The organism is Caulobacter sp., from assembly GCF_039596335.1.
Taxonomy (GTDB): Bacteria; Pseudomonadota; Alphaproteobacteria; order Caulobacterales; family Caulobacteraceae; genus Caulobacter.
On the sequence record NZ_JBCNJZ010000010.1, the window covers coordinates 1 to 55447 of the forward strand.

Below are 55447 nucleotides of genomic sequence, written 5' to 3' on the forward strand. Positions count from 1 at the left end.
CAACATCCCCGTCTCGATCCGCGGCTACACAAGCCGCCGATCTGGCCATCAAAGCCTCAAGGACAGGGGGTCATTTTTGGACGCCGATATCCCCGAGATGGGGGTCATTTTTGCAAGCCGAAACACAATCCCGCTTCATCCTGATCTCCTTGGTGCCATCAGTCTTCTTCCTAAGGACAATGCTACTTTCCTAGTGACTGCGTACGGACGGCCCATGTCAGCGGCTGGCTTTTCGGGTTGGTTCACTGATTGCGCCCGCAAGGCGGGGTTACCGAAGGGCGCTAGTCCTCACGGCCTTCGTAAAGCCGCCGCACGCCGCTTGGCGGAAGCGGGCTGCACCGCTCACCAAATTGCGTCAGTCACGGGCCACGCGAGCTTACGCGAGGTGGAGCGTTACGCTCAGTCTGCTCAGCAGAGATCTCTCGCTGCGGACGCCATGGCAAAGCTCTGGGCTGTTCGGCCGACATAGTCGGAGTCGGCTTAGGGAGGTGACTTACACCTAGAGCTTCACGGTACGGGGCGCATTTCTGCGCTGTCCCATTCTGCTTTTTGAGGTTGGCTATTATCCGGGACTATTCCGGGGATTCGTCTCCGAAAAGTCCCGAACTGACCCGTTTTGTTCCGATTTTCCCGAGCTAAAGCATGCGGCGGATTTGGCGTTAAGTTATTGAAATTATTGCCAAAAAATTGGCGGCCCGGGAGGGACTCGAACCCCCGACCTTCGCTTTAGGAAAGCGCTGCTCTATCCTGCTGAGCTACCGGGCCGCGGCGTGCGCGGGCCAGGGTCAATAGCGCAAGACGGCGGGTGTGCGAAGCCCGCGGGACGGCTTGGGGCCAAGCTTCTGAGGGGCGAGCGGGTTGCGGCATCTGAAATCGATCTATGTGCAGGTCCTGATCGCCATCGCGCTGGGCATATTGGTCGGGGCGCTGTGGCCGAAGATCGGGGTGGCGGTCAAACCGCTGGGCGACGGCTTCATCAAGCTGATCAAGCTGGTCATCGCGCCGGTGATCTTCTGCACCGTGGCCGGCGGCATCGCCCGGATGGGCGACATCAAGGCGTTCGGCCGGGTGGGCGTCAAAGCGCTGCTTTACTTCGAGGTGGTGTCGACCGTGGCGCTGGCGCTGGGCCTGATCGTCGGGCGCACCCTGCGGCCGGGCGACGGCTTCAACATCGACCCGGCCACGCTCGATCCGTCGATCGCCGCCGGCTATGTCGAGAAGGCCAAGCACGGCGAGGGCCTGGTCGCGTACCTGCTGCACCTGATCCCGGACACCTTCTTCGGGGCCTTCGCCGAGGGCAATCTGCTGCAGGTGCTGGTGGTGGCCATCCTGACGGGTTTCGCCTGCACGCGGATGGGCGACTTCGGCGACAAGGTCGCCAATGTGCTGGAGGACATCGCCAAGCTGTTCTTCGGCGTCATCCATGTGGTGGTGCGGCTGGCGCCGATCGGGGCGTTCGGAGCCATGGGCTTCACGATCGGCAAGTACGGCATCGGGGCGCTGATGCAGCTGGGCGCGCTGGTGGCGACCTTCTACGTCACCTCGATCCTGTTCGTGCTGGTGGTGCTGGGGGCGATCGCCTGGGCCAGCGGCTTCTCGATCCTGCGCTTTCTGGCCTACATCCGCGAGGAGCTCTTGATCGTGCTGGGCACCAGCTCGTCGGAGAGCGTGCTGCCGCAGATGATGGAGAAGCTGGAAAACGCCGGGGCCAAGCGCTCGGTCGTGGGCCTGGTCATCCCCACCGGCTACAGCTTCAATCTGGACGGCACCAACATCTACATGACCCTGGCCACCCTGTTTCTGGCCCAGGCGACCAACACGCCGATCACCCTGGGGCAGGAGCTGGCCTTGCTGGGCGTGGCCATGCTGACCTCGAAGGGCGCCTCGGGCGTCACTGGCGCGGGCTTCATCACCCTGGCCGCGACCCTGGCCGTCGTGCCCGACATCCCGATCGCGGCCCTGGCCGTGCTGGTCGGCGTCGATCGGTTCATGAGCGAGTGCCGCGCCCTGACCAATCTGGTCGGAAACGGGGTCGCGACCCTGGTCGTGGCGCGCTGGGAAGGCGCTCTGGACCGCGACCGTTTGTCGCGGGTTTTGCGCGGCGAGCCGGCCGTGGTCCCGCCGACGGCGCCTTGAACGCGGAGCGCGAAGCGGCGGTTCAGCTCGCCTCAACGCCAGACTCTGCAAGGGACTCCGCAGGGTTGCGGCCTCTCCGTCGCTCACCCGACTAACGGGTGTCTCGACGTTCAACCCACGCGCATGTGTGTTTGCGCGTATCGGTCGCATGCGGCCCAGCTTGCCCGGCTTGTCGCGCATGTTAGGGTTTCGCATACAACCGCCGTGTGATGCTGGAGTCATGCTGGATTACGCGCCCCGAGATGACGTTCAACAAGCCGACAACGGCCTGCTGACTCTCATCGAAACCATCGAGGCGCTGTCGGCGACCCGCACCATCAGCGAAGTGGCGGACGTGGTCCGCAAGGCCGCCCGCCGCATCTCGGGCGCCGACGGCGTGGCCTTCGTGCTGCGCGACAACGAACAGTGCTGGTATTTTGACGAGGACGCGATCGGGCCGTTGTGGAAGGGCAAGCGCTTCCCGCTGACCGCCTGCATCTCCGGCTGGGCGATGCTGAACCGCCAGACCGTGGTCATCCCCGACATCTATCTGGACGACCGCATCCCGCACGACGCCTACCGTCCGACCTTCGTCAAAAGCCTGGTGATGACGCCGGTGCGGATGGAGGATCCGGTGGCGGCCATCGGCGCCTATTGGGCCAAGGAGCACACCCCGTCGCCGGAAGTCGTCCAGAAGCTGCAGGTCATCGCCCGCGCCACGGCTTCGGCCCTGGAAAGCGGCCGGCTGCATGACAGCCTGGTCGACGCCCGCCACCACGGCACCTTCCTGCTGCAGGAGCTGGACCACCGGGTGAAGAACACCCTGGCCATCGTCCAGTCGATCTCACGCCAGACCCTGCGCGCGGCGACCTCGCCGGAAGCCTTCGCCGAGACGTTCGAGAACCGCATTCTGGCCCTGTCCAAGGCGCACGAACTGCTGACGCGCCGGGCCTGGGGCCGCGCCCAGCTGGAGGAGATCCTGGACAAGGCCCTGGCCCCGTTCAGCGCCAATGTCTCCGACCGCTTCGACATCATCGGCCCGGCCCTGACCTTCAGCGCCGAGACCTCGGTGTCGGTGCACATGACCCTGCACGAGCTGGCGGTGAACGCGGCCAAGCATGGCGCCCTGTCGACGCCGGAAGGCCGCGTGGTCATTCGCTGGAGCGTCGAGGAAGAGGCCGCGCCGCCGATGCTGACCCTGACCTGGCGCGAGGTCGGCGGCCCGCCGATCGTCGGCACGCCCGAGCGCAAGGGCTTCGGCTCGCAGATGATCCAGCGCGGCCTGGCCCGCGACCTGGGCGGCAAGGCTACCCTGGAGTTCACGCCGGACGGTGTCGTCTACACCCTGCGCGCTCCGCTATCGCAAAGGATGAGTCTTGCTGCATGAGGTGGCTGGCGGCATGAAATCCAAGGTGATGATCGTCGAGGACGAGGCCCTGGTGGCCATGATGGTCGAGGACATGCTCGACGACCTGGGCTGCGAAGTGGCCGGCTCGTTCGGCGCTGTCGGAGACGCCCTGGCCTGGCTGGGCGGTGAGGATCCTCAACCCGACGGGGCGGTGCTGGACGTCAATATCGGCGGCGAGATGGTCTTTCCGGTCGCCGAGCAGCTGCGCGAGCGGGGCGTGCCGTTCGTGTTCGCCACCGGTTATGGCGACCTGCCGCGCAAGGGCTTCGAAAGCGTCGAGGTGCTGGCCAAGCCGATCAATGTCGGCCAACTGCGCGTGGCGGTGAACAAGTTCCGCCCCGACGAGTGACCTTGCGCTAGAGGTACTTCATCCAAGGCTGGTTGCTGCGCCGCTTGAGAGCGCCGAACCAGCGGCAGGCGTACCAGCAGGGCAGGGCGACCACGGCCGACAGCAGCCATAGCGAGGCGACGTTCGGGAGACTGAACACCTCTCCCTGGTTGGCGCCGAACACCGCCGTCGCGGCCAGGTGCAGCAGGTGCAGGCCGTAGAGGTGGATCAGGTAGAAGAACAGCGGCGCGCCGCCGAACACCGCGATGGTGGTGGCCAGGCGGTCGGGGATCTTCTCCAGGCCCGCCAGCAGCAGGGCGCCGACGCCCAGGGTCAGCAGCGCGAAGTCGGCTGACGGCGGGTACTTCTGCAGGTTCAGCACGCTCATCGCCGTCTCCAGCGCCGAGCCCTGGACACTCCACGGCGTCGGGTCGCCGTAGACATTGGCGGCGCGCAGGATCGCAAATAGCGCCAGCATGGCCAGGCCCAGCAGCACCAGCTTGCGGCGGCGAGTCTGTCCGTCTTGCCGGCACCATGGGCCGATCGCGTAGCCCAGGGCCGCGATGCCGATCCAGGGCAGCAGCGGGTACGAGGTGCGGATGCGGAAGCCCCAGGGCGTCTCGATGAAGCCGCGGTCGTGCAGCACGGCCCAGATCGCGTGGCCGGGCTGGCCGGGCTCGAACGCGATCGGGTCCAGCAGATTGTGGCCCAGGATGATGATCAGGCCCACGGCGATCAGCGCCGGACGGGGCAGGTGGACCAGGGCCGCCAGGGCGATCATCGACAGACCGATCGCCCAGATCACCTGCAGGAAGACGGTCGGCGGCGTCAGGGTGAAGTTCCAGCCGAAGCTGACCAGGGTCAGCTCCAGGACGACCAGGAAAAGACCGCGCTTGAACAGGAAGCTGGACGCGGCCTTGGCTCCGCCGGCCTTCGCCGCATAGAGGAAGGCCGCCAGGCCGGTCAGGGCCAGGAAGACCGGCGCGCACAGGTGCGCGGCCAGCCGGGTGAAGAACAGGTCCGGCGGCGTCGTCGCCAGGTTCATCGGGTCGGCGACCTGGGCGTGGATGAAGAAGAACTCGCGCGCGTGGTCGACCATCATCAGCAGCATCACGAAGCCGCGCAGAGCATCGATCGAGCGGATGCGGGCGCTGGTCGCGGCGGGGGCTGCGACGGCGGCGGACGAAAGCGGGGCGACGACGGCGGCGTTTGACATCATGACGTCAACTCGATTAGTCGATACAATATAACATTACAAACGGAGTTTCCGGTCTTGTCCTCGCTTTCGGGCTGCGCGGTCGCGTGCCTTCTGTCCGCCGCCGGCGTCGATGCAGCTCCCGCTCAGGAAGCCCTGGCCCCGCCGGACGCGGTCGAGGCCATCGTGATCCTGGGCCGCCGCGACGCTGCGGCCGACGTCACCCTGAGCGCCGGACGGGTCACCGAGCTGATGTCGCCGTCCAGCCGCTCGATCGAGCGCGACCTGCTGCAGGCGGTCGGGGCCTCGCGCCTGTCCGACGCCCTGGAGCTGGTCAGCGGCGTCAGCCAGCAGAACAACCGCGGCGGGGTGATGGACAACTTCGCCATCCGCGGCTTCCTGGGCACCCCGGACGGCGGCGCCGAGTACTATGTCGACGGCTTCCTGGCCAACCGGGGCCTGGCCCCGCCGCGCGATCCGGCCACGGCCGAGCGGGTCGAGCTGCTGAAGGGGCCGGCCGGCGCCCTGTTCGGCGACATCGATCCGGCGGGCCGGGTCAATATCGTCTCCAAGACTCCGCGCTTCACGCGCCAGATCGAGGCGGCCGCGACCATCGGCTCGTTCGGCCTCAAGCGCGGCGAGCTGGACCTGACCGGCCCGCTGACCGACACCCTGGCCGCTCGTCTGGTGGTGGCGCATGAGGAGAGCGACGGCTGGCGCGATCACGTCACCCTGAACCGCACCGCCATCGCCCCGTCGCTGACCTGGCGGCCCAAGGATGGCCTGCGCCTGACCTATGTGGGCGAGATCACCCGCTATGACACGCCCTTCGACCGCGGCCAGCCGGCGATCAACGGCGACGCCTTGGCGCTGCCGGCTTCGGCCTTCTACGGCGAGCCGGACGACGGCGTGACCGAATTCCGCAACAACCGCCACCAGCTGACTGGCGAGGCTGCGCTGGGCGGGACCTGGACTCTGAACGGCGGCGTGGCCTATCGCGACGGCACGCTGAAAGGCTTCACCAGCGACCCGTCGCGGCTGGTCGGCGACACCCTGTGGCGCCAACGCCGGCAGCGCGACTTCGCGGTCGAGGACTGGTCGGGTCGGCTGGAGCTGACCGGCGACATCCAGGCGGGGCCGGGCCATCATCACCTCAGCATCGGTCTGAAGGGCTACACCCTGGAGTTTCAGGAACGCTTCCTGCGCCGCAACCCGACGGCGGCCGCACCGCACCCGATCAATGTCTTCAACCCGGTCTACGGCGACGTTGCTCTGCCGCTTCTTCCGTTTGCGGACAATCACGAGACGCGCCGCGTCACCACCGTCTATGTCCAGGACCTGTGGGAGGTCACCGACCGCCTCAGCCTGACCGGGGGGGTGCGCTATGACGACTATGTCCAGAAGATCCGCAACAACCGCACCGGCGCGACCGGGCGCACCACGGGGCAGCCGCTGGACTATCGTCTGGCCGGCCGCTACCGCCTGACCGACGCCTGGGCGCTGCACGCCAGCTGGGGTCAGTCGTTCGTGCTGAACTCGGGCACGGGTCGCGACGGAACGGGCTTCGCGCCGGAAACGGCCAAGGGGTACGAGGTCGGCGTTTCGGGGACCTGGGCCGGCGTCGACATCGGCCTCACCGCCTTCGACATCGAAAAGCGCGGCATCCTGACCAGCGACCCGACCGATCCCAACTTCCTGGCCCCGGTCGGTCGCCTGACCAGCAAGGGCGTGGAGTTCGACGGCGCCATGAAGCTGGGGCAGGGCTGGCAGCTGGTCGCCAACTACGCCCGGACCAAGGCCCGCGCCGATGACAGCGCCTTCGCCAGCCCGGATGTCCTGAACGTGCCCAAGCACTCGGGCGGGCTGTTCGTGCTCGGCCGTTTCCCGACTGGGCGAGGAACCGACTGGTCGATGACCGCCGGCGCGGCCTATCAAGGCGACCGGACCGCAGGGCTGGATGGCAGCGGCGTGCAACTGCCGGCCTATTGGAAGGCCAAGGCGGCGGTCGATTACGGCCTGACCCCGGCCCTGACGGTGCGGGCCGAGGTCGACAACCTGTTCGACGAGCGTTACGCGGCCAGCTCCTACAGCCCGGTCTGGATCTTCCCGGGCGCGCCGCGCACCTTCAAGGTCTCGCTGCGGCTCAAGCTGTAGCGGGCGCCTTGGGCCGGCTCAGCCAGACCGAGCCGGCTAGGATCGCGGCCGTGGCGATCAGCGACGCGTTGATGATCCAGGCCACCGGATCGACCAGCGCGCCGCCGTTCACCACTACATGGACGATCGCCGTCAAGGCGACGAAGCCGGCGGTGGCCAGGCGCAGGGCGGCCGAAATCGTCTTCGGCGTCCAGGCGATGGCGGTCGCGGTGGCCACTAGGGTGACCGCGCCCCACACCGCCACCGGCGGGGCGGCGACAATCAGGGCCGCCAGGGCCGAGACGGCATAGCCCAGGGGCTGGCTCCAGACGAAGGCGATCCAGACCCGCTCCCAACGCGGCGCCGGGCGGCCCTTGTCGCGGCGACGGGCCAGCCAGATGGCGACGCCGCTAGAGGTGACCGCCGTCAGGCCCAGGCCCAGCAGCAGATAGGCGACCTTGATCGGCCAGCCGCCGAACCAGCCGAAGTGCAGCGGGGTCATGGTCGACAGCACGCGCATGCCGACCGAACCGCTCTCGTAGCCGACCGCGCCCAGCACCTTGCCGGTCCCGTCGATGACCACGGTCTCGCCGCGCGACAGCCGGCCCTCGGTGACGAGGTTGGCGGTGGCGTGCTGACCGGTCTCGCCGGGATGCTCGACATAGAGGTAGCTGACGCGGGCGTTCGGATAGCGGGTCGCCAGGTCGGTCAGGATCGCGTTCAGGTTGATGATCCTGACCGCCGGGCGCGGATCGTCGGCCACCTTGGGACCGGTGAACAGCGCATAGGCCTTGCTGGTGTCGCCCTTGAAGGTGGCCAGGGCCAGCACCCCGACGATGATCACCGTCAGGCCCAGGAAGGCGCCGGTCAGCGAGACGATCAGGTGGAAGGGCAGGCCCCATACCGAGATGCGGTTGTGCAGATCGGCCTCCTGCAGGCGCTTGGAGCCGCCCCACCGGAAGGCGAAGGCGTCCTTGAAGACGCGGGGGTGCGAGAGCACGCCCGAGACCAGCGACGACAGCAGGGCCACGCCGGTCAGGCCGACGATGAAGCCGCCCCAGGCGCGCGGCAGGTGCAGCACGGTGTGCAAGGTTGCCTGGAAGTTCGACCAGGGCGTCTTCTGTTCGCCAACCAGCTTGCCGGTCGCGTCGGCGTAATAGGTGTGTTCGCCGCCCTGGGCGTCGTCGCCATGCACCGACAGGCGGGGCGAGGCGGGCTCGGGCAGACGGATGAAGAGATCATGCGCCTTGGGGTTCTTGGTTAGCACCGCGCGAAACGCGGCGTCGGCCGCCGCAGGCGACACCTGGTGCAGGACCGGCCTTTCCGGCTGCTCCCAACGGGTGAACTCATAGGTGAAGACGGCGATCGAGCCCGAGAAGCAGACGACATAGATCAGGGCCGCAAAGGCCAGGCCCAGGGCCGAGTGGCCGGCCAGCATGGCGCGCACGAAGTCGGCGGGGATCTTCGGCCAGATCGGCTTGCCGATCGCCTTGGCTTTTAGCGCTTTCGGCTTGGTGGGGGCGGTGGTCGAGCCGTCCATCTCAGAGCGCTCCCTTCAGGAAGGCCGCGCCCAAGGTGAGCGTGGCGACCCCGACCAGCACGGCGGTGGCGCGCAGGATCTTGTCGTCCGACAGGGTCCAGGCCATGCCGCCGGCCCACAAGAACGGCACCATCAGCCCGCCGATGACCATGCGGCTCTGGATCTGTCCGGGCGCGCAGATGGCGACGGCCAGGCCGCAGCCCATGGCGGCGATCCCGGCCAACGGTCCAGCCAGGAAACCGCGCAGCCAGCCGCGCCAGACCACGCGCCTGCGGTCCGACGGCTCCGGCGCCAGTTCGCGGGCGGCCTTCTTCTTGGCGTTGCGGCGCTCGACGCCCAGTGCAACCAGAACCAGGGCCACGGTCGAGGCCAGGGTCAGCATGGCGAACGGCCCGCGCGCCGCGCCCATCAGCGGGACCGAGGCGGCGATGGCGATGGTCAGCAGGCCCCAGCCGCCGCCGATCAGCCACGGCCGCTCAGGGCTGGGCTTGTCCCAGGCGCGCTTGAGCACAACGGTCCCCGCCAGCGGCAGGGGCGCCAGCGCCAGACCCCAGAGAGGGCTCACCAGCGGGTCTCCAGGGTCAGGCCGACGATGCGCGGCTCGCCCAGCAGGGAGACGGCGAAGTCTGTACGATTGTACTGGCTGTAGGTCTGGTTCAGCAGGTTACGGCCGTAGACGTAGGCGCCCCAGTGGTCCTGCTGGTAGCCGAAGCGGCCGTTGAACAGCACGCGCTTCTTGATCACGCCGTCCAGGTTCTGGTCGAGGCCAGCCTGGTCGAAGGAGCCGGTGCGGAAGTTGCCGTCCAGGTGGGCGATGAACCCGTTGTCCCAGCGATAATCGACGCCGGCCGCCACGGTCCAGTGCGGAGCGTAGGGGAATTCCGAGCCCGACAGGTTGCGGGTGTCGGCGCCGCTGGAGACGTTGAAATCGTCGAACTTGGTCCGGGTGTGGCCTAGCGAGGCGTACCAGGACAGCTGCGGCGTCACGCGCTGGGCGAGCTCGACCTCGAAGCCGTACAGGTGTGACCGGCCGGCGTTCTCGACCTGGTTGTCGAAGGTGTTGAGGCCCAGGTTCACCGAGACCTGCTGGTCCTTCCAGTCGACATAGAAGGCGTTGGCGTTCAGCGTCAGCGACCCGTCCAGCCAGGCGGTGCGCAACGCCGCCTCGTAGTTCCAGGTGTATTCCGGGTCATAGGCGACCACGGTCGAGCGCGCCTGGTTGACCGTCGAGCCGCCCGAGCGATAGCCGCGCTGCGCCGTCAGGCTGGTGGAGATGTCCGGCGTCCAGGCGTACTTGACCCCAACCTTGGGCAGGAAGGCCTTGAAGGTGCGGGTGTCAGCGGGCGCGTTGGACCCGGCCTGGGCGACCATGCCGGCCACGAAGGCGTTCACCTGGGTGACATAGGGCGCGTAAGGGCCGAAGGCGGCCGGCGTGGGATAGGTCCCGGTGAACACCGCCGTCTGGGTCGTGGCGATGGTGTTCTTTTCGTGATCGTAGCGGAAGCCGCCCAGCAGGGTCAGCTTGTCGGTCAGGTCGAAGGTCGCATCGGCGAAGATGGCGTTGGTCTCGACTTGGTTGGGCTGGTCGCCGGCATAGCTGACCGGCACCACCGGCAGGGCGGCGATATAGAGGTTGGCGAAGGCGTTGGCCTGGCCCGCGGCGGCCGCTTGCTGGGCGGCGGTGGGCGAGGGGACGCCGGCCAGCAGGGTCGAGGTCAGCACATTGACCAGGGTGGCGCGCGGGAAGGCGACGTTCACCTGGCTGGCCAGGAAGTCCTGAACGTCGCGCTGGGAATGCCACAGGCCCACCAGGCCCTTCAGGCGCTTGCCCTCGTAGTTCAGGCGCATCTCCAGCGACGTGGTCTCGGTGTCCTGGTTGTGCTGGCCAAACGAGTTGCGGACCGGCTGGAAGTCCATGTCGTAGGTGGAGTCGGTCTTGACCGTGTTGAACGAGGCGATGGTGTTCAGGGTCAGCTTGTCGGTCAGGTCATAGGCGACGTCCGCCGTCAGGATTTCGGTCCTGGACTTGGTGCGGGTCGGGTCACCCGACAGGTCGACGCGGTGCTTGTAGTAGTCGGGCTGGTCGGTGCGCGAGTAGGTGAACTGATAGCCCGACTCGCGGTCGTTATAGGCGTAGGTCAGCATCGCCCGCAGGTTCGGCGTGGCGCTGGGCGTGAACAGCAGCTTGCCGCGGATGTACAGGTTGTCGACCGCGTCGACGTCCTGCTTCAGGGTCGGGTTGTAGATGAAGCCGTCGCTGTCCTTCTTCTCGACAGCGACGCGGAACGCCAGCTGGTCGGCGACGATCGGGCCGCCGCCGGCCACCGAAATCGTGCGCTCGTCGCCGCTGGCGATGTTCACCCGCGCCCGGAACGACGGCGTCTGGCTGGGGGCCGTTGAGGTGACGACGATCGCGCCGGCCAGGGCGTTGCGGCCCTGCAGGGTCGATTGCGGTCCGCGGAAGACCTCGACCTGACCGATGTCCCACATTTCCAGCGGGCCGCTGAAGATCGACTCGTTGGGCAGGGCCGCGCCGTCGACATAGAGGGTGGCCAGGCCCGCTGTGCCGCCGCCCGACACGTTGACGTTCGAGACGCCGCGGATGGTGAAGCCCATCTTGCCGTAGGTCTCGCTCATGTTCGCCGTGCGGGCGATCACGTCGAACAGGGTCTGGATGTTCTCGCGCTCGATCCTGGCGGCGGTGGTCACCGCGACGCTGGTCACCGTCTCCTGGACGCTGCGGTTGGCCTTCTCGCCGGTGATTATCACGGCATCGACGGCGGTGGCTTGGTCGACAGCGGGCGCCTCGGCGGCTGCGGCGGCATGGGCCAGGGCCAAAGCGCTAAAGGCGCAGGCGGTCAGCAGATGTCGACGCATGAAAAGTCCCCCGAAGATCCGTTCTGGGGACGCCCGCTATTTCAGATAAAATTGCGAGTCAATCTCATTCGCGAAATCTCAGTGATCCACGGTATCCCCGGCCAGGGCCGTGGCGCGCATCGAGGGGCGCTGTTCGAAAGTCTCGTACCAGGCCCACAGGCGCGGACAGGCGGCGCTGACGTCCAGGATCTGTCGGAAGGCCAGCCAGCTCAGGGCCGTGGCGATCGCGACCTCGGCCAGCCCTGGGATCTCGTGCGGCTGGAAGCTGGCCTCGAGCCAGGCGCAGCCGTCAGCGACCTTGGCCAGGTGCCCCTCAGCCAGCGGCGGGTAGCGCAAATCGGGCGGCCGACGCACCGTCTCCCAACGCACCAGTATGCCGGCTTCCGAGAGACCGTCGGCCACTGCCTGCAGCCGCAGGGCGGCGACCCGCTTGGCGGGATTGGTGGGGATCAGTGACATGCCGCCATGCTCGGCGTCCAGATATTGGCAGATCACCCCGGAGTCGAAGATCGCCTCGCCCTCATCGGTGAGCAGCACCGGCACCTTGCCCAGCGGGTTCAGGGCAAAGACCTCGGCGTTGCGGGCGGTGGGGCTGGTCTCGTGATGGATCACCTGGATGCGGTCGGCCAAGCCGGCCTCGTGGGCGAAGACCAGCGCCTTGCGGGCGAAGGGCGAGTGGGTCTGATAGAGCAGCTTCAAGGCAGGGGTCCTTCGGTCAGGAAGACCAGCGACCGGGCGTCCGGCGGCAGATCGGCGGCGAGGCAGGCGGCGAAGCCGGCCGCGCCCGAGGGCGTGGTGGCAAGGCCGGCAAAAGCCAGATGCTCGGCGGCGGTGTGGGCGGCCTCGTCGCTGACCGTGGCGTAGTTGACGTCGCAGCGGGCCAGCACGGTGTGGGCCAGGATCGACGGCGCCTTGCAGTCCAGGCGGCCCATCACCGAGACCGGCCCCTCGACCCGCACCGGGCGACCGGCCCGGGCGCTGGCGGCCAAGCATGGCGCGGCCTCCGGCTCGACGATGACGAGGGCGGGCTGAAACCGCCAGGTCTGGCGGATCATGTGGGCGATGGTGGCGGCCAGGCCCCCGACCCCGGCCTGCAGATAGACATGGGTCGGCCAGCGGCCGGAGACCTCGAACACCGCCCGCAGTTCCTCGGCGATCAGGGTGTAGCCCTCCATGACCAGGGCCGGTGGGACCAGGTGGTCGGACGTGGCGGCGTCGGACAGCAGGATCGCGCCGGTGGCGGTCGCGTCGGCCTGGGCGTCCAGCACGGTCTCGTCATAGAGGCCCGCGCCGATCACCACCTGTGCGCCGGCCGCTTCCAGCCGCTGGGCGAAGGCGGCGGGCGTGCCACGAGGCAGGTGGACCCGCGCATTGGCGCCCAGCAGCCGCGCGCCAGTCGCCACCGCCAAGCCGTGGTTGCCGGCGCTGGCGCAGACGAAGGTCGGGGTCGCGTTGGGGTCCTGGCGGCGCAGGTCCTCCAGCAGCATCGCCACGGCATGGACGCCGCCCAGCGCCTTGAAGGCCGGCAGCCCCAGGCGCGAGCGCTCGTCCTTGATCAGCACATCGGGGCCGTCAGGGCGGGCCAGGGTGCGCAGCGCCGTGGCGGCGAAGCCGGGTAGGGCGCTCAAGGTGCGCAGCGGCCGGCGGGGATCGGGGGCGAAGTTCATGGCGTGAAGCCTAGCCGATCCCGCTGCGCTGTTTGGCTCGCCAGATCGGCGTTCGGCGACTAAGTTTCCCAAAATCGACTTGCTGGGTGCGCGAAACCTCTCATGACCGCTGTGACGCTGGACGCCGCCGACCGCATCCTGCTGGACCAGTTGCAGCGCGACGCGACCCAGGGCATCGATGTCCTGGCCCACGCCTGCGGGCTGTCGGTGGCCTCGGTGCAGCGGCGGCTGAAGCGCTTGCGCACCAGCGGCGCGATCGCTCGCGAGGCGGCGGTGCTGGACCCGGCCGTGGTCGGCTTTCCGATGACCTTCATCGTCATGGTCGAACTGGAGCGCGAGCGCCGCGAGCAGCTGGCGGCCTTCCGCACCGCGATCCGCGATGAGCCCCAGGTGCAGCAGGCTTATTACGTGACCGGAGAGAGCGACTTCGCCCTGATCTGCGTGGCCCGCGACATGGCCGACTTCGAAGCCCTGACCCAGCGGCTGTTCTTCGAGAACGGCAATGTCCGGCGCTTCCGCACCTCGGTGGTCATGGACCGGACTAAGGTCGGGCTGGAGGTTCCGGTTTCGCCAGGCGCAGGATGACGACGCCCAGCAGGGCCGAACCCAGCGAGCCGACCAGCACGCCGATCTTGGTGGCGTCGATCAGGGCCGGATCGGCGAAGGCCAGGCCGCCGATGAACAGGCTCATGGTAAAGCCGATCCCGCACAGCACCGCCACGCCGTAGAGCTGAGCGACCGAGGCGCCTTGCGGCAGTCGAGCCCATCCCAGCTTGACCAGGCCGTAGGCGACGCCGAACACGCCCAGCTGTTTGCCGACGAACAGGCCCAGGGCCACGCCCAGCGGCACGGGAGCAAGCAGCGCCGAGAGGCCGACCCCGGCAAACGAAAGCCCGGCGTTGGCGAAGCCGAACAGCGGGGTGATGCCGAAGGCCACTGGCTTGTGCAGAGCGTGTTCCAGTCGATGCAGCGGCGAGGGGCCCTCGCGCCGTAGCGGGATGGTCAGGGCCAGGGCGACGCCGGCCAGAGTGGCGTGGATCCCCGACTTCAGAACCAGGAACCACAGCACCGCGCCCAGCAGCAGATAGGGCCAAAGCGCCAGCACCTTCAGGCGGTTCAGGGCGACCAAAGCCAGCAGCACCGCGCCCGCCCCGGCCAGGGCCAGGCCGTTCAACTGCTCGGTATAGAACAGCGCGATGATCACGATGGCCGCCAGATCGTCCATGATGGCGATGGCGGTCAGGAACACCTTCAGCGAGGTCGGGACCCGCGAGCCCAGCAAGGCCAGCACCCCCAGGGCGAAGGCGATGTCGGTTGCCGAGGGGATCGCCCAGCCGGCGATGCTGTTCGGATGTTGGGCGTTGAAGGCCAGATAGATCAGCGCCGGTAGCGCCACGCCACCCAGGGCCGCCGCGCCGGGCAGCAGAACGTCGGCGAGGCGCGACAGCTGGCCATCCAGCACTTCGCGTTTGATCTCCAGCCCCACCAGCAGGAAGAACAGCGCCATCAGCCCGTCATTGATCGCGTGGTGCACGCTGATCCCGCCGACGCCAGCGTGCAGGGCCGCGAAATAGGCGCGGGCCAGCGGCGAGTTGGCGACGATCAGCGCCAGGGCGGCGGCGACCATCAGCACATAGCCGCCGGCGGCTTCGTTCTTCAGGAACGCATGAAGGGCCAGGCGGGCGCGGGTGCTAAGCTTGGGCTGAACCATCCTTGAGGTTTACCAGCAAGCGGTTGGCCAGGGCGAGGCCGATCAGTCCAAGGCCGCAGGCGATATAGGCCCCCATCGCCAGGAACTGGCCCCAGGCGATGTCCAGCTGGGCGAAGGACTTCACCAGCAGCAGCGAGATACTGCCGATATAGCCGAATGAGTCGGCCACATAGATCAGGAAGCCGGCCGTGCCGACCTTACCGGTGGCGGCGATCATCCGGTCGAACAGCATGGCGTTGAACGGCGTGTAGCCCATGTAGAGCCCCGCCCCGGCCAGGATCATCCACCAGACGGGCGCCAGCACGCCCAGTTGGAAGGCCAGGGTCGCCCCGCCCAGCAGCACGAAGCCCAGGGCCACTAAGCCGATGTTGAAGGCCACGGCCCGGCGGTTGTCCTTGACCCCCATCAGGGCGGCCAGGCCGATCAGCACGATGGCCGCCACCGGCAGCTCCGACAGGGTGAAGATCGAGGCGGTGGCCTTGAAGCCCAGCTCGGCCCAGATCTCGGCCGAGAAGTTGTCGCGGAAGTCTCGCAGGGCGGTGAGGATCATATAGACCGCGATCAGCAGGATCAGGGCGGGCGCGTGGGCGGCGAACAGGGCTTTGCGGTCCTGGGCGTTCATCGGCGCGCGGCGCACGCGCTCGGCCTCGTCGGCGGCGTTGGGCGGCGGCAGCTGGGCCAGGGCCAGCACGGCGACCAGCATCAGCGGCGCGAAGATCAGGCCCGAAAGGGCCGGCATCCAGCGCTCGTCGACATGGGACAGCAGCAGCATCTTGCCGACCGACTTGGCCACGCCCGAGGAGAGGATGAAGCTGGCGCACAGCATCGCCCCCAGCACCTCGGTCAGGCGGCGCCCTTCCAGGAAGCCGAACACCAGGCCCCAGATCATCCCCAGGCACAGGCCGTTCAGATAGAGGGCCAGCGGCCCCGCCACCGCGGGGACCAGGCCAAACAGCAGCAATGAGAGCTCTGCCCCCATGATCAGGCTAAGGATTGCCACAGCCCGGCGCCCGGCCTTCATCTCCGAGATCACCTTGACCCCGATGAACTTGGCCGTGGCGTAGCCGGCGACCTGCGCAATGACGAGGGCGATCTTGAAGTCGAAGGCGAACGGCCAGCCGGCGGCCTGGGCGTAGGCGGCCGCCGTGAACGGCTTGCGATAGCCGAACATGGCGAAATAGACCGCGAACGACGACAGGCCGCCATACAGCGCGAACAGCCACGGCGGGGCGGTGGTCAGGAAGCGGGTGACCGCGCCGCCCGGGTTTGCCTGCGCTGCCGTGTCCATGCTGTCCCCCGCTTGCCCCTGCCATTTTGCTAGCAAGCTTTCCGGGGGCTGAGCAATGGAAGACGGCTAGCGGCGGATGACGACTTCCAGATAGTCGCTGGGCACGGTCAGCCGGCCGTCCCTGGCGATGTTGAAGGCGTCGGCCAGGGCCTCGATCTCCTCGGCCAGCTGGGCGGCGGCCGGGTCGGGCAGGGCGGCGAAGGCCTTGTGCACCGGTCCGTACCAGTTGCGGAACACCTCGACGAAGTGCGTGGCCGAGCGGTAGCGGAAGTTGAAGACCCGCCGATTGATCGTGATCGCGGCCGCGTCGCCGAACAGGCTCTTGAGGTGGGCGACATCGCCCCAGGCCGAGGGCGGACGCAGGCCGGCGGGCGGCGGGACGTGGCGGCCCAGCACCTTGAACAGCTGGCCGATGAAGCTGTCGGGCGTCCAGTTGGCCAGGCCGATGCGGCCGCCCCGTCGGCAGACCCGCATCATCTCGGCCGCCGCCGTGGCGTGGTCGGGCGCGAACATCACCCCGAACACCGACAGCACGGCGTCGAAGCTGGCCCCGTCGAACGGCAGGGCCTCGGCGTCGGCGAAGCGGAAGGTGATGGGCAGGTTCTCCGCCCGGGCGCGGGCGCGGCCCTGGTCCAGCAGGCCGATGACATAGTCGGTCGAGACGACGGTCGCGCCGCGTCGAGCCGCGGCCAGGGTGGCGTTGCCGTTGCCGGCGGCGACGTCCAGCACTTGGTCGCCGAAGCCCAGGTCGCAGGCCTCGGCGAGGGTTTCGCCGACGATCTGCAAGGTGGTGCCGATCACGGCGTAGTCGCCGGAAGCCCAGGCGGCCTGCTGGCGGCCCTTGATGGCGTCGTAGTCGATGGTGGCGGTGGTGGTCATGTGGATCTCCCCGTTGGCGAAGCGGCTGGCTTCTGGCGCGAAGGCGGCTCGCGCGTCCTGGCAGGGCGTCGGTCTGGGCTGACCCAGCGTCCGAACCTTAAAATGAGCTGACCCAGCGTCCGCCAGAGCTGACCGTGCGTCTCGCATAACGATGGTCTGTGGTCTCGCGGGCTGCGCGGCTCTAGGTTGCGCCGTTTCAAGAGGAGACCGCCATGGCGCGGGAGACGTTGGCCGACGCGCTGGCGCGGGCGGCGGCGGTGCTGCAGAAGCGGCCGGGCGCAGGGCTGCATGACGATGCGCCGGGCCTGGCGCGCTGGCGTGGCGGCGTGGGGGTTGAGACCGCTCACCCGAACGGCGCCCAGGTGCTGACCGACATGCCGCGCGAGCTGGGCGGGACGGGCGAGCAGGTCACGCCGGGCTGGATGGTGCGGGCGGGGCTGGCGGCCTGCACGGCCACCACCATCGCCATGATCGCGGCCCAGGACGGCTTGGTGCTGGAAAGCCTGGAGGTCCGCGCCGACAGTCGCACTGACTCCCGCGGCCTGCTGGGCCTGGCCGAGGTCGACGGCGCGCTGGTCTATCCGGGGCCGCTGGACCTGGCCATCACCGTCAGGATCACCGCACCGGACATCCCTCCCGAGCGGCTGCGGGCCCTGGTCGAGACCGCCCAGCGGCGCGCGCCGATGTCGGCGGCCCTGCGCGACGCCCAGGCCCTGCCCGTGCGGATCGTCGTGGACTGATGGACGCCCTGTCGGAGACCTTGCGGGTGGTGCGCCTGTCGGGGGCGATCTTCTTTAACGCCCGCTTCTCCGCGCCCTGGTGCTACCAGGCCGGCAGCGCCGAGGAGGCCGCGCCGATGCTGGACGCCGGCGCCGAGAACCTGCTGATCTTCCACATGATCACCGAGGGCGAGTGCTTCGTGGAGCTGGACGGCCAGCCGACGATGAAGCTGGTCGCCGGCGACGTGGTGTTGTTCACCCGCGGCCACGCCCACCGCATGACCTCCGCGCCGGGCCTGGCTCCCGCCCAGGGGCGGCGGCTGGGCAGCCTGTTCTCGCGGCGGCCGCGGCTGTTGTCGTTCGGCGGCGGCGGAGCGGTGACGCGCCTGGTCTGCGGCTACCTGGCCAGCGACGCGCGGCTGGCGGCGATGCTGATGACGGGATTAGGGCCGATCCTGCGGGTCAATGTGCGCGGCTCCGGGGCAGGCGACTGGCTGGAGGCGTCGCTGCGCTACGCCCTGGCGGAAGCCCGCTCGCCCCGCCCGGGCGGGGCCGGAGTGCTGTCGAAACTGGCCGAGGTGCTGTTCATCGAGGTGCTGCGCATCCACATGGCCGAGCAGGGCGAGGGCGGTACGGGCTGGCTGGCCGGGGTGCGCGACCGCATCGTCGGCGCGGCCCTGACGGCCCTTCACCAGAAGCCCGCCGAGGCCTGGACGCTGGAGCAGCTGGCCCGCCAGATCGGGACCTCGCGCTCAGTGCTGGCCGCGCGGTTCCAGCGCTTGGTGGGGCAGGCGCCCATGCAATACCTGACCCAGTGGCGGATGGTGCTGGCCGCCGGCCTGCTGCGCCATTCCAACGCCCAGCTGACCCACATTGCCCAGGAGGTTGGCTACCAGAACGACACCGCCTTCATCCGCGCCTTTCGGCGGGAGTACGGCGCCTCGCCCGGTGCGTGGCGACGGCGGCAGCAGGCGGGCTAGGCAACAAAAAAGCCCCCGGCGATGCGGGGGCTTCTTCGTTCTGGAGATCCAGGTCGCCTTAGGCGGCCTTGACCAGCGACTTGGTCAGGATGCCGATGGCGGCTTCGCGGTCGATGCGCTCGATGGCGGCGACTTCGCGGGCCATGCGGTCGAGGGCCGATTCATACAGCTGGCGTTCCGAGTAGGACTGTTCCGGCTGGTTCTCGGCGCGGTGCAGGTCGCGCACCACTTCGGCGATCGAGATCAGGTCGCCCGAGTTGATCTTGGCTTCGTATTCCTGGGCGCGACGCGACCACATGGTGCGCTTCACGCGAGCGCGGCCCTTCAGGGTGGTCAGGGCCTGGCTGACGGTGTTGCCTTCGGCCAGCGGGCGCAGGCCGGCCGTCTTGGCCTTCTTGGTCGGGACGCGGAGCGTCATTTTTTCATGGTCGAAAGTGATGACGTAGACTTCGAGCGACATGCCGGCCACTTCCTGGGTCTCCACCGCCTGGATCGTGCCCACGCCGTGGGCAGGATAAACGACGTGATCGTCGACCGAGAATTCCAGACCAGTCTTGCTCATGTTCGTCCTCATCAATGCGGGCCGGTGGGACCCGAACGCCGTGTTCTGTTCCAAACCAAAAGAAGACGGGTTCCCGCGCCGCGAAATACTGGATGCGGGGACAAGCCTGTCAGGATTTGGAATAGACCTTTAAGACACCTTCGCCTTCGATCGGGCGTGCCGGTTCAAATGGTTTCTCGAAACGGCTTCTTCGACATGACGGACCAATCGCGATGACCGCAATTGTCACGTCGGCAGAGACAATAGCATAAAATTCAGCCTCATGAAAGGGTTGCGTCCCGGCACGTGGGATCGCGCCGCCAAGCTTTCGCAGCCGGGCGACGGTTCAACCTCTAGAAATCATGGCGGCGATCAGGCCGGGATCAGGAACCCGTGCCGGGCTTTTCGCTGAAATACTTTTCGAACTTGCCGGTCTCGCGTTCGAAATCCTCGCGGTCGGCCGGCGGGGTGCCCTTGACCGTGATGTTGGGCCAGACCTTGGCGTAGTCGGAGTTGATCCGCAGCCACTTGCCGTCGGCCTCGTCCTCGGTGTCCGGCTTGATGGCGTCGATCGGGCACTCGGGCTCGCACACGCCGCAGTCGATGCATTCGTCGGGATTGATGACGAGGAAGTTCTCGCCCTCATAGAAGCAATCGACCGGGCACACCTCCACGCAGTCCATGAACTTGCAGCGGACGCAGGCGTCGGTGACGATGTAGGTCATCGAAAACTCGGGAAGTAAAGTCGCGGGAAGTTACGGCGCGCGCGTTTTCGAAGCCTGGGGCCCGCTTGTCAATGCGGCTCGCCTGCGTACGGAGCCAGGATTTCTGCAGGCGTGGCCATGGCGCATCCCCCAGGCTGCTCCGATGCGGCGAAATGGCGTCGGCGCGCGCGGCCGCATCGTCCGGCTGCAAACCATTTCTTATTGAACGAACGTGATTATGCGGATCCGGGAAACGCCCAATAAAAACAACGTCGGAAAGCCGACTATATGAAGATTCACGCCTTGGCCGTCCAAACTGGATTCGAGGTCGACGCCGAAGCCCGTCTCCAGGCGCGCACCCGCGCCCGAGCGCTCGGCGCGTTCGTCCGCGAGATTCCCTTCGCCGCCGCTCTTCTGGATCGTGACCTGGCGCTGGTCGCCGTCAGTCCGGAGTGGGACGCGCAGGGCATCGCGCCCAAGCTCGTGGTCGAAGGCGACGCCGTGACCGGCGGCCTGGTGGCGTCCGAGGACGTCGAGGCGCTGCGGACCTGCGCTCAGGAAGGCGTGGCCTTTTCCCGCTACCTGCCGACCCTGGACGACCAGGGCGTGCAGCGCATCTGGCGCACCGAGTTCAGCGCCTGCCGCGACGGCGAGTTTCAGGACGGGGAAACCTATGCGGTGATGATCACCGCCCGCGATGTGACCGGCTATGCCGACAGCGTGCTGCGCGCCGAGCGCGATCAACAGCGCCTGCGCATGGCGCTGGAGCTGGATGATCTGCTGGTCCGCGAATACGACCTGCGCACCAAGGAGGTCTATTTCTCCGGCACCGCGCCCGAACTGCAGAAGTGGTGCACCTTCCAGGATGACCCGCTGGAGGTCGCCCATCCCGACGACCGCCAGCGCTGCGCGGACCTGGTCGCCACCCGCAAGGTCGGCGAGGCGCGGGTCTTCGAGTTCAAGCTCAATCGCGACGACGGCGTCGAGACCTGGGTCCGTTCGGTGGGCAAGGTGTTCGTCGGCGCCGACGGCAAGCCCGAGAAGCTGGTCAATCTCTTCAAGGACATCACCGACCGCCGCCGGCACACCGAGGCGATCGAGACCCTGGCCTTCCGCGATCCGCTGACCGGCCTGCCCAACCGGGCGCTGTTCCAGCATCGCTTCCAGGAGGCGGTCACCGCGTCCGAGACTCTGGGCGAGATGTTCGGCCTGATCATGATCGACGTCGATCACTTCAAGGACATCAACGACAGCCTGGGCCACGACGCCGGCGACGCCCTGCTCAAGCGCCTGGCGGGGATGCTGCAGCACGCCTTCCGCAGCAACGACACCGTCGCGCGCCTGGGCGGCGACGAGTTCGCGGTGATCCTGCGCGGTCTGCACGGCGAGGCCGACATGACCCGGCCGATCAGCAAGCTGCAGGACCTGCTGCGCCGGCCGATCGAGCATGGCGGCCGCAGCTTCACGGCCAGCGCCAGCATCGGCGCGGCCCTGCACGGCGATCCCGACGCCGACCCGGCCCATATGATCAAGAACGCCGACATCGCCCTCTATCGGGCCAAGGAGGCGGGGCGGAACCGCAGCATTGTGTTCGAGCCGTCGATGCGGTCCGAGGTCGAGCAACGTCTGGAACTGCTGCGCGACGTGCGCGCCGCTGTGGCCGAAAACGAGTTCACCCTGTTCTACCAGCCGGTGGTCGACATCCGCGAGCACAAGGTCGCCGGGTTCGAGGCCCTGATGCGCTGGGAGCATCCCGAGCAGGGCATCCTGACCCCGGCCCGGTTCATGGCAGCCTTCGAGGATCAGGACCTGTCGTTGAAGTTGGGCGACATGGCCTTCGAGACGGCCTTGCGCCAGATGCGCAACTGGCTGGACCAGGGCGTGGACTTTGGCCGGGTGGCGGTGAACATCAGCTCGTCCCAGTTCCGCAGTGGTCGCCTGGCCCAGGAGATCCAGGAGCGCCTGGCCCGCTGGAACGTGCCCTGCGAGCGCCTGACCATCGAGGTCACCGAGAACGTCTATATGGGCTGGGGCTCGGACCTCGTCAGCGACACCGTCCGTCAGCTGCACGAAGCCGGGGTGATGATCGCCCTGGACGACTTTGGCACCGGCTATGCCAGCCTGGCTAATCTGCGGCAGTTCCCGATCGACCGCCTGAAGATCGACAAGTCCTTCGTCCAGAACGCCGAGGACGAGGCCATCGTGCGGGCGGTGATCACGCTTGGCACGTCGATGGGCATGAAGGTGGTGGCCGAGGGCGTCGAGGACGCCGAGCAGCTGGCCGCCCTGGCGCGCTACGGCTGCGACCAGGTGCAGGGCTATCACTTCGGACGTCCGATGCCCGCGGACGAGGTGCCGGGCTTCCTGCGGGGATTTGGCGGCTGAACCCTTCCCCGGCTTGGGGGAGGGCGGCGACCACGCGAAAAGCCCGCCAGGCGCGAACCTGGCGGGCTTTCGATGGATCAGCCTTGAGGGCTAAGCCTTAGGCAGCCAAAAGCCTTAAGCGGCTTGAGCGGCGGCCTTGGCCTTCGCCTTGACCTGGCTCTTGATCTTCAGGGCGCGCGGCGACAGCTGCTCGTCCTTGGCGCCCAGCAGGAACACGTCCAGGCCGCCCTTGAAGTCCAGGGTGCGCAGGGCAGCGTTGCTGATACGCAGCTTGAAGCTCTGGCCCAGCGACTCCGACTGGAGCGTGGCGGGCGACAGGGCCGGCAGGAAGCGGCGCTTGGTCTTGATGTTCGAGTGGCTCACATTGTGGCCGACCATCGGACCGATACCGGTAAGTTCGCAACGGCGCGACATGGTGGTTACCTTGGCTTGGGCGAAGCCCCGCTCGTGAGAGCCTGGCCCGCTAAGATATGAATTCGGCAGCACGGTCGAACAGGTCGGCCGCGCGAGAGCGGGCGATATAGGCGAAGGCCCGCCCCTGAGTCAAGGATGGTTTCGGCGCCCCGGTCCCGGCGGCGCGAGGAACCGACCGCTTCAAGCATGGTTCATCTGGCGCTCTATATATAGAGCCGCATCAAGGAGACCTGCCGTATGCGTTCGACCGTCCTCGCCGCTTCTATTCTCGCTGTCGCCATCGGCGGCGCCGGCCTGGCCCTGGCCCAGCCGATGGTGCGGGCGGCCCCGGTGGAGAAGGGGGCGAGCAAGGCGACGATTCTGCCCGGCTACTGGGAGTACGACTACAAGATCGGCGTCATCCCGGTCAGCAACGAGACCAAGTGCCTGAAGCCGGCCGACGCCGAGCAGTTCTCGCGCGGCATCTGCACCAAGCGCTATCGCTGCGACTACACCACCAATGTGGTGCGCGACGGCAAGATCGCGCTGAAGGGCGTCTGGACCGACAAGAAGGACCGCGCCTCGCCGGTGACGGCCAACGGGACCTACTCGCCCGAGGCCTTCAAGATGGACATCCACATCAAGACCATCAACGGCATGCCCCTGGCCGGCAGCCTGACCGCCAAGCGCCTGTCGGCCGAGTGCCCGGCCCCGGAAGAGAAGAAGGCCGAGACGGCCGCCAAGTAGCGGCCTTCCGCGAGACCGATTTGTGGTTAATCCGCTTTAAGCTACAATAGCTTGTAGGGAACAAAGCCTGAATCGGAGAACGTCGCCGATTCGGTCCTGATTCGTTTCGCGCCTGTTCGGCGAAGCGTTACCGCGCGTTAAGAAGCGCGAGTTCTCCCTCCAATATCCTGGCCGTCATCCCGCGCTTCATGCGCGGGACCCATGGTTCAGCTTCCTCGTACGAGATCTATTTCGCTCCGCGCCTGCGGCGGACAGATGGGTCCCGCGCATGAAGCGCGGGATGACGATCGGGGGCGGTCAGAACCCGCGCGGCGGGGCGACCGAGAACTCCAGGTCGAACAGCGTCGGGACGTCGCTGGTCTTAGCCTTTTCCAGGGTCAGCAGGCGGGCCTTGGTCTCCGCGCCGCCATTGGCCGAGAAGCCGCCCATCTTGCCCGAGGCGGCCAGCACCCGGTGGCAAGGCACGACGATCGGCCAGGGGTTCTCACCCAGCGCCTTGCCTACTGCGCGCGAAGCGCCCGGTTCGCCCATCGCCGCTGCGACCTGGCCATAGGTCGAGGTCCCCCCCGGCCGGATGGCCCGGGCGATCGCATAGACCCGCAGATTGAAGGATGACTGGCCGTCCAGCTCCAGGGGCACGTCGGTGAGATCGTCGCGCTCTCCGCCCAGCAGGTCGCGGATCCGGTCGATCACCGTATCCATCTCTTCGGGTGGTTCGGTTTCCAGGGCGTCGGGAAAGCGCTTGCGCAACCGCGCCCAGGCCGCGCCGGGCGTGGCCTCGGGAAGCTGTACGCCGATCAGGCCGCGCTGCCCCCAGGCGAGGCCGCAACGCCCGATCACCGTGTCGAAAAGAGCGAAACCCTGGAAGGTCATGGCAAAAAAATAGCAGGCCTGTTGCCGCTGGGGAGGGGTGCGACCTACGATTTCCGAAACTTGTCACATCGGGGACCGTTCATGCGCCGAATTCTGCTCGCCGCCCTGCTGGCCGCGACCTCGCTCGCCACGGCAAACGCCGGCGACATCCTGATCCACGGCGGCCCGATCCACACCGGCGTCGATGCGGCCCCCACCGCTCAGGCGGTGCTGATCCGCGACGACAGGATCCTGTTCGTCGGCGACCTGAAGTCCGCTCAGGCCCAGGCGGCCAAAGGCGCCCAGGACATCGACCTGAAGGGGGCGGCCGCCTATCCCGGCTTCGTCGACGCCCACGCCCACCTGACCGGTATCGGCCTGCGCGAGCTGACCCTGAACCTGGATCAGGTCAAATCGGTCGCCGAACTGGTCGCCATGGTGAAGGCCTATGCCGCCGCCCATCCGGATGGCGCGATCTATGGCCGGGGCTGGATCGAGACCCACTGGCCCGAGAAACGGTTCCCCAATCGCGCCGACCTGGACGCCGCCGCGCCGGGCCGGATCATCGTGCTGGGCCGGTCGGACGGCCACGCCAGCGTCGCCTCGAGCGCGGCTCTGGCCAAGGCCAGGATCACCGCGGCCACCGCCGCCCCGGCGGGCGGCCAGATCCTGAAAGGGACCGACGGCCAGCCCGACGGCATGCTGATCGACCATGCCCAGGAACTGCTTGAAGGCGTCATCCCGCCGCCCGGCGAGGCCCTGAAGCGCGAGGCTCTGCGCAAGGCCGGCCAGCTCTATGCTTCGCGCGGCTGGACCGGCATCGACAATATGAGCGTCATGGCTGACGACTTGGCCTTGCTGCGCGACGAGGCCGTCAAGGGCGCCTTCCACATCCGGGTCGACAACTACATGGACCCCAGCGGCGCGGCCGAGGTGCTGGCCAAGGGGCCCACGAGCGACACGACCGGCCTGATCCGCACGCGCGGCATCAAGCTCTATATGGACGGCGCCCTGGGCTCGCGCGGCGCGGCCCTGCTGGAGCCCTATAGCGACGCCGAGGGCCTGGGGCTGATCCTGACGCCGCGCGACCAGGGCCTGGCGCTGATGAAGCAGGCCAAGGCGGCTGGCGCCCAGGTGGCGATGCACGCTATCGGTGACCGCGGTAATCGTCTGGTCCTGGACTGGTTCGACGAGACGCTTGCCGGCGACAAGGCTGCCCGCTGGCGGATCGAGCACGCCCAGATCGTCGCCGACACCGACCTGCCGCGCTTCGCCAAGCTGGGGGTGATCGCCTCCATGCAGCCCAGCCACGCGATCGGCGACCTGTTCTTCGCCCCCGCCCGCCTCGGCAAGCACCGCCTGCACGAAGGCTATCGCTGGAAGGACTTTCTGACCGCCGGCGTCGTTGTGGCGGCCGGCTCGGACGCTCCGGTCGAGGTCGGTGATCCGCGCATAGAGTTCTACGCCGCCGTTCACCGCCACAGCCTGGACGGCTTCGCCAACGCCGACTGGCATCTGGATGAGGCGGTCACCCGCGCCCAGGCCTTGAAGATGCTGACCCTGGCCCCGGCCTATGCCGTGTTCCGCGAAAAGGAGTTGGGCACGCTGGAGGTCGGCAAGAAGGCCGACGTCACCGCCTTCTCCAAGGATCTGATGACGGTCGAGCCTAAGGAGATCCTGACAGCGCAGCCGGTGCTGACGGTCGTCGACGGCAAGGTGGTGTTTCAGCGCCAACCTTAGCGACATCGTCACCAAACTGTCTCATTAAGGGCCCGCCCGGCCCCTAGGCTGGCCGGGCGATGCGATCCGAGGCAGCTGTGCGTCCGACTTTGCCGACTCTGTTGATGCTCAGCGCCGCGACGCTGGGCCTGTCGTGCGGGTCGGCGCGCGCCCAGACCATGAGCGCCGACGAGGCCGCCGCCCTGCGCGCCGAGATCGCTTCGCTGAAGGCGCAGTTGCAGCGCATGGAGCAGAAGCTGGAGGCCGCCGTCGCCGCGCCCCCGCCCGTGGCCACGTCCGCCCCGGTCCCGGCCGAGCCCGCGCCCGCGCCCGCCGCCACCGAAATATCCTGGAAGGGCTCGCCGCAGCTCTCCAGCGACGGCCGCACCTTCAAGGCCAAGGGTCGCATCCAGGCTGACGCCGGCTACGTCACCCACCCCAACGGTCTGTCGGATCGTGGCCTGGGCTACGCCGCCGAGATGCGCCGCATCCGCCTGGGTGGCGAGGGCAGCCTCAGCAAAGCGTTCGGCTACAAGCTGGAGCTGGAGCTGTCGGACAACGCCGTCGACCTGGTCGACACCTTCGTCACCTGGAAGAACGGCCCCTGGCATCTGGCCCTCGGCAACCAGAACCAGTTCCAGGCCCTGGATGAGCTGACCGGCGACACCACCGGTTCGACCATGGAGCGGGCGGCCTTCACCGACGCCTTCAACTTCGAGCGCCGCCTGGGCCTGTCGGCGCAGTACGAGAAGGCCGACTGGCTGCTACAGGCGGGCCTGTTCGCCGACGACATCGACGCCCTGGCCAACAGCGCCGACGGGCCCGACGGCGGCGACGAGAACAACAGCTACGGCGTCGACGGCCGCGTAGTCTATGCGCCGAAGCTGGGCCGAACCCAGCTGCACCTGGGCGCCTCGGCCCACTGGCGCGACCTGAAACGGCTCAGCGAGGCGGGCACGCGCTATGCGCAGCGCCCCTATCTGCACACCAGCAACAGCCGGCTGATCGGCACGGGCGTGCTCGACGTCCGCGACGAGGCCCACTACGGCGTCGAGGCCGCCTTTGTGCGCGGTCCGTTGCACGGCGCGGCCGAGGCTCATTGGCTGGAGAGCGACCTAGCCATCGGCCCGACGCCTCGCTTTTTCGGCGGGTATGCCGAGCTGGGCTACTTCTTTACCGGCGAGACGCGCGGCTATGGCGGCGGCATCTTCGAGCGCACCAAAACGGCTCGGCCGCTAGGGGCGGGCGGCTTCGGCGCGCTGCAGGCCAGCCTGCGCTACGACTATCTGGACATGAACGACCGCGGCGTCGTCGGCGGACGGCAGGACGCCTGGATCGCCGCCCTGATCTGGCAGCCGATCGACTATCTGCGATTCAACCTGAACCACGGCTGGCTGTCCTATGGGGACGCCGTTCCGCTGGCCAACGGTGATCGAAGCTACCGCGTGCGCACCACCGGCGCGCGGATGGAGCTGGACTTCTAGCAACGTCAAAAGGCGAGCGTGGCGCTTGCCCTCGTTCGATTCCCATCCCACTCTCGGGCCATGAGTGACCGTTCGACCGGCCTGGCCCCTTCGAAGCTGACCGCGGTCCTGGGTCCGACCAACACTGGCAAGACCCACCTGGCCGTCGAGCGGATGATGGCCCACGCCTCGGGCATGATCGGCCTGCCGCTGCGCCTGCTGGCCCGCGAGATCTACGACCGCATCGTCAAGCTGCGCGGCAAGGCCAGCGTCGCCCTGATTACCGGCGAGGAAAAGATCGTCCCACCGCGGGCGGCCTATTTCGTCTGCACGGTCGAGGCCATGCCGCTGGGCCGCGAGGTCGAGTTCCTGGCCGTCGACGAGATCCAGCTGTGCGCCGATCCCGAGCGCGGCCACATCTTCACCCACCGCCTGCTACATGCGCGCGGCAAGTTCGAGACCATGTTCCTGGGCGCCGGCACCATGGCCCCGCTGGTGCGCCGCCTGTTGCCGGACGCTGAGATCGTCAGCCGCGAGCGGTTCTCGAACCTCTCCTGCGCCGGCTCCAAGAAGCTGACCCGCCTGCCGCGCCGCACGGCGATCGTCGCCTTCTCCACCGACGCGGTCTACGCCATCGCCGAGCTGATCCGCCGCCAGCGCGGCGGCGCGGCGGTGGTCATGGGGAGCCTCAGCCCCCGCACCCGCAACGCCCAGGTCGCCCTCTACCAGTCCGGCGAGGTTGACTTCCTGGTGGCCACCGACGCCATCGGCATGGGCCTGAACATGGACGTCGACCACGTGGCCTTCGCGGGCCTGCGTAAGTTCGACGGCAAGCGCACCCGCTGGCTCTATCCGCAGGAGGTCGGCCAGATCGCCGGCCGGGCAGGGCGCTACACCCGCGACGGCACGTTCGGCGTGACCAGCGACTGCGAGGAAATCGACGAAGACCTGGTCGAGGCCGTCGAGACCCACACCTTCGAGCCGATCATGGCCGCTGAGTGGCGCAACGCCCGCCTCGACTTCGGCTCGCTGCCGGGCCTGCTGCGCTCGCTGTCGGAGACGCCCAAGCGCAATGGCCTGTCGCTGTCGCAGGAAGCCCTGGACGAGCGCACCCTGCGGGCCCTGGCCAAGCAGGAGGACGTGGTCGCCCGCTGCAAGACCGACCGCTCGGCGCTGCTGAAGCTGTGGGACGTCTGCCAGACGCCGGACTTCCGCAAGACCACCGACGACGAGCACCAGCGCATGGCGCGCACCCTCTTCGACGACCTGACCACCGGCCGCAAGCGCCTGCCGGAAGATTGGGTCGGCGGCCAGTTCAAGGCGCTGGATCGCACCGACGGCGAGATCGACAGCCTGGCTGCGCGGCTGTCGGGCGTGCGCACGCTCAGCTACATCGCCAACCGCCCCGACTGGGTGGCCAATCCCGCCCACTGGCAAGGTTTGACCCGCCAGCTGGAAGACCGGATCAGCGACACCCTGCACGAAAAGCTAATGGCCCGGTTCATCGACCGCCGCACCAGCGTGCTGATGAAGCAGCTAGGCGAGCGCGAGACCCTCTATGCCGGCGTCGGCCAAGATGGCGAGGTTACGGTCGAGGGCCACGTGGTCGGCCACCTGTCCGGCGTGGCCTTCACCCCGGTTAAGGCGACCTCGGCCCTGGAAGAGAAGGCGCTGCGCAACGCCGCCCAGCGCGCGGTCGGGCCCGAGATCGCCCGCCGCCTGGGCGTGATGGCCTCCGAACCCGATGACGCCTTCGCCCTGACGCCCGACGGCGCGATCCTGTGGCGCGGCGAGGCGGCTGGAGCCGTGCGCCGCGACCAGCCGCTGCTCTCTCCGCGCGCCCGTTTGCTGGGCGAACTGGGCCCTGCCGCCGCCCGCGAGCGGGCCGAGCGCCGCCTGGACGCCTTCCTGGCCGGCGAGGTCGATCGCCATCTGGCCCCGCTGCGCAAGTTGGAACGCGGCCTGGCCGGCGGTGAACTGCGCGGGCTGCCGCGCGGCGTCGCCCACCGCTTGCTGGAAGCCGGCGGCATCCTGGACAAGCGTCCCGTCGATCCGGAACTGAAGGCCCTGAGCCAGAACGAGCGTCGCACGCTCAAGAGCCTGGGCGTGCGCATCGGCGCGTTCAGCCTCTACTGCCCTGGTGTGCTGAAGGCTGAGGCCATCGCCTGCGCCCGCGCCTTGAACCCGACCGGCTGGCGCGGTGCGCTGACGACGCTGGAGCCCCTGCCCTCCCCCGAACCGTCGCTGCGTGAGCTGTCGGCCAGCGGCCTGCGCGCCGTGGCGGGATACACCGTGCCGGTGGAACAGCTGGAAACCCTGGACGCCCTGCTGCGCGCCGAGCAGCAGCACGGCGGCGTGGTGCTGACGGATGGGGCGCTGGAAAAGCTGGGCTGGACCGCCAAGCAGGCCTCCAACGTTTTGCGGGCCCTGGACTACACGCCGGCCATTCGCGCCAAGCCCGACCAGCCGATCGTCTGGAAGCGTCGCGGCGCGGCCAAGCTGGAACAGAAGCCGGTCAAGGCCCGTCCGGACTCGCCGTTCGCGGCCCTGGCCAAGCTGACCGAACCGCCACCGCCGCCGCTCGCCCGCCGCAAGCGGTCGCGTCGCAAGAAGCCCGCCGCGCCCCAGAAGGCCGCCTCGTGACCGATACCCACGCAGAAGCGGTGCGCGCCGACGTCTGGCTGTGGCGGGCGCGGTTCTTCAAGACCCGGTCGTTGGCGGCGAAGTTCGTCGATGAGGGGCGTATCCGCCTGACCCGCACGGGCGCGGAGAGCCGCATCGACAAGCCCTCGCGGACGGTAAAGCCCGGTGATGTGCTGGTGTTCGGCCTGGCCGGCCGGCTGATCGCCGTGCGTGTGCTGGACTGCGGCGAGCGGCGAGGTCCGGCGACCGAGGCGCGCGGCCTGTACGAGGCCGTCGAGGGCTAGGCAAAGCAAAACCCGCCGCGACGGAGCCGCGGCGGGTTTGGAAAGCTTGTACTGGTTCGTCGTCGCTTAGCGCGACAGGACGGCAGCCGACGCCGGGTTGGCCGTGTTGTAGGCGGTCAGGGCCGGGTTGTTGATCTTCGCGACGGCGTCGTTGACCGAGGCGCGGATGCAGGCCGGGTACAGGTAGCCGGCGAGGGCTTCGCCACGGATGTCCTGCCAGCAGACCGACGAGGCGGCCTTGACGATTTCGGCGCGGACTTCAGCGGCCGACTTGCCCGAGACCTTGACGCGCATTTCGGCGGCCGAGACGGGAGCAGCGATGGTCAGGGCGATGGCCGAGGCGGCCAGAACGATGGAGCGGATCATGTCGATGTTCCGAAAGGGGGTTGTTGCTCAACCACCTCCAGACGCGATTCCTCTGACGGCTCTGCTCGATCTGCTGTCTGTCGCGCCGTCGACATGCATATAGCGACGTTATCTTGAGTTATCAACGATAATGTTGCGCTGCACCCTGATCGGGTACGGACGAACGGCTCGTATCCTGGCAACCGTTTGCGCGCGCAAAAAGGCCCGCGAAACCGAAGCTTCGCGGGCCATATTTGCTTGTAGACTCAGCGCTGCTTAGCGCGAGGCGACGCGCATGAAGTAGGTGCTGCGGGCCTGGGCCTTGTCGAAGGCGACCAGTTCGCGGCTCTTGGCGCGGTTCACGGCGTCGCGGGTCACTTCGCGGACGCAGTAGACGGCGACGTCAGCGGCGTCGGGAACGCCGACCAGGTCTTCCTGGCAGAGCTTCTTGGCGGCGTCGACGATTTCGGCGTGGACGACCGGGGCGTTGCGACCGGCGACCTTGACGGTGATCTCACCCGCGCTGGCCGAGGTGGCGGCGGCGGTGGTCATCAGGGCGGCGATGGCGATAGCGAGCAGACGGATCATGGTTTTCAGTTCCGGAAAGGAGGTTGAGTTCAACCGCCTCCCGACGCGTTCCTCTGACGGCCCCCAGGATCTCGCCTCGTCGTCCGTCGAGGACCATTGCTATATGACACCGGTGTCTATCGCAAGTGCGAAATCGCGGCTTTCGCAAAAAAGTTCAATCTAATCATATAGTTGACAACGATACTGTCTCGTTTGAAACGAAACGGCTTAGCGCCTGCGAACGGGACGCTTCGTCGGCGTGGCGGGCATCGGCGGCGAAGGCGGGGGCGGAGTCCAGTCGAAAGCCAGCAGCAGGGTGCGCTGGCCCGCGGCCGAATTGTCGTCCGAGATCAGATAGATCCGCGTCGCGCCCGACGGCGATTGCGACAGCGCCACGCCCTCGAAATTGTCGTGCGGGATCGCCCCTTCCAGACGCAGGCTGGCGACCGTGCGCTGCAGGGCGGCAGGCTTGGTCGGGTCGGAGATGAACCGCACATTGGCGCGCCAGCCGCGGATCGGATCGAAGCCGCGATGCAGGGTGGCGATGGCCGAGCCGTGGAAGGCGGCGAAACCCGTCAGGCCCCAGGTGAAGTCCGGGCCGGATTGCGGGGGCAGGGCGGTGCAGGCGGCCGACAGACGGCATACCCAGACCTCGCCTTCCTCGCCGCCCACCAGATAGGCGTCGGGACCGGCGATCGGATAGGCGGCCAGGGCCTCCATGCCCTCGTTGTCGGGGAAGACGGTGGCGGGCTTGGGAACGGGGCGGGGCGTGCCCCAGGACCCGTCCGGACCGACCGGATAGAGCCAGATGCGGTGGTCGCGCTCGAAGCTGACCAGGCGGTCGCCATTGGGCATCACGGCCAGGCCCTCGGCGTCGGCCTGGGTCTTGCCCTGCAGCGGCTGGCCGTCCAGGCCCTTGAGCGGCTGCAGCTTGGTGTTCGTCAGGCCGACCAGGCGGCCGGTCGCGTCCAGCTGCAGCTTGGCCTCGAACAGGTCGCCGTCGTCGCTGATTGCGGTCAGCTGGTTGTCACCGCCGATCGCCAGGTCCGACAGGCCGTGCAGGCGCGAGGTATCGGTGCTGGTCAGGGCCAGGCCGCCGGCATAGACGAAGCCGTCCACGATGGTCTTGGCCGGGTTGGCGGCGTCCAGCGGCACAGGCGTCGTGACGACCGTGATCTCCGGACCGACCTTGACCGGCGCGGCGGGAATGACGACGGGCGCCGGCTTCTTGGGGGTGCACTGGGTCGCCAGGCCACTGAAGCCACCGACCAGACCCAGGACCAACGCCGCCCGCAGACCGATCACGCGGGAACCTTGCCGGTTTTGGGAGTTTGCGGCGTCACGACTGGCGGCGGCGCCAGCAGGCCGCGCGTGCGGGCCACGGCGCGGGGCTCTTCCTCGAACAGGGCCGCCAGCTGCTCGACCAGCACACCGCCCAGTTGTTCGACGTCGACGATGGTGACGGCGCGGCGGTAGTAGCGCGTCACGTCGTGGCCGATGCCGATGGCGATCAGTTCCACGGGGCTCTTGCCCTCGATCTCGGCGATGACCTGGCGCAAGTGGCGCTCCAGATAGTGACCCGAATTGACGCTCAGGGTGCTATCGTCCACCGGCGCGCCGTCGGAGATCACCATCAGAATGCGGCGGGCTTCGGGCCGCGCGATGACGCGCTGGTGCGCCCACATCAGCGCCTCGCCGTCGATGTTCTCCTTCAGGAGACCCTCGCGCATCATCAGGCCCAGGTTCTTGCGCGCCCGGCGCCAGGGTGCGTCGGCGGCCTTGTAGATGATGTGGCGCAGGTCGTTCAGGCGGCCCGGCGCGGCGGGCTTGCCCTGCTTGATCCACTCGTCGCGGCTGGTGCCGCCCTTCCAGGCGCGGGTGGTGAAGCCCAGCACCTCGGTCTTGACCCCGCAGCGCTCCAGCGTGCGCGCCAGGATGTCGGCGCAGATCGCCGCCACCATGATCGGTCGGCCGCGCATCGAGCCGGAATTGTCGATCAGCAGGGTCACGACCGTGTCGCGGAACTCCTGGTCCTCTTCCTGCTTGAACGACAGCGGCGCGGTCGGATCGATGATCACCCGCGTCAGGCGGGCGACGTCCAGCATTCCTTCCTCGAGGTCGAAGGTCCAGGCGCGGTTCTGCTGGGCCAGCAGGCGGCGCTGCAGCTTGTTGGCCAGGCGCGAGACGACGCTGGAGAGCGCGGTCAGCTGCTGGTCCAGATAGGCGCGCAGCCGCGTCAGCTCCTCGGCGTCGCACAGGTCCTCGGCGTTGACGACCTCGTCGTGGGCCGTGGTGAAGATCTTGTACAGCGGCTCCCCGGACTGGGGCGGACCGCTGTCGGGACGGGCGGCCTTGGCGCCGTCGCCCATCTCGGGCTGCTCGTCGCTCTCTTCCAGCTCGCCGTCCTGGTCGGACTGGACGGTCTCTTCGTCGCCGGCCTCGGTCTCGCGGTCGGAGGCTTCGCTCTCCTGCGGCGAGGAGCCCTCGGGCTGCTCGCCTTCACCCTCGCCCTGGTCCTCGTCGGACTGTTCGGTCGGCGTGTCGTCCTCGCCCTCGTCCTCCTGGTCGTCGGACTGCTCGGCGTCGGTCATCTCCTCGGAGAGATCCAGGTCGCGCAGGATCTCGCGGGTGACCCGGGCGAAGGCGGCCTGGTCGTCGATGGCCGCGGCCAGACGGTCCAGGTCCTTGCCGGCCCGCAGCTCGATGTCGTTGCGCAGGATGTCGACCAGGGCCTTGGCGCCGTCGGGCGGCGCTTCGCCGGTCAGGCGCTCGCGGACCATCAGGCCCAGGATCTCGGCCATGGGGGCCGACTGGCGGTCGGTGGCCACGGCGCGGGTCAGGCCCTGCTTCTCCAGCCGGGCTTCGAGCGCGGCGGTCAGGTTGGCGCGCACGCCGCCCAGGGCGTTGGCGCCGATGGCTTCCAGCCGCGCCTGCTCGATCGACTCGAAGGCGGCCTGGCCGTCGGGCGAGGAGGGGCGGGCGCGGGCATGGGCGATCGGGTCGTGGTGGGCCAGGCGCAGCGCCATCTGGTCGGCCAGGCCACGGATGCGCGCGGCTTCCTTGGGCGACATGTCGCGCGACGGATGTGGCAGCACGGCGCGCTTGCCCAGCAGCTGGGGACCGTCGCCCGAGAACACGACCTCCAGGTCCGGGGTCTCGGCCAGCGAACGGGCCGCGTGGGCCAAGGCGCGCTTGAAGGGTTCGGTCGGGCTTTCGGGCTTGGAGACCATGCTTCTGGGTTAGCGGCGTGAGGCGGCGAACACAAGGAACGGCGTGCGCGGGCGCGACGTTGATTTGCCAACAGCGCCGCTTTGGCGTTCGAAGAGGGAAATAGACATGTTGAAGTGGGCCATTATTCTCGCCGTCGTCGCCCTGATCGCCGGGGCCCTGGGCTTCTCGGGCATCGCCGGCGCCGCGGCCGGCGTGGCCAAGATCCTGTTCTTCCTGTTCCTGATCGGCTTCGTGATCATGCTGGTGCTGGGCGCGACGGTGTTCAAGGCCGTGACGAAATAGGGCTCGGAGGCTCCCTCGCGGTGTGGGGAGCCTCCGACCGTCTACTTGGCGCCGTAGGCCTTGGCCTGGCGCTCGACCAGGGTCAGCAGATCGCCCATGGCCAGGTTCATGTCGATCAGGTGCAGGCCCCAGTCCTTCAGCACCACGCCGTTCACGGCCACGTCGCCGGTGATCTCGTCGGTGCGGGGATCGGCCGGGTCGGCGTTGACCTTCACCGCCAGATAGCTGAATTCGCCCTCGCTGACACAGCGGGCCGATAGCAGGCCCGGCAGCGCCACGAACGGCGTCGTGACGGTCAGGTCCTTGGCGAACGGCTTGGGCGGCTGGCCCGAGACGGCGCCAAAGCCCTTGCTGCTCATATAGGCGTGCAGGACGGCGGGCTCGCTCGAGGCCTTGCCGGCCACCAGGGCGGCGGGGTTCACGCAGGCGGCGCGATGGCCCTGCTCATCGGTCTTGCTAAAGCGGCTGTTAGCCGGCGGCGGGCTGGTCTCACGGAACGAGACATAGGAGACGAGGCAGCCGGCCTGGTCGGCCTTGGTGCAGGTCGGGATCGAGTGGAACTTGCCGGCCGCGTCGACCGGGGCGTTCATGCCGATCACCAGGGCCGAGATCATCTGCTTCTGGGCCGGCTGGCCGTCGATCTCGTTCTTCAGCAGGTCCAGGACCATGCGGGCGCCCTGGCTGTGGCCGATCAGGACGACGCCCCTAGCCTGGTTATTGGGACCCTTGTTCTCGTGGGCCAGGTACCAGCGCCAGGCGTCGCGCACGTCGCCATAGGCCAGGACGCCGTTGCCCGGCGAGGGCTGGCCCATCATCACTTGGCGCAGGGCGGCCAGGGTCACCTGGCGGTACATCGGCGCGAAGACCCGGCACTTGGACGCGAAGCGGGCCAGCTGCTGCTCGACCACGCGCTTCTCGGCGTCGTCGATGCTCATGTCGCTGTTGCCGCCCGGATCGGTCGACACGGTCGGATAGACGTAGAAGCAGTCATAGGCCGGCTTGGCGGCGGCCTTGAACGCCTCGACCGACGTCTTGCCGTCGGCCTGGACGAGGGTCGTGGTCTGGTCGACGGCGCAGGCGTCAGTGCGGCCCGGCAGGCACAGCCAATTGTCGGTCTTGCCGTAGTCGTTGGGCGCGGTCCCCGTCGGGGCCTGCGCGCCTGCGGAGGTGGCCAGGGCCAGGCCCGCCGCCAGGCCGAGAGCGGCCAGGATCTTCGTCATTGCGTCTCTCCCCAAAGGCGCTTTCGAACGCCCGTTTGGCGCGGAGCATGGCCAAAAGCGCAGCGGTCGCCAAGGGGGCTTGGCCCGAAGGTTGCGGGGAGAGGCCGGAGTCGTCCCGCCCCGGGACGGCCTGGCTTTGCGTATCGAGGTCGACGATGTCCCTTCGGACCCTTCTCCTGGTCGGTGTGGCGGCCGCTTTCGCCGGCGGCGTCGCGATTTCGCCCGCCCTGGCTGACGGCTATCCCGGCGCGCCGGTGCGCGGCGAGCATGTGCCGAAACGGGCCAAGCCGAAGCCGAGGACCAAGGTCGTCTATGTCGACCGCGTCGTCGAAAAGCAGGTGCCGGTCTATGTCGATCGCCCCACGACCCAGGTCGTCGAGAAGGTGGTCGAAAAGCCGGTGATCATCGAGCGCCAGGTGGCGGTCGAGAAGCGCGTCGAGGTGCCGGTCGAACGCATCGTCCAGGTGCCGGTCGAACGGATCGTGGAAAAGAAGGTCTATGTCGACCGCCCGGTGGACCGTGTCGTCGAGCGCGTGGTCGAGAAGCGGGTGGAAGTCCCCGTGGATCGTCCCGTCTATGTCGATCGTCCCGTGCCGGTCGAGGGGCCGCGCGAGGTGGTCGACAAGATCATCCAGGTGCCGGTCTACGTCTATGTCGACCGCCCCGTCGATCGTCCGGTCTATGTGCCGGCCCCGCAGCAGCCCGCCCCGTGCGTCCAGGTGTGCGGCGGCGGTCACGGCCACTACGGCTACGGCGGCCAAAGCTATCAGTCGTCGTCCGAGCAGTCCTATTACGAAGAGAGCCGCGAGAGTTCGTCGTACAGCAGCAGCGGCGGCGGTTCGTACTACGGCGGCAATTCGTACACCGGCCGCTATGCGCCGGGCGGCGGCTGGAACCCGCGCGCCGAACCGTCCGAGGCCTGGGGCTACTATCCCGAGCCTCCGCCGCTGCCGATGGGCTATGTCGGCGCCCAGTCAGGCGGGCGCGGCGGCGGCTACGGCGGCTATGGCCTCGTGGGCGGCGGCGGCTGGGCCGGCGGTCGCGCCGGCGGCTACGCGTTGAGCTCCGCCTCGGCGGCGGCCTCGGCCTCTACCTCGGTGCGGGTCGGCGGCGGTGGTCACGGCGGTGGGGGCTGCAGCCGCTGCGGTGGCGGCGGCAAGGGCCACTAGGTCAGAGCGACAACCAGCGCCGGGGGTTCTTGTCCCCCAGCGCGCGCGCCTCACCGGGCTTCAGGCCCAGGTCGCGCATGCGGTAGGCGACGATCTCGCGCAGGGCCTCGACTGGCTCGTTGCCGCCCACGGGGCTGGACGCGACCGAGCCCGCGTTCATCGCGAGGTCCACGGCCGTCCATTCGGCCTGGGCCCGGTCGGCCTTGCCGACGGCGAAGTAGTGGCGGACGGGGACGCGTTCGCCGGGGACCTCGACCATCACGCCGATGACCCAGCCTTGAACGATCAGATCGGCGTCGGGGCGCTGGCGGAACATGTCCGGCGTTTAGCGCTCCTGGTCGATCGGCGTCCAGACCTCGATATCGCCCAGGCCCGTCTTGGGGTCGAAGCCGGGCCCGTAATATTCGAGGAAGGAGATCCCATCCGGCGTCTGCGAACCGCCAGGACAGGCCAGGGATACGGTCTGGTGCAACGTCGAGACGTGGCCCCGATGGGGATAGGTCAGGTACGAGGCGGCCGGTATGACCAAGAGCTCCAGCCCCGCCGGCGGGGTCACGCCGGCCTCCACCGGCACGGCGGTCATGTAGCGAAAGCGATCTGAACCCGGGGCCGGCAGGGCGACGCCGAAAGCCGTGATCTCGTCCGTAGCGACCAGTTCTGGGGCGACCAGGTCTGGAATACGCAGATCCAGGGCGGCCCACTGCTGGGGCAGGCGCGCCAGCATCGACTCATCCAACGCGTAGTCGCGCACGAGGCCGATCAGGCGCAGGGCGGATCGCTGTTCGATACGGGGCGGGGATGGGGCGGTCATGATCTGCCTCGGCGCGGTTAACTCGCACCAAGGACGCGCCGTCAGGCGTCATGCCGACAGCCACCTCAAAGAAAGATCAGCCGATCAGCTGGAACGCCACCTGGCTGATCAGGCCCAGGGTCAGCCACGCGGAGAGACCCAGAACCACCAGCGTGGTCCGCGATTGCCGCCGGCGGCGGTACGTGGGGGATAGACGCATCAACGCCATCAACAGCCTCCCAATGCCTGAACTCTTGGCCCAATTCTTGACACAAGGTTAACGTCGGCAGGCGGACATTGGATGCGTGCGTCACGCACGAAAAAGGGCGGAGCCTCGCGGCCCCGCCCTCGTTCTTTTCAGCGTAGGCTGACCGGACTTCTTAGAAGTCCATGTCGCCCATGCCGCCCGGCATGCCGCCGCCGGCCGGAGCGCCGCCACCCTTCTTGGGGGCTTCGACGATCGCGGCTTCCGTGGTGATCAGCAGGCCGGCCACCGAAGCGGCGTTCTGCAGGGCGGTGCGAACCACCTTGGCCGGGTCGATGACGCCGTCCACCACCAGGTCGACATACTGTTCGCTCTGGGCGTTGAAGCCGAACGCGCTGCTGTCGTTTTCCAGGATCTTGCCGACCACGATCGAGCCTTCGACGCCGGCGTTTTCGGCGATCTGACGGATCGGAGCCTGCAGGGCGCGACGGACGATGGCGATGCCAGCCGTCTGGTCGTCGTTGTCGCCGGTCACGCCAGCAAGGGCCTTCGAGGCCTTCAGCAGAGCCGTGCCGCCGCCCGGGACGATGCCTTCATCGGCGGCCGCGCGGGTCGCGTTCAGGGCGTCGTCGACGCGGTCCTTCTTTTCCTTCACTTCGACTTCGGTCGAGCCGCCGACGCGGATGACCGCAACGCCGCCGGCCAGCTTGGCCAGACGCTCTTGCAGCTTTTCCTTGTCGTAGTCCGACGTGGTGTCTTCGATCTGGCGCTTGATCTGGGCGATACGGGCTTCGATCGCTTCCTTCTCGCCAATGCCGTCCACGATCGTGGTGTCGTCCTTGGTGATCGAAATCTTCTTGGCGCGGCCCAGCATGTCCAGCGAGACGTTCTCGAGCTTGATGCCGAGGTCTTCGCTGACGACTTGAGCGCCGGTCAGGATGGCGATGTCTTCCAGCATGGCCTTGCGGCGGTCGCCGAAGCCCGGAGCCTTGACGGCGGCGACGCGCAGGCCGCCACGCAGCTTGTTGACGACCAGCGTGGCCAGGGCCTCGCCTTCGACGTCTTCAGCGATGATGACCAGCGGGCGGCCCGACTGGACGACGGCTTCCAGCACCGGCAGCAGCGGCTGCAGCGACGACAGCTTCTTTTCGAACAGGAGGATCAGCGGCTCTTCCAGCTGAACTTCCATCTTGTCGGCGTTGGTGATGAAGTACGGCGACAGGTAGCCGCGGTCGAACTGCATGCCTTCGACGACGTCGAGTTCGGTCTCGGCGGTCTTGGCTTCTTCGACGGTGATGACGCCTTCGTTGCCGACCTTGTCCATGGCCTTGGCGATCATCTCGCCAACTTCCTTGTCGCCGTTGGCCGAGATGGTGCCGACCTGAGCGATTTCAGCGTTGGTCGTGACCTTCTTCGACGACGACTTGATGTCCTCGACGGCGATCAGGACGGCCTTGTCGATGCCGCGCTTCAGGTCCATCGGGTTCATGCCGGCGGCGACCGACTTGAGGCCTTCCTGGACGATGGCTTGGGCCAGGACCGTGGCGGTCGTGGTGCCGTCGCCGGCCTTGTCGTTGGTCTTGCTGGCGACTTCGCGGATCATCTGCGCGCCGAGGTTCTCGAACTTATCCGACAGTTCGATTTCCTTGGCGACCGAGACGCCGTCCTTGGTGGTGCGCGGGGCGCCGAACGACTTTTCGATGACGACGTTGCGGCCCTTGGGGCCCAGGGTCACCTTCACGGCGTTGGCGAGAACGTTGACGCCGCGCAGCATCTTGTCGCGCGCGTCCGAGCCGAAATAAACGTCTTTAGCGGCCATGTTGGGCGCCTTTCTGAACTTGGAATTTCTGAGGAAGAAAGCTGTCGGAAGTGGGAGGGATTAGCCCTCGACCACGCCCAGGACGTCGCTTTCCTTCATGATCAGGAGGTCCTGACCGTCGACCTTCACTTCCGTGCCCGACCACTTGCCGAACAGGATGCGGTCGCCAGCCTTGACGTCCAGAGCGACGACGTCGCCCTTGTCGTTACGCGCGCCGGGGCCGACGGCGACGACTTCGCCTTCCTGCGGCTTTTCCTTGGCGGTGTCGGGGATGATGATCCCGCCCTTGGTCTTGGTTTCTTCTTCGACGCGCTTCACGAGGACGCGGTCGCCCAGGGGACGAAACTTCATGGTGTTCTCCGTCGGAACGGTTTCAAATAAAGGCTTCGCTGGTCCGGGGGAGCGTTGCTGTTAGCAGTCGCTCCCATCGAGTGCCAACGTCGGGCGTGAGTTAGGCAGGCCCCCCGGGGGAGTCAAGAACGCCAGCCGCGAACTTTTCGCGAAGGGTTAATGGAGGAGCCGCTTTCGATGATCGACCATATGGGCGTGACGGTGCGTGATCTCCAGGCGGCGAAGGCGTTTTATGACGCCGCCTTCGCCGCCCTGGGCATCGGGGTGGTGATGAGCGTGACGGCCGAAGAGACCGGAAGCTCGGCCTTTCTGGGCTATGGTCCGACGCAGGATCGGCGCGACATCCAGGCCGGCAAGCCCAGCTTCTGGATCTCGCAGGGCGACACAATCACAGGGCCGATGCACGTGGCGTTCCTGGCCGCCGACCGCGCCCAGGTCGACGCCTTCCACGCCGCGGCCCTGGCGGCGGGCGGAACCGACAATGGGGCGCCGGGCGTGCGGCCTCATTATCATCCCAACTATTATGCGGCTTTCGTGCTTGACCCCGACGGCCGCAACGTCGAGGCCGTCTGTCACAAGCCTGCCTGAGGTCGCTGATGTCGAGCTATGTCCTGTCGCTGTTCCTGGCGGTCCTGGCCTGCGTGATCGGCGGGGTGCTGGGCGGGATGATCCTGGCGCGGCCGCAGGTGATGCTGGACCTGGCGGGGCTGGCTGATGAGACCACCCCGAAGCCGCCGCTGTTCGCCGAGGGGCGGGCGCTGGGCGGGGTGCTGATCGCCTCGCATGGCATAGCGGCGCTCTATCTGGGCTATCAGCCGCGCATCGGGGCGGCCATGGCCCTGGCCCTGGCGGTGGCCTGGCTGGGGGCGGCCCTGGGGCGGGCGGTCTCGCTGGCCTTTGACGGTTCGGGCGGCAAGTTCAACGCCGGCGCCATGGTGTTCAACGCCCTGATCGGCGTCACCCTGAGCCTGCCGTTCTTCAACATCGGCCAGGTCGTGCTGCACGGGGCGCGGCTGGTCTAAAGCGCGCCCTCATGGGTGAGCAGCCAGCGTTTGCGGTCGATGCCGCCGCCATAGCCGGTGAGCGCGCCGTTCATGCCGATCACCCGGTGGCAAGGCGCGACCAGGCTTAGCGGATTGGCGCCATTGGCGGCTCCGGCGGCGCGAACCGAGCCGGGCCGTCCGACCCGGCGAGCCAGCTCGGAATAGGTGATGGTCTGGCCGGCCGGGATCGAGCCTAGAGCCGTCCACACGGCGGTCTGGAAGTCCGTGCCGTTGGTGTCCCAGGTCAGGGCGGACAGCGCGTCGGTCTGGCCCTCGAAATAGGCCGCCAGCGCCGTGCGGGTGGCGGCAGGCACCGCGCCCGGCTCGGGACGCAGCGGCCCGTAGTGGATCTTCAGCAGCCGATCCAGCCGATGCTCGTAGTCATGAAAGTCGACCGCCCGCAGCAGGCCGGTCTCGTCGGTGACGACCAGCAACTCGCCGATCGGCGAGGGCAGGCGGTCCAGAAGAAGGCGGGCGGGACGAGACATAGGGCGGTTATGGCTGATGCGCGACGCGTCGTCCGCCCGGAAGTTGCGGCTCACTGGCCCCCACCTGACCGCTTCGCGGTCGTCCGCCCCCGGAGGGGGCAGACGCCGACCCGTCTTCACCCTTCGGGGAGGAGGGCCGCAGGCCCGGAGGGGGCGAGTGAGGGCTAGATCACCGAATCCCCGGCACGTGCAGGGCGGCTTCTTTTTCGGCCTTCTGCTTGAAGACCAGGTCGCCGTACTTGCCGTACTCCATGCGGGCGATCGTGCGCTGGTGAACCTCGTCCGGGCCGTCGGCCAGGCGCAGGGTGCGGATGCCGGCATAGGCCTTGGCGAGGCCGAAGTCGGTGGTCACGCCGCCGCCGCCGTGGGCCTGGATGGCGTCGTCGATGATCTTCAAAGCGAGGCGCGGGGCCGCGACCTTGATCATGGCGATCTCCAGACGGGCCGACTTGTTGCCGGCCTTGTCCATCATGTCGGCGGCCTTCAGGCACAGCAGGCGGCACATCTCGATGTCGATGCGAGCGTCGGCGACGCGCTCCTCCCACACCGAGTGGTCCGAGACGTACTTGCCGAAGGCCTTCCGGCTCATCAGGCGCTTGCACATCTTCTCCAGCGCGACTTCCGCCGTGCCGATGGTGCGCATGCAGTGGTGGATGCGGCCGGGGCCGAGGCGCCCCTGGGCGATCTCGAAGCCGCGGCCTTCGCCCAGCAGCAGGGCGTCCTCGATCGGCACGCGCACGTCCTTGAGGATGACCTCGGCGTGGCCGTGCGGGGCGTCGTCATAGCCGAACACCGGCAGCATGCGGACGATCTCGATGCCCGGCGCGTCCAGCGGCACCAGGACCTGGCTCTGCTGTTGGTGGCGGCTGGCGTTGTCGGGATCGGTCTTGCCCATGACGATGGCGACCTTGCAGCGCGGATCGCCCACGCCCGAGGACCACCACTTGCGGCCGTTGATCACGTAATGATCGCCGTCGCGCTCGATGCGGGTCTCGATATTGGTGGCGTCCGAGCTGGCCACGGCCGGCTCGGTCATCAGGAAGGCCGAACGGATCTCGCCGTTCATCAGTGGGCGCAGCCACTTTTCCTTCTGCGCCAGCGTGCCGTAGCGCATCAGCACTTCCATGTTGCCGGTGTCGGGCGCCGAGCAGTTGAAGACTTCCGAGGCGAAGCCGATCTTGCCCAGCTGTTCGGCGATGAGGCTGTATTCCAGGTTGGTCAGCTGGACGCCTTCGAACTGGAACGTGTCGTCGACATGGGTCTGGCCGCTGTGCGGCGGCATGAAGAAGTTCCACAGCCCGGCCGCCTTGGCCTTGGCCTTCAGTTCCTCGACGACCTGGACGACCTTCCAGCGCTCGGCGCCGAGGACGTTCATTTCGGCCTCGTATCGCGGCACGGCCGGGACGATGTGCTCGTCCATGAAGGCGGTGACGCGATCCAGGAAGCTGCGTTGCGTGGGGGAGATGTCGAAGTCCATGGCGTTCCCTCTTCCCGCTTCTTTGTATCAAACAGTTGTTTGAAGTGGTTGTAGCACCGCCGTGACGCGCCGGGCAAGCGGGCTGACGCGCTTAAGGCGCGTGAAATCGATCACCGCGGGTTGCCACCGCGCGACGCCTGTCCGAAAACTAGCGTCATGCTGACCTTGACCGTTGAAGCCCTGCAGGGCCGCTACGTGCGGCTGGAACCCATCACCGTCGATCACCGCGACGAGCTGAAAGCCGCTGTCGACTGCGATCCCGAGAGCTGGGAGATCATGTCGGTCAACGGCTGCGGCGAGGGCTTCGACGACTTCTGGGGCGCGCTGCAGGGCGAGACCGATCGCGGCGAGCGTATCGGTTTCGTGATCCGCCGCCTGTCGGACGGCAAGGTGATCGGCACCTCCAGCTATCTGAACATCCGCCGGCTGCACGGCGGGCTGGAGATCGGCTCGACCTTCCTGAACCCCGAGGCGCGCTCGGGTCCGGTCAATCCGGAGAGCAAGCGCCTGCTGCTGGGCCACGCCTTCGACAAGGCCGGCGCCATCCGCGTCGAGTTCAACATCGACGTCCGTAACGCCCGCAGCCAGGCCGCCGTCCAGAAACTGGGCGCCAGCAAGGAGGGCGTGCTGCGCAATCACAAGGTCACCTGGACCGGCCACATCCGCGACACGGCGGTGTTCTCGATCACCGACTACGACTGGCCGGCCGTCCGCGAGCGGCTGGAGTTCCGCCTCAGCGAGACTTTTGTCTGAATAAAACGTCGCAGTCGCAACGGTTGTAAGGATTCGCCAATCATGGGGCTGTAGTTTCAGGCCTCATGACCGCCATTGCGTGCCTGCGTATCCTGTTCAACGCCGACGGCGAGAGCCAGCCGGGCGAAGTCCCGCGTGACAAGGCTCAAGCCGTCGCCGACGCGTTCCTCAAGGCCCACTGGCCGCCGCCGCGCAAATGCGGCGCCGTGGCCCCCCTGGCCTTTGTGCTTGCCGACAACCGGGTCCAGACCCTGGATCCCGCCGAGATGCAGGCCCTGGCGGCCGAGCTTGAAAACGTCCTGTTCCCCGGCCGCAAGAGCGGCCAGATCTGCCTGATGACCTTCGAGGGCGACGAGCGGGCGGTGCTGAAGTTCGCCAGCCTGACCCAGGAAGAGCTGGCCGGCCTGATCGCCGGCGACGGCTATGGCGGGGCCGCCGGCCGTGTTCACGTGATCACCGCCGAAGCCATCCATGCCGTTCCCAGCACTCACGAGGAAGCCCGCGCCGTGAAGGCCGCCGCCGCCTCGCGCCCGCCCCCGGCCAAGCCTGCGCCGGTCGCCAAGGCTGCGCCGCCGCCGCCTCCGCCGTCGCAGACCGGTTGGTGGGGCGTCCATGACCTGATCCAGGGCGTCTTCGTCGGCTCGGCCATTGGCCTGCGCGCCGACCTGACCGACTTGCCGCCCGAAGACGACGACAAGCTGCTCAAACGCGACCTGCTGTGCCTGACCGATGCGCAAGGGGTGCTGAAGACCTCGCCGTTCGGCGAGATTCACGCGCCGTTCGGCTTCTGGAACCTCAACACGCCCAGCGCCCAGGACTCCTATAAGAGCCGGCTGTCGCGCTATCCGCTGGACCAGCGCGAGCGTCTGTGCGCCACCATCTACGGCACGCCGCGCGAAGCCTCGATCGGCATGCTGCAGCAGATGCGGATGTTCCTGAAGGGCAGCTTCGCCCTGATGGACCTGCAGGTCACCGACCCGACCTTCCCGATCCACGGTCTGCCGCACGAGCTGCTGGACAGCGTCACCCTGGTGCTGACCGGCGACAACGATCGCGACCGCCTGTCGGAAATCCTCAAGTTCGTTGAGCGCAAGGGCGCCTATGCCGGCAAGGGCGTGGTCCAGGCCGTGGCCGGCGTCGGTTCGGCCATCGAGCTGGAAGCCTGCCGCGCGGGCGGCGTCGCCCGCGTCGCCGGCCCCGCCATCACCGCCCTGCTGGACAAGCCTATCGCGGCGGCCGAAGGCGCGCCGGTCGCCTTCGCTCACGAGGCGGCGTAAGGCCTAGCGTCGCCCGAACAGCTTCTCGATGTCCGACAGCTTCAGCTCGACATAGGTCGGGCGGCCGTGGTTGCACTGGCCTGAGTGGGGCGTGGCTTCCATCTCGCGCAGCAAGGCGTTCATCTCGACGCCGTTCAGGCGGCGGCCGGCGCGGACGCTGCCGTGGCAGGCCATGGTCGAGCAGACCTCTTCCAGCCGTTCCTTCAGCGCCAGGGCCTGACCGTTCTCGGCCAGGTCGTCGGCGATATCGCGGATCAGGGCGCCGGCGTCAGTCTTGCCCAGCAGGGCGGGCGTCTCGCGCACCAGCACCGCGCCGGGGCCGAAGCTCTCGATGACCAGGCCCAGGCTGGCCAGTTCCTCGGAGCGGGCGATGACGCGTTCGGCCTCGGCCGGATCCAGGTCGACCACCTCGGGCAGCAGCAGGGTCTGGCGGGCGACGCCGCCGGCGGCCATCTCGCCCTTCATGCGCTCATAAACGAGGCGCTCGTGGGCGGCGTGCTGGTCGACGATGACCATGCCGTCGCGGGTCTGGGAGACGATATAGGTCTCGTGCACCTGGGCCCGGGCCGCGCCCAGCGGGAAGTCGATCGGATCGAACGGCGCGGCGTGGGCGTAATCCTGGGCCGGGCGCTCCTCGAACGCCACCGACGAGTAGGCCTCGCGCACCACCTCGGCGAGCTCACCACCGAAGCTCGGTTCGACGCGCGCCGAAACCTCATTCAGGCCTGGCAGGTCCATGGGCCGCTGGGTCGGCGGCGTCCATCCGCCTTCGCGCCAGGCCGAGAAGCCGGCGGGGGAGGGGCCCGGCTGGTAATGGCTGGGCTGATAGCCGGGGAACGGGCTCTGCTGGGCGCGGATGCTGTCCAGGGCCTGGTTGGCGACGGTGGTCGAGGCGCGGTGGCCGGCCCCGGCCAGGGCGTGGCGCAGGGCCCCGACGATCAGGCCGCGCACCAGGGCCGGATCGCGGAAGCGGACCTCGGCCTTGGCGGGGTGGACGTTGACGTCGACCTCGGTCGGCTCGAGCGTCACGTACAGGGCCGCGGTCGGGTGACGGTCCCGAGCCAGGAAATCCGCATAGGCCGCGCGCAGGGCGCCGGTCAGCAGGCGGTCGCGCACCGGCCGGCCATTGACGAACAGGTACTGGTGGGCGGCGTTGCCGCGGTTGTAGGTCGGCAGGCCTGCAAAGCCCGACAGCCGCACGCCGTCGCGGGTCTGGTCGATCTCCAGGGCGTTGTCCTGGAAGTCGCGGCCCAGTACGGCGGCCAGGCGCGCCAGACGGCCTTGCGGGCCTGGATGCTCGGCCGGCAGGCGCAGGATCTTGCGGCCGTCGATGTCCAGCGAGAAGCCGACGCTTTCGTTGGCCATGGCCTGGCGCTTGATCTCGTCGGTGATCGCCAGCGCCTCGGCGCGCTCGGACTTCATGAACTTCAGGCGCGCGGGCGTGGCGTAGAAGAGGTCGCGCACCTCGATCCGTGCGCCATGCGGGCCGGGGAAGGCGGCGGGGGCGACATCGCCGACCTGACCGCCCTCGACCAGGATCGAGAAGGCGTCCTTCTCACCCCTGGCGCGCGAGGAGATCTGCAGCCGCGCCACCGAGCCGATCGACGGCAGGGCCTCGCCCCGGAAGCCCATGGTGTGGATGCGCAGCAGGTCCCACAGGCCGTCCTCGTCGGGGGCCAGCTTGGAGGTGGCGTGACGCTCGATGGCGACTGGCAGTTCCTCGGCCGACAGGCCCATGCCGTCGTCGGCCACCAGGATGCGGGTCAGGCCCCCGCCGTGAGCCTCGACCTCGATCCGCGTGGCGCCGGCGTCGATGGCGTTGTCGACCAGCTCCTTGATGGCGCTGGCCGGGCGCTCGACCACCTCGCCGGCGGCGATGCGGTTGACGGTCTCGGGCGGCAGGCGGCGGATGGGCATCAAGCGGACTTTCACGAGGCAGGCCGACCCGGCGGATCGACATTGCAACTCCTTAAGTTGACCGGGCGAACCGCGATCGGCCAACGACAAGGGGAGCGACATCCTAGCTCGATTCCGCCGCCGTTCGAGGAAGACACATAGTGACGCCGACCCGTTTCGCCGCTGCCGGCCTGGCGCTTTCGTTGCTGCTCGCGGGTTCGGCCCAGGCTCAGGCGCCCGTAGAGCTCACTCGCGTCGACCCCAACGCCAACTTGGTCGAGGAGCTGATCGTCAACGCCCGCCTGCCGGGGCCGGCCTGGTGGAAGGTCAGCGACGCCGACACCACGGTCTATGTCCTGGGCGTGCCGGCCATGGTGCCGTCCAGCACCCGGGCCGACGAGTCGGTGCTGCGCCGCCGCCTGGACGGGGCCAATGTCCTGATCATGGGCCAGGAGGCCGATGTCGGCGTGCTGCGCCTGGTCGCCCTGGCGATGGGCGGCCGCAAGCTGTTCGTGATGGACAAGCCGATGCGCCAGACCCTGCCGGCCGACCTGCGCGAGCGGTTGGAGGCGCGGTTGAAGGTGATGAAGGAGCGGCCGGAGGCCATGGACGACGTCAAGCCCGCCTTCGCCGGCTTCCTGGTCGCCAACAGCCAGGACGGCAGCGTCTCGATCAGCGTGGGCGGCGTCACCGAGCGTATCCGCGACATCGCCAAGAGCCGTGACCTGAAACAGCGCCCGCGGATCCAGAACCTGCCCGACTACAGCCTGGTCGACGCGATCAAGGCCTTGGCGGGCGCGCCCAAGCCGCTTCAGGAGCTGTGCCTGGACGCGGGCCTGCGTCAGGCCGAGAGCGGTCAGGGCGGCGTCAAGGCTATGGCCCAGCGCTGGGCCGAGGGGCAGGTGCGCGATGTGGTCGCAGCCGACCGCGGCTTCCAGAGGTGCCTTGACTCCACGCCGTCGATCGCCCGCGAGCTGCGCGAGGGCCGCGACGATGCCGTGGACGCCATCGCCAAGGCGCTGAAGACGCCGGGCAAGGCCGTGGCGGTGATCGAGCTGCGCTCGCTGCTGGCTCAGGACGGGGTGCTGGACCGCTTGCGCGCCCAGGGCTTCACCGTAACTGCGCCTGAATAAGGTCAAGCTTACGCCGCATCGCGCCGCCAAGGTCGCACGTGATCACAGGGGGATATCCGAGATGCGTGCGACCTTGACCGGTCTGGTCCTGATGCTGGGCGCCGCCGCGAGCGCGGCCCAGGCCCAGGTCATCGATGATCCTCAGGCCAATGTAGTCGAGGCTCTGGTGGTCAGCGCCAGGCTGCCGGGCCCGGCCTGGTGGCGAGTGTCGGATGCCGACACGACGATCTACATCCTGGGGACGCCCGGCGCTCTGCCCAAGGGCATGGCCTGGGATACGTCGGTGCTGGACCGTCGCCTGGACGGCGCCTTTGCGGTGGTGACCGCTGCGGCCTGGCGGGCTGGCGTCACCGACATTCCGGCCCTGCTGAAGTTGCGCAAGGCCATGAAAGGCGACGAGGCCTGGGCCCGGCGCGCGCCAGAGCTTGCGACGCGCACAGAGCGCGCCTGGGCGGCGGTCGATCGCAAGGATCCCGACGGCTGGAAGGACTGGAAGCCGGTGATGATCGCCCTGCAGTTGGGTGGCAAGGCGATGGAACGATCGGATCTGCAGGCCGCCGAACCGGCGAAGACCGTGCGGAAACTGGCCAGCAAGCATCGCGTGAAGGTGCGCCCAGCGGAGGTCCACAAGGCCATGCCGATGCTGAAATCCATCGCGCGCCAGCACAGTGACGAGGCCGGCCTGACCTGCCTGACCGAAAGCCTGGACGCCATTGACGCCGGACCTGGCGCGCAGCGCGCAGCCGCCCAGGCTTGGGCGGTCGGGCAGGTGCGGGCGTCCCTGGCTGCGCCGCGTAGCGCCGAGCGGTGCGAACTGTTGCTGCCGGGCGTGGCCGATGCGCGCCGCCAGTCGGTGGACGACGAGGTCGAGGCCCTAATCGCCTTACTGAAGACGCCCGGCCATGCGGTGGCGCTCTATCCGATCCGAGGCCTGGTCGCCGAGGGCGGGGTGCTGGAAAAGCTGCGGGCGCGCGGGATCACGGTGCGCACGCCGGGTGACGGGTAAAAAACGAAAACGGCCCGGAAGCATCGCTTCCGGGCCGTTCGATTGTCTTGTCGCGTGAAGAGGCCTAGAGGCCCGGCAGCTTGATGCCGCCCTTCTTTTCGCGGCTGATGACCACGCCGTTCGAGCCGACCAGCTTCTTCAGGCGCGCTTCCTCGGCGGCGGCGTCGACTTCCAGCGGGGCGTTGGCGCCGGCCTGGGCGGCGGCGGTCACGTCCGTCTTCGACTGGCCCTTCTTCCAGAACATCACCTTGCTGGCGAAGCTCTCGTCCTTGTGGGCCAGATCGCCGTTCTCATCGTCGACGACGAAGCGGATCAGCGGGTCGGCGCGGTCGGCGCCGGCGCGGGCGACCAGAACCTTCTCGCCTTCCGAACGGCCGGCAGCGTTGCTCTGGCCGATCAGGGCGGCGCGGGCGGCGCTTTCAGGCTGCAGTTCCTGCGGGCGCGGCTGGCCGGGCGCCGGCGGGCGCAGGGCGTAGTCGGGCGGAACGACCAGCGGGGCCTTGCTGACGACGCGGAATTCGTCGGGCACGACCTTGTTCATGCCCAGAGCCTTCTGGGTCGAGGTGCAGCCAGCCAGGCCGATCGCGGCCACGGCGGTCAGGGCGCTCACGGTCGCGACCCGATTGAAACTCATGAAACCATGCTCCAGCAGGCCGACCCCCGGCCCAGAAATTCGGACGCTCTCGATACGACATCATCGCGCGGGCGCCAATGTCTCACGCGATTACGGCGTCATTCAGCCCAGTCTATTCGGTTTGATGGGACAGCTTCTTCTCTTCGGACCAGAAGCTGTCGATCAGCAGCAGGGCCACACCGATCGAAATGCCCGAGTCGGCGACGTTGAACACCCAGGGGAAATAGAGCCGCGAGACGTCGATGAAGTCGACGACGTAGCCGTACTGCACCCGGTCGATCAGGTTGTTGCCGATCGCCCCGCCAATGATCATGCCGATGCCTAGGGCCGGCAGCAGCTTGGTCGCCTTGCGCGCCCAGATGGCCAGGCCGATCACGACCAGAATCGAAAAGCCGATCAGTAGCCAGCGGCCCCAGTCGCTGTTCTTCAGCAGGCCAAAGCTCATGCCGTAGTTATGCACCATGGTCAGGTGCAGCGGGCCCAGCAGCGGCAGGGTCGAGCCCTGCTCGCGGCTCAGCACCGACAGCACCCAGAGCTTGGAGATCTGGTCCAGCACTACGGTGGCGGCGGCGACGGCGTAGGCGGTCCAGCCCAGGCGAGTGATCGATTTCATCTGCTTAAGCTCAACCGTCCTACGCTTCCAATCGCTAGCCGCGCTGCGCATCCCAGTACGCTACAGCTTCGGCGTCGCGAAGGCTAAGCTCCGGATAGCGGGCATCGGTTCCCACCTCCGGCAGGATCCGCCACGAACGGGCGCACTTGGCGCCCTCGGCCAGCTTCGGGTCCACCGACACGCTCTTGACCTCGTCGATCCGGAACGCGCCCGCATCGCTCGACACCAGCGTGGCGGCCGACGTGCGGAACACCTCGGCGGCGTCCAGGCCGTCGAAGGCGGCCAGCAGGTCGGCGTCGGCGACGTGGACGACCGGAGCCGCTTCCAGGGCCGAACCGATGCGCTTTTCGCGGCGCTCGACTTCCAGGGCGCCGGTCACGACCGACATCACGGTCTCGACCTTGGCCCAGCGGGCGGCCTCGACGTCGTTCTTCCAGGCGTCCGGCGTGGCCGGGATCACCCGCAGGCTGTTGGAGCCGGCGTCGGGGAAGCGCGTCATCCACGCCTCTTCCATGGTGAAGCTGGTCAGCGGCGACAGCCAGATGGTCAGGCGCTCGAAGACATAGTCCAGCACCGTGCGATAGGCGCGGCGGCGTAGGGCGTTGGGCGCGTCGCAGTACAGGCTGTCCTTGCGGATGTCGAAGAACAGGGTCGACAGGTCGCCCTGGCAGAACTCGATCAGCGGCCGGACCACGTCGCTGAAGCGATACGCTTCGTAGGCGGCGCGGACGTCGCGATCCAGCTCCCACAGGCGGTGCAGGATGTACTTCTCCAGCGGCGGGAAGTCGGCGTAGTCGGTGACCCGCTCTTCCTCGGTGAAACCGGCCAGGGCGCCCAGTAGGTAGCGCGTGGTGTTGCGCAGCTTGCGATAGGCGTCGGTCGTGGTGGCCAGGATCGTCTTGCCGATCCGCTGGTCTTCCGAATAGTCGACCATCGCCGCCCACAGACGCAGGATCTCGGCGCCGCTTTCCTTGGTGATGGTCTGCGGCTCGACGGTGTTGCCCTTGGACTTGGACATCTTCTCGCCGTTCTCGTCCTGGGTGAACCCGTGGGTGAGAACCGCCTTGTAGGGCGCGCGGCCGCGGGTGCCGGAGCCTTCGAGAAGCGACGACTGGAACCAGCCGCGGTGCTGGTCCGAGCCTTCCAGATAGAGGTCGGCCGGCCAGGCGCTGTCGGTGCGGCCTTCGATCGTGAAGGCGTGGGTGCAGCCCGAGTCGAACCACACATCCAGGATGTCGGTGATCTTCTCGTACTGGGCCGGATCGTGCACGCCCAGGAACTCGGCGTCGGGGGTCGTGAACCAGGCGTCGGCGCCGCCCTCGCGGATGGCGTCCAGGATGCGGCCGTTGACGGCCGGGTCGTTCAGCGGATGGCCGGTGTGCTTGTCCACGAACATCGCCAGAGGCGTGCCCCAGTTGCGCTGGCGGCTGACCAGCCAGTCGGGACGCGTCTCGACCATCGAGCCGATGCGGTTGCGGCCCGCTTCCGGGTGGAAGGCGGTGTCGGCGATGGCCTGCACGGCGACTTCGCGCAGGGTCTTGCCGCCCAGGCTGTCGACGGCGTGGTCCATGCGGATGAACCACTGCGGAGTGTTGCGGAAGATCACCGGGGCCTTCGAGCGCCAGCTGTGCGGATAGCTGTGCTCGACGCGGCCGCGCGCCAGCAGGTTTCCGGCCTCAATCAATTTGTCCATGACCGCGCCGTTGGCGGCCCCGAACTTGCCAGCCTTCTTGCCCTCGGTCTCGATGACCTGCAGGCCGCCGAACAGCGGCACGTGGGCGTAGTAGGCGCCGTCCGGATCGACGGTGTCGGGGATCTCGCGATGACCGTGGGCCAGCCAGACATTGTAGTCGTCGGCACCGTGGCCCGGAGCGGTGTGGACGAAGCCCGTACCGGCGTCGTCAGTCACGTGGTCGCCGGCCAGCAGCGGCACGGCGAAGCCGTAGTGGCTGTCCAGGTCCGCCAGCGGATGGGCCAGGACCATGCCTTCGCAGTCGACGTTCTCGATCTTCTCGAACGATGCGACCTTGGCGGCCTTGAAGACCTCTTCGGCCAGCTTCTCGGCCACGATCAGGCGATCGCCGACGGCCGACCAGGGGGCAAACTCCAGGCCTTCCTCCAGCGCCTTCACCTCGAAAACGGCGTAGGGGATGTCGGGGTTGTACGAGACCGCGCGGTTGGCCGGGATGGTCCACGGCGTGGTGGTCCAGATCACCAGCTTGGCGCCGACGGCGGCGTCCGAGCCCTCGACGACCGGGAACTTCACCCAGATCGTGGGCGAGACGTGGTCGTGATACTCGATCTCGGCGTCGGCCAGGGCCGTGCGCTCGACCGGGCTCCACATCACCGGCTTGGAGCCGCGATAGAGCTGGCCGGTGGCCAGGAACTTGTGGAACTCGGCGACGATCGTGGCTTCCGAGGTGAAGTCCATGGTGGCGTAGCGGTTCCACCAGTCGCCCAGCACGCCCAGGCGCTGGAACTCGGTCTTCTGGGCCTCGACCCAGCCGCCGGCATAGGCGCGGCATTCGCGGCGGAATTCCTCGGCCGGGACCTCGTCCTTGCGGCGGCCCTTGGCGCGGAATTGCTCCTCGATCTTCCACTCGATCGGCAGGCCGTGGCAGTCCCAGCCGGGCACGTAGTCGACGTCGTAGCCGAGGGCGAAGCGCGAGCGAACCACGAAGTCCTTCAGCGTCTTGTTCAGGGCGTGGCCGATGTGGATGGCGCCATTGGCGTAGGGCGGGCCGTCGTGCAGCACGTACAGCGGCGCGCCGTCAGCTTGTCTCTTCGCGCGGATGGCGCCGTACAGGCCCTTGTCGGAGAGGGCGGCCCAGCCCTCCAGGATCTCGGGTTCCTTCTTGGGCAGGCCCCCGCGCATCGGGAACGGGGTGTCGGGAAGGAAGACGGTCTCGCGATAGTCGCGGGCGGTCGTGGCGTCGTCGGCCATGGCTTTAGGTGTCCGGCTTTAGAAAGGTGTCGGAAGAGGGCGGGAAAACCCGGCGCGCGCTGGAGGATCGTCCGGCGGCGTCACGCCGGGCGGATAATTCGCGAAATCTTCCGAACGAAATTCATGGCCAGCGGGATAGCAGAGGGTTGGCGGAGACGCCAGTGCTTGCCCCCACCTGACCGCTCCGCGGTCGTCCGCCCCCGGAGGGGGCAGACGGTGCTCCGTCTTCCCCCTCAGGGGGAGGAGCGCGAAGCGCGGAGGGGGCGAGTAGGCCTTAAGCCACCCGCCGCCGCTGCCGGGGCGTGATCGTCACCGTCATCAGCCGCGCTTGTCGGATGACCAGGAAGTCCGTTGCTCGGCCAATGCTGTGGTGGTCCAGCGCGCGCAGCAGGTCGTCCAGCCCGGTCAGCGCCTGGCTTCCCGCCGCTACCAAAAGATCCCCCACCTGGATCCCCGCCTTCAGCGCCGGGCCGCCGGCGTCGACGCTGGCGACATAGACCGCATAGGGCTGGGTGACGCCGGTCGCTTTGGCCAGGGCCGGCGGGATCGGGGCCTGTTGCGCGACGAGGCCGATCGAGCCGCGCCGCACGTGGCCGTGGGCCAGGAGCTCGGCGATCACGAAGCGGGCGGTGTTGGCGGCGACCGCGAAGCACAGGCCTTGGGTCCCGGCGATGATCGCCGTGGCGATGCCGACCACCTCGCCGGTGGAATTGACCAGCGGCCCGCCGCTGTTGCCGGGGTTGAGCGCCGCGTCGGTCTGGATCAAGTCCTCGATCAGCCGGCCGCGCTCGGCGCGCAAGCTGCGGCCCAAGGCCGAGACCACGCCGGTGGTCACCGTGGCCTCGAAGCCCAGCGGCGCGCCGATGGCGATGACCAGCTGGCCGCGCCGCAGCTTCTTGGAGTCGCCCAGCCGGGCCGGCGGGATGTCGACCGGCTCGTCCAGCTTGATCACGGCCAGGTCGGTGTCGGGATCGTCGCCGACGCAACGGGCGGTGAAGCTGCGCCCCTCGGCGGTGATCACGACATAGCGGTTGGCGCCCTGGATCACGTGGCTGTTGGTCAGGATCAGCCCGCCTTCAGCGATCACGAAGCCCGAGCCGACGCCGGAGAAGCGCGGATCGTCCAGCATCGGGTGGATGCGCACGACGCTGGGGCCGATGCGCTCGACCGCCCGGACCACGGCGTTGGAATAGGCGTCCAGCAAGTCGCCGTCGGGCAGGGCGCAGTAACCGCCCTCGACCTCGATCGCCCGGCCGGTGTCGAACACGAACTGCGCGCCGTCCGGATAGGCCAGGATCTCGTGCGCGCGCCGCCGCGCCGGCCGCCGGGCGCGGGCGAACAGATCGTATTTCCGTCCCTTGAGCATGCGGTCCCCACCCCAGCGTCAGGGAAGGTTAACGGCGCAGGTTGAGATCGGAAAGCTTTTCTCCTCACCCGTGAAACGCGGGAGGAGAAATCAGAACCCCGGCGCGACGATCGCCCGCGCCGCCTGCTCGTCGCGGCGGATCTGTTCGATCATCAGCTCCAGGCTGTCGAACTTCAGTTCCGGACGCAGGAAGGCGATCAGGTCGGTTTCCAGGACTTGGCCGTAGAGGTCCTCGTCGAAGTCGAACAGCCAGGTCTCCAGCCGGGT

Annotated in this window: 52 protein-coding genes and 1 tRNA gene (1 of these 53 cut by a window edge); 21 read left to right on the top strand and 32 right to left on the bottom strand. The window is 68.1% G+C overall.

Translation table 11 applies throughout. From position 1 onward, the window contains the following. Positions 1–688 precede the first annotated feature (688 nt). Positions 689–765 (bottom strand) — tRNA-Arg (locus ABDW31_RS20115). A 102-nt stretch (positions 766–867) separates the two neighbouring features. Between ABDW31_RS20115 and ABDW31_RS20120 the strand changes: the two genes are divergently transcribed. From ABDW31_RS20120 to ABDW31_RS20130, 3 genes are all read left to right on the top strand, one after another. Continuing rightward, positions 868–2136 carry a dicarboxylate/amino acid:cation symporter gene (locus ABDW31_RS20120; protein ID WP_184724221.1) on the top strand — a complete coding sequence of 423 codons (1269 nt, stop codon included), beginning with the start codon at positions 868–870 and terminating at the stop codon, positions 2134–2136. 220 nt (positions 2137–2356) lie between these two features. Then, positions 2357–3502, top strand: coding sequence for an HWE histidine kinase domain-containing protein (locus ABDW31_RS20125; protein WP_184722839.1), 1146 nt, complete (start codon positions 2357–2359; stop codon positions 3500–3502). A gap of 13 nt (positions 3503–3515) precedes the next feature. Further along, positions 3516–3872: a response regulator gene (locus ABDW31_RS20130; RefSeq protein ID WP_184722836.1), complete on the top strand. Its 357-nt coding sequence runs from the start codon at positions 3516–3518 to the stop codon at positions 3870–3872. A 7-nt stretch (positions 3873–3879) separates the two neighbouring features. Here the strand turns inward: ABDW31_RS20130 and ABDW31_RS20135 are convergent, their stop codons facing one another. Continuing rightward, complete coding sequence (locus ABDW31_RS20135) at positions 3880–5070, bottom strand: heparan-alpha-glucosaminide N-acetyltransferase domain-containing protein (protein WP_184722834.1); 1191 nt, start codon at positions 5068–5070, stop codon at positions 3880–3882. A 54-nt stretch (positions 5071–5124) separates the two neighbouring features. Between ABDW31_RS20135 and ABDW31_RS20140 the strand changes: the two genes are divergently transcribed. After that, positions 5125–7200 carry a TonB-dependent siderophore receptor gene (locus ABDW31_RS20140; RefSeq protein ID WP_343699472.1) on the top strand — a complete coding sequence of 692 codons (2076 nt, stop codon included), beginning with the start codon at positions 5125–5127 and terminating at the stop codon, positions 7198–7200. Here the strand turns inward: ABDW31_RS20140 and ABDW31_RS20145 are convergent. The 5 genes from ABDW31_RS20145 to ABDW31_RS20165 all read right to left on the bottom strand — a co-directional run bounded on the left by ABDW31_RS20145 (position 7190) and on the right by ABDW31_RS20165 (position 13263). Next, positions 7190–8719, bottom strand: coding sequence for a PepSY-associated TM helix domain-containing protein (locus ABDW31_RS20145; protein ID WP_184722831.1), 1530 nt, complete (start codon positions 8717–8719; stop codon positions 7190–7192). The genes ABDW31_RS20140 and ABDW31_RS20145 overlap by 11 nt on opposite strands. Position 8720: 1 nt before the next feature. Continuing rightward, positions 8721–9284 carry a hypothetical protein gene (locus ABDW31_RS20150; RefSeq protein ID WP_343699473.1) on the bottom strand — a complete coding sequence of 188 codons (564 nt, stop codon included), beginning with the start codon at positions 9282–9284 and terminating at the stop codon, positions 8721–8723. Further along, positions 9281–11596, bottom strand: a complete 2316-nt coding sequence (locus ABDW31_RS20155) for a TonB-dependent receptor (RefSeq protein ID WP_184722826.1) — start codon at positions 11594–11596, stop codon at positions 9281–9283. The genes ABDW31_RS20150 and ABDW31_RS20155 overlap by 4 nt, the downstream gene beginning before the upstream one ends. Before the next feature lie 78 nt (positions 11597–11674). After that, entirely contained in the window at positions 11675–12295 is a 621-nt protein-coding gene (locus ABDW31_RS20160; RefSeq protein ID WP_184722824.1) for a glutathione S-transferase family protein, read from the bottom strand. Then, positions 12292–13263, bottom strand: coding sequence for a pyridoxal-phosphate dependent enzyme (locus ABDW31_RS20165; protein WP_184722821.1), 972 nt, complete (start codon positions 13261–13263; stop codon positions 12292–12294). The genes ABDW31_RS20160 and ABDW31_RS20165 overlap by 4 nt, the downstream gene beginning before the upstream one ends. A gap of 102 nt (positions 13264–13365) precedes the next feature. Here ABDW31_RS20165 and ABDW31_RS20170 point away from each other — a divergent pair, with 102 nt between their 5' ends. After that, positions 13366–13848 (top strand): Lrp/AsnC family transcriptional regulator, encoded by a 483-nt coding sequence (locus ABDW31_RS20170; RefSeq protein WP_184722819.1) that lies wholly within the window; start codon positions 13366–13368, stop codon positions 13846–13848. On the opposite strand, the gene nhaA is transcribed toward ABDW31_RS20170, so the two are convergent. From nhaA to ABDW31_RS20185, 3 genes are all read right to left on the bottom strand, one after another. Next, on the bottom strand, positions 13805–14974 hold the full coding sequence (nhaA, locus tag ABDW31_RS20175) for a Na+/H+ antiporter NhaA (protein WP_184722816.1): 1170 nt from the start codon (positions 14972–14974) through the stop codon (positions 13805–13807). The genes ABDW31_RS20170 and nhaA overlap by 44 nt on opposite strands. Further along, positions 14955–16262: a DUF5690 family protein gene (locus ABDW31_RS20180; RefSeq protein WP_184722813.1), complete on the bottom strand. Its 1308-nt coding sequence runs from the start codon at positions 16260–16262 to the stop codon at positions 14955–14957. The genes nhaA and ABDW31_RS20180 overlap by 20 nt, the downstream gene beginning before the upstream one ends. A gap of 66 nt (positions 16263–16328) precedes the next feature. Beyond that, positions 16329–17141 carry a class I SAM-dependent methyltransferase gene (locus ABDW31_RS20185; protein WP_184722810.1) on the bottom strand — a complete coding sequence of 271 codons (813 nt, stop codon included), beginning with the start codon at positions 17139–17141 and terminating at the stop codon, positions 16329–16331. Between the two features lie 212 nt (positions 17142–17353). On the opposite strand from ABDW31_RS20185, the gene ABDW31_RS20190 reads away from it, so the two are divergent. Together ABDW31_RS20190 and ABDW31_RS20195 are read left to right on the top strand one after the other, a co-directional pair. Next, positions 17354–17881, top strand: coding sequence for an OsmC family protein (locus ABDW31_RS20190; protein WP_184722807.1), 528 nt, complete (start codon positions 17354–17356; stop codon positions 17879–17881). Next, the gene (locus ABDW31_RS20195; RefSeq protein ID WP_184722804.1) at positions 17881–18840 is read left to right on the top strand and encodes an AraC family transcriptional regulator; all 960 of its coding nucleotides are present in this window, start codon (positions 17881–17883) and stop codon (positions 18838–18840) included. The genes ABDW31_RS20190 and ABDW31_RS20195 overlap by 1 nt, the downstream gene beginning before the upstream one ends. A gap of 58 nt (positions 18841–18898) precedes the next feature. On the opposite strand, the gene ABDW31_RS20200 is transcribed toward ABDW31_RS20195, so the two are convergent. Together ABDW31_RS20200 and fdxA are read right to left on the bottom strand one after the other, a co-directional pair. Further along, complete coding sequence (locus ABDW31_RS20200) at positions 18899–19402, bottom strand: CarD family transcriptional regulator (RefSeq protein WP_184722802.1); 504 nt, start codon at positions 19400–19402, stop codon at positions 18899–18901. 362 nt (positions 19403–19764) lie between these two features. Further along, positions 19765–20106 carry a ferredoxin FdxA gene (gene fdxA, locus ABDW31_RS20205; RefSeq protein WP_184722799.1) on the bottom strand — a complete coding sequence of 114 codons (342 nt, stop codon included), beginning with the start codon at positions 20104–20106 and terminating at the stop codon, positions 19765–19767. A 267-nt stretch (positions 20107–20373) separates the two neighbouring features. Between fdxA and ABDW31_RS20210 the strand changes: the two genes are divergently transcribed. Continuing rightward, the gene (locus tag ABDW31_RS20210) at positions 20374–22470 is read left to right on the top strand and encodes a bifunctional diguanylate cyclase/phosphodiesterase (RefSeq protein ID WP_184722796.1); all 2097 of its coding nucleotides are present in this window, start codon (positions 20374–20376) and stop codon (positions 22468–22470) included. 114 nt (positions 22471–22584) lie between these two features. On the opposite strand, the gene rpmB is transcribed toward ABDW31_RS20210, so the two are convergent. Beyond that, positions 22585–22884 (bottom strand): 50S ribosomal protein L28, encoded by a 300-nt coding sequence (rpmB, locus tag ABDW31_RS20215; protein ID WP_125155294.1) that lies wholly within the window; start codon positions 22882–22884, stop codon positions 22585–22587. 237 nt (positions 22885–23121) lie between these two features. Here rpmB and ABDW31_RS20220 point away from each other — a divergent pair, with 237 nt between their 5' ends. Further along, a complete protein-coding gene (locus tag ABDW31_RS20220) occupies positions 23122–23610 on the top strand; it encodes a DUF3617 family protein (RefSeq protein ID WP_184722793.1) in 489 nt (162 codons plus the stop codon). A 297-nt stretch (positions 23611–23907) separates the two neighbouring features. Here the strand turns inward: ABDW31_RS20220 and ABDW31_RS20225 are convergent, their stop codons facing one another. After that, positions 23908–24483, bottom strand: coding sequence for a methylated-DNA--[protein]-cysteine S-methyltransferase (locus ABDW31_RS20225; RefSeq protein WP_184722790.1), 576 nt, complete (start codon positions 24481–24483; stop codon positions 23908–23910). 81 nt (positions 24484–24564) lie between these two features. Here ABDW31_RS20225 and ABDW31_RS20230 point away from each other — a divergent pair, with 81 nt between their 5' ends. From ABDW31_RS20230 to ABDW31_RS20245, 4 genes are read left to right on the top strand one after another with little or no spacing between them, the layout of a single operon-like run. After that, a complete protein-coding gene (locus ABDW31_RS20230; protein WP_184722788.1) occupies positions 24565–26202 on the top strand; it encodes an amidohydrolase in 1638 nt (545 codons plus the stop codon). A 59-nt stretch (positions 26203–26261) separates the two neighbouring features. Further along, positions 26262–27665, top strand: coding sequence for a porin (locus ABDW31_RS20235; protein WP_184722786.1), 1404 nt, complete (start codon positions 26262–26264; stop codon positions 27663–27665). A gap of 60 nt (positions 27666–27725) precedes the next feature. Then, entirely contained in the window at positions 27726–30287 is a 2562-nt protein-coding gene (locus ABDW31_RS20240) for a helicase-related protein (RefSeq protein WP_343699474.1), read from the top strand. Next, complete coding sequence (locus tag ABDW31_RS20245) at positions 30284–30571, top strand: RNA-binding S4 domain-containing protein (protein ID WP_184722782.1); 288 nt, start codon at positions 30284–30286, stop codon at positions 30569–30571. The genes ABDW31_RS20240 and ABDW31_RS20245 overlap by 4 nt, the downstream gene beginning before the upstream one ends. A 66-nt stretch (positions 30572–30637) precedes the next feature. On the opposite strand, the gene ABDW31_RS20250 is transcribed toward ABDW31_RS20245, so the two are convergent. The 4 genes from ABDW31_RS20250 to cobT form a co-directional block, all read right to left on the bottom strand. Continuing rightward, positions 30638–30937 carry a hypothetical protein gene (locus ABDW31_RS20250; protein WP_184722779.1) on the bottom strand — a complete coding sequence of 100 codons (300 nt, stop codon included), beginning with the start codon at positions 30935–30937 and terminating at the stop codon, positions 30638–30640. A gap of 255 nt (positions 30938–31192) precedes the next feature. Beyond that, complete coding sequence (locus ABDW31_RS20255) at positions 31193–31504, bottom strand: hypothetical protein (RefSeq protein WP_184722777.1); 312 nt, start codon at positions 31502–31504, stop codon at positions 31193–31195. 207 nt (positions 31505–31711) lie between these two features. Further along, complete coding sequence (locus tag ABDW31_RS20260; RefSeq protein WP_184722776.1) at positions 31712–32788, bottom strand: esterase-like activity of phytase family protein; 1077 nt, start codon at positions 32786–32788, stop codon at positions 31712–31714. Continuing rightward, positions 32785–34713: a cobaltochelatase subunit CobT gene (cobT, locus tag ABDW31_RS20265; protein ID WP_184722773.1), complete on the bottom strand. Its 1929-nt coding sequence runs from the start codon at positions 34711–34713 to the stop codon at positions 32785–32787. The genes ABDW31_RS20260 and cobT overlap by 4 nt, the downstream gene beginning before the upstream one ends. Before the next feature lie 106 nt (positions 34714–34819). Between cobT and ABDW31_RS20270 the strand changes: the two genes are divergently transcribed. Continuing rightward, positions 34820–34996, top strand: coding sequence for a DUF1328 domain-containing protein (locus tag ABDW31_RS20270; RefSeq protein ID WP_184722770.1), 177 nt, complete (start codon positions 34820–34822; stop codon positions 34994–34996). A gap of 41 nt (positions 34997–35037) precedes the next feature. On the opposite strand, the gene ABDW31_RS20275 is transcribed toward ABDW31_RS20270, so the two are convergent. Then, entirely contained in the window at positions 35038–36216 is a 1179-nt protein-coding gene (locus ABDW31_RS20275; RefSeq protein WP_184722767.1) for a DUF3089 domain-containing protein, read from the bottom strand. 155 nt (positions 36217–36371) lie between these two features. Here ABDW31_RS20275 and ABDW31_RS20280 point away from each other — a divergent pair, with 155 nt between their 5' ends. Then, on the top strand, positions 36372–37385 hold the full coding sequence (locus ABDW31_RS20280) for an articulin (RefSeq protein WP_184722764.1): 1014 nt from the start codon (positions 36372–36374) through the stop codon (positions 37383–37385). A 1-nt stretch (position 37386) separates the two neighbouring features. Here the strand turns inward: ABDW31_RS20280 and ABDW31_RS20285 are convergent, their stop codons facing one another. The 5 genes from ABDW31_RS20285 to groES form a co-directional block, all read right to left on the bottom strand. After that, positions 37387–37701: a hypothetical protein gene (locus ABDW31_RS20285; RefSeq protein ID WP_184722761.1), complete on the bottom strand. Its 315-nt coding sequence runs from the start codon at positions 37699–37701 to the stop codon at positions 37387–37389. Between the two features lie 9 nt (positions 37702–37710). After that, complete coding sequence (locus tag ABDW31_RS20290) at positions 37711–38196, bottom strand: GyrI-like domain-containing protein (protein ID WP_184722758.1); 486 nt, start codon at positions 38194–38196, stop codon at positions 37711–37713. Between the two features lie 76 nt (positions 38197–38272). Then, on the bottom strand, positions 38273–38404 hold the full coding sequence (locus ABDW31_RS20295; RefSeq protein WP_343699475.1) for a hypothetical protein: 132 nt from the start codon (positions 38402–38404) through the stop codon (positions 38273–38275). Between the two features lie 151 nt (positions 38405–38555). Beyond that, the gene (groL, locus tag ABDW31_RS20300) at positions 38556–40199 is read right to left on the bottom strand and encodes a chaperonin GroEL (protein WP_184722753.1); all 1644 of its coding nucleotides are present in this window, start codon (positions 40197–40199) and stop codon (positions 38556–38558) included. A 60-nt stretch (positions 40200–40259) separates the two neighbouring features. Next, positions 40260–40550, bottom strand: coding sequence for a co-chaperone GroES (gene groES, locus ABDW31_RS20305; RefSeq protein ID WP_172270611.1), 291 nt, complete (start codon positions 40548–40550; stop codon positions 40260–40262). A gap of 177 nt (positions 40551–40727) precedes the next feature. On the opposite strand from groES, the gene ABDW31_RS20310 reads away from it, so the two are divergent. Both ABDW31_RS20310 and ABDW31_RS20315 read left to right on the top strand, forming a co-directional pair. Beyond that, the gene (locus ABDW31_RS20310) at positions 40728–41138 is read left to right on the top strand and encodes a VOC family protein (protein WP_184722749.1); all 411 of its coding nucleotides are present in this window, start codon (positions 40728–40730) and stop codon (positions 41136–41138) included. Between the two features lie 8 nt (positions 41139–41146). Continuing rightward, on the top strand, positions 41147–41572 hold the full coding sequence (locus tag ABDW31_RS20315) for a DUF4345 family protein (protein WP_184722746.1): 426 nt from the start codon (positions 41147–41149) through the stop codon (positions 41570–41572). On the opposite strand, the gene ABDW31_RS20320 is transcribed toward ABDW31_RS20315, so the two are convergent. Continuing rightward, complete coding sequence (locus ABDW31_RS20320) at positions 41569–42081, bottom strand: methylated-DNA--[protein]-cysteine S-methyltransferase (RefSeq protein WP_184722743.1); 513 nt, start codon at positions 42079–42081, stop codon at positions 41569–41571. The two genes, ABDW31_RS20315 and ABDW31_RS20320, sit on opposite strands and share 4 nt — an antisense overlap. 169 nt (positions 42082–42250) lie before the next feature. Then, the gene (locus ABDW31_RS20325; protein ID WP_184722740.1) at positions 42251–43558 is read right to left on the bottom strand and encodes an acyl-CoA dehydrogenase family protein; all 1308 of its coding nucleotides are present in this window, start codon (positions 43556–43558) and stop codon (positions 42251–42253) included. A 156-nt stretch (positions 43559–43714) separates the two neighbouring features. On the opposite strand from ABDW31_RS20325, the gene ABDW31_RS20330 reads away from it, so the two are divergent. After that, the gene (locus ABDW31_RS20330; RefSeq protein ID WP_184722737.1) at positions 43715–44311 is read left to right on the top strand and encodes a GNAT family protein; all 597 of its coding nucleotides are present in this window, start codon (positions 43715–43717) and stop codon (positions 44309–44311) included. A 65-nt stretch (positions 44312–44376) separates the two neighbouring features. Then, positions 44377–45588, top strand: coding sequence for a hypothetical protein (locus ABDW31_RS20335; protein WP_184722734.1), 1212 nt, complete (start codon positions 44377–44379; stop codon positions 45586–45588). 3 nt (positions 45589–45591) lie between these two features. Here ABDW31_RS20335 and mutL read toward each other — a convergent pair whose 3' ends face one another. Then, complete coding sequence (gene mutL, locus ABDW31_RS20340) at positions 45592–47505, bottom strand: DNA mismatch repair endonuclease MutL (protein ID WP_184722731.1); 1914 nt, start codon at positions 47503–47505, stop codon at positions 45592–45594. Between the two features lie 140 nt (positions 47506–47645). Here mutL and ABDW31_RS20345 point away from each other — a divergent pair, with 140 nt between their 5' ends. Together ABDW31_RS20345 and ABDW31_RS20350 are read left to right on the top strand one after the other, a co-directional pair. Next, complete coding sequence (locus ABDW31_RS20345) at positions 47646–48617, top strand: TraB/GumN family protein (protein ID WP_184722729.1); 972 nt, start codon at positions 47646–47648, stop codon at positions 48615–48617. 61 nt (positions 48618–48678) lie between these two features. Then, positions 48679–49623, top strand: coding sequence for a TraB/GumN family protein (locus ABDW31_RS20350; RefSeq protein ID WP_184722727.1), 945 nt, complete (start codon positions 48679–48681; stop codon positions 49621–49623). 64 nt (positions 49624–49687) lie between these two features. Here ABDW31_RS20350 and ABDW31_RS20355 read toward each other — a convergent pair whose 3' ends face one another. The 5 genes from ABDW31_RS20355 to ABDW31_RS20375 form a co-directional block, all read right to left on the bottom strand. Next, positions 49688–50257 (bottom strand): DUF3035 domain-containing protein, encoded by a 570-nt coding sequence (locus ABDW31_RS20355; RefSeq protein WP_184722724.1) that lies wholly within the window; start codon positions 50255–50257, stop codon positions 49688–49690. 112 nt (positions 50258–50369) lie between these two features. Next, positions 50370–50870 (bottom strand): signal peptidase II, encoded by a 501-nt coding sequence (gene lspA / locus ABDW31_RS20360; protein ID WP_184722721.1) that lies wholly within the window; start codon positions 50868–50870, stop codon positions 50370–50372. A 34-nt stretch (positions 50871–50904) separates the two neighbouring features. Then, positions 50905–53814: an isoleucine--tRNA ligase gene (gene ileS / locus ABDW31_RS20365; protein ID WP_184722718.1), complete on the bottom strand. Its 2910-nt coding sequence runs from the start codon at positions 53812–53814 to the stop codon at positions 50905–50907. Between the two features lie 274 nt (positions 53815–54088). Next, a complete protein-coding gene (locus ABDW31_RS20370) occupies positions 54089–55180 on the bottom strand; it encodes a trypsin-like peptidase domain-containing protein (protein WP_184722715.1) in 1092 nt (363 codons plus the stop codon). A gap of 90 nt (positions 55181–55270) precedes the next feature. Then, positions 55271–55447, bottom strand: partial view of a bifunctional riboflavin kinase/FAD synthetase gene (locus ABDW31_RS20375; protein WP_184722712.1) — the 3' end only. It continues 765 nt past the right edge of the window; 177 of the gene's 942 nt are visible here — the last part of the coding sequence; the start codon falls outside the window, past its right edge; its stop codon occupies positions 55271–55273.

Excerpts from the sequence above, each read along its gene's own strand:
- ABDW31_RS20125 (WP_184722839.1), top strand. The coding sequence starts at position 2,357 with ATGCTGGATTACGCGCCCCGAGATGACGTTCAACAAGCCGACAACGGC.
- ABDW31_RS20130 (WP_184722836.1), top strand. The coding sequence starts at position 3,516 with ATGAAATCCAAGGTGATGATCGTCGAGGACGAGGCCCTGGTGGCCATG.
- ABDW31_RS20135 (WP_184722834.1), bottom strand. The coding sequence starts at position 5,070 with ATGATGTCAAACGCCGCCGTCGTCGCCCCGCTTTCGTCCGCCGCCGTC.
- ABDW31_RS20145 (WP_184722831.1), bottom strand. The coding sequence starts at position 8,719 with ATGGACGGCTCGACCACCGCCCCCACCAAGCCGAAAGCGCTAAAAGCC.
- ABDW31_RS20155 (WP_184722826.1), bottom strand. The coding sequence starts at position 11,596 with ATGCGTCGACATCTGCTGACCGCCTGCGCCTTTAGCGCTTTGGCCCTG.
- ABDW31_RS20165 (WP_184722821.1), bottom strand. The coding sequence starts at position 13,263 with ATGAACTTCGCCCCCGATCCCCGCCGGCCGCTGCGCACCTTGAGCGCC.
- ABDW31_RS20170 (WP_184722819.1), top strand. The coding sequence starts at position 13,366 with ATGACCGCTGTGACGCTGGACGCCGCCGACCGCATCCTGCTGGACCAG.
- nhaA (WP_184722816.1), bottom strand. The coding sequence starts at position 14,974 with ATGGTTCAGCCCAAGCTTAGCACCCGCGCCCGCCTGGCCCTTCATGCG.
- ABDW31_RS20180 (WP_184722813.1), bottom strand. The coding sequence starts at position 16,262 with ATGGACACGGCAGCGCAGGCAAACCCGGGCGGCGCGGTCACCCGCTTC.
- ABDW31_RS20185 (WP_184722810.1), bottom strand. The coding sequence starts at position 17,141 with ATGACCACCACCGCCACCATCGACTACGACGCCATCAAGGGCCGCCAG.
- ABDW31_RS20190 (WP_184722807.1), top strand. The coding sequence starts at position 17,354 with ATGGCGCGGGAGACGTTGGCCGACGCGCTGGCGCGGGCGGCGGCGGTG.
- ABDW31_RS20195 (WP_184722804.1), top strand. The coding sequence starts at position 17,881 with ATGGACGCCCTGTCGGAGACCTTGCGGGTGGTGCGCCTGTCGGGGGCG.
- ABDW31_RS20200 (WP_184722802.1), bottom strand. The coding sequence starts at position 19,402 with ATGAGCAAGACTGGTCTGGAATTCTCGGTCGACGATCACGTCGTTTAT.
- fdxA (WP_184722799.1), bottom strand. The coding sequence starts at position 20,106 with ATGACCTACATCGTCACCGACGCCTGCGTCCGCTGCAAGTTCATGGAC.
- ABDW31_RS20210 (WP_184722796.1), top strand. The coding sequence starts at position 20,374 with ATGAAGATTCACGCCTTGGCCGTCCAAACTGGATTCGAGGTCGACGCC.
- rpmB (WP_125155294.1), bottom strand. The coding sequence starts at position 22,884 with ATGTCGCGCCGTTGCGAACTTACCGGTATCGGTCCGATGGTCGGCCAC.
- ABDW31_RS20220 (WP_184722793.1), top strand. The coding sequence starts at position 23,122 with ATGCGTTCGACCGTCCTCGCCGCTTCTATTCTCGCTGTCGCCATCGGC.
- ABDW31_RS20225 (WP_184722790.1), bottom strand. The coding sequence starts at position 24,483 with ATGACCTTCCAGGGTTTCGCTCTTTTCGACACGGTGATCGGGCGTTGC.
- ABDW31_RS20230 (WP_184722788.1), top strand. The coding sequence starts at position 24,565 with ATGCGCCGAATTCTGCTCGCCGCCCTGCTGGCCGCGACCTCGCTCGCC.
- ABDW31_RS20235 (WP_184722786.1), top strand. The coding sequence starts at position 26,262 with ATGCGATCCGAGGCAGCTGTGCGTCCGACTTTGCCGACTCTGTTGATG.
- ABDW31_RS20240 (WP_343699474.1), top strand. The coding sequence starts at position 27,726 with ATGAGTGACCGTTCGACCGGCCTGGCCCCTTCGAAGCTGACCGCGGTC.
- ABDW31_RS20250 (WP_184722779.1), bottom strand. The coding sequence starts at position 30,937 with ATGATCCGCTCCATCGTTCTGGCCGCCTCGGCCATCGCCCTGACCATC.
- ABDW31_RS20255 (WP_184722777.1), bottom strand. The coding sequence starts at position 31,504 with ATGATCCGTCTGCTCGCTATCGCCATCGCCGCCCTGATGACCACCGCC.
- cobT (WP_184722773.1), bottom strand. The coding sequence starts at position 34,713 with ATGGTCTCCAAGCCCGAAAGCCCGACCGAACCCTTCAAGCGCGCCTTG.
- ABDW31_RS20270 (WP_184722770.1), top strand. The coding sequence starts at position 34,820 with ATGTTGAAGTGGGCCATTATTCTCGCCGTCGTCGCCCTGATCGCCGGG.
- ABDW31_RS20275 (WP_184722767.1), bottom strand. The coding sequence starts at position 36,216 with ATGACGAAGATCCTGGCCGCTCTCGGCCTGGCGGCGGGCCTGGCCCTG.
- ABDW31_RS20280 (WP_184722764.1), top strand. The coding sequence starts at position 36,372 with ATGTCCCTTCGGACCCTTCTCCTGGTCGGTGTGGCGGCCGCTTTCGCC.
- ABDW31_RS20285 (WP_184722761.1), bottom strand. The coding sequence starts at position 37,701 with ATGTTCCGCCAGCGCCCCGACGCCGATCTGATCGTTCAAGGCTGGGTC.
- ABDW31_RS20290 (WP_184722758.1), bottom strand. The coding sequence starts at position 38,196 with ATGACCGCCCCATCCCCGCCCCGTATCGAACAGCGATCCGCCCTGCGC.
- ABDW31_RS20295 (WP_343699475.1), bottom strand. The coding sequence starts at position 38,404 with ATGGCGTTGATGCGTCTATCCCCCACGTACCGCCGCCGGCGGCAATCG.
- groL (WP_184722753.1), bottom strand. The coding sequence starts at position 40,199 with ATGGCCGCTAAAGACGTTTATTTCGGCTCGGACGCGCGCGACAAGATG.
- groES (WP_172270611.1), bottom strand. The coding sequence starts at position 40,550 with ATGAAGTTTCGTCCCCTGGGCGACCGCGTCCTCGTGAAGCGCGTCGAA.
- ABDW31_RS20310 (WP_184722749.1), top strand. The coding sequence starts at position 40,728 with ATGATCGACCATATGGGCGTGACGGTGCGTGATCTCCAGGCGGCGAAG.
- ABDW31_RS20315 (WP_184722746.1), top strand. The coding sequence starts at position 41,147 with ATGTCGAGCTATGTCCTGTCGCTGTTCCTGGCGGTCCTGGCCTGCGTG.
- ABDW31_RS20320 (WP_184722743.1), bottom strand. The coding sequence starts at position 42,081 with ATGTCTCGTCCCGCCCGCCTTCTTCTGGACCGCCTGCCCTCGCCGATC.
- ABDW31_RS20325 (WP_184722740.1), bottom strand. The coding sequence starts at position 43,558 with ATGGACTTCGACATCTCCCCCACGCAACGCAGCTTCCTGGATCGCGTC.
- ABDW31_RS20330 (WP_184722737.1), top strand. The coding sequence starts at position 43,715 with ATGCTGACCTTGACCGTTGAAGCCCTGCAGGGCCGCTACGTGCGGCTG.
- ABDW31_RS20335 (WP_184722734.1), top strand. The coding sequence starts at position 44,377 with ATGACCGCCATTGCGTGCCTGCGTATCCTGTTCAACGCCGACGGCGAG.
- mutL (WP_184722731.1), bottom strand. The coding sequence starts at position 47,505 with ATGCCCATCCGCCGCCTGCCGCCCGAGACCGTCAACCGCATCGCCGCC.
- ABDW31_RS20350 (WP_184722727.1), top strand. The coding sequence starts at position 48,679 with ATGCGTGCGACCTTGACCGGTCTGGTCCTGATGCTGGGCGCCGCCGCG.
- ABDW31_RS20355 (WP_184722724.1), bottom strand. The coding sequence starts at position 50,257 with ATGAGTTTCAATCGGGTCGCGACCGTGAGCGCCCTGACCGCCGTGGCC.
- lspA (WP_184722721.1), bottom strand. The coding sequence starts at position 50,870 with ATGAAATCGATCACTCGCCTGGGCTGGACCGCCTACGCCGTCGCCGCC.
- ileS (WP_184722718.1), bottom strand. The coding sequence starts at position 53,814 with ATGGCCGACGACGCCACGACCGCCCGCGACTATCGCGAGACCGTCTTC.
- ABDW31_RS20370 (WP_184722715.1), bottom strand. The coding sequence starts at position 55,180 with ATGCTCAAGGGACGGAAATACGATCTGTTCGCCCGCGCCCGGCGGCCG.